The organism is Bacteroides sp. 43_46 (assembly GCF_001915455.1).
Lineage (GTDB): Bacteria > Bacteroidota > Bacteroidia > Bacteroidales > Bacteroidaceae > Bacteroides > Bacteroides caccae.
Genome location: NZ_MNQN01000142.1, coordinates 1 through 57,671, shown reverse-complemented (window position 1 = coordinate 57,671; position 57,671 = coordinate 1). Strand labels below are relative to the sequence as shown.

The window sequence follows — 57,671 nt, the reverse complement described above, 5'->3', positions numbered from 1 at the left end:
TATCATTAATCAATACACAATTGTTCTTTCCTTCTTTTACTTCCAAACGCATGGCAATCGGTTCAAGACGTGCCATACGCTCTGTTATCTGATCGGCGGGGGTCATTAAATAGAGGCAGGCTGCCAGACAGTTCAGTACATTCTCTATGGAAGCGTCATCAATAAACGGGATGCAGAAAGTATTATCCATATCCAGATAACGGTAGGAAATAACAGTATGATCTTCTTTCTTAGTCACCCGGCTAATATATAACGGACGTTCAATATCCTTACGGCTCCATGCTATTTCACGAGCTGTCAACATCGACTTTGCTACACAATTGCTGATAAGTTCGTTATCTCCGTTATAAATTACGACATCACAATCTTTAAAAAGAGTCAGTTTCTCCATGCACTTCTCCTGTAATGAGAAGAAGTTTTCCTGATGAGCACCGCCAATATTAGTCAGAATGCCAATAGTCGGCTTTATCATCCGCTTCAAAGCATTCATCTCTCCCATTTCAGAAATACCGGCTTCGAATATGCCCAATTCTGCTTCTTCATTCAGTTGCCAGACCGATAAAGGTACACCAATCTGTGAATTATAGCTACGCGGCGAACGGACAATACGACGGTCGGGACTCAGTAACTGGTGTAACCACTCTTTCACAATCGTCTTTCCATTGCTCCCTGTTATACCGATAATCGGAATTTTAAACTCCTCCCGATGTATTTCAGCCAGCTTCTGCAAAGCCTTTAACGGATTGGCAACGATGAGGAAATTGAGGGTGGAGAGCTTTCCTAGTTCTCCATTCTTAAATTTCTCAAAGTCTTCTTCAGTAACCACAAAGTTACGCACTCCCCGGTCATATAAATCGGGGATATAGCGGGCTCCACTGTTACGTTTCGTAGTCAGGGCAAAGAAAAGAGTTTCTTCCGGGAAACTAAGAGAGCGGCTGTCTGTCAGTAGCCAATCAATTGTCGCTTCACATTCGCCCACACGGCGGGCACCGATACATTCGGCTATGGATTCAATCGTATATGACATAGTTCTGTTTCTTTTTGAAAATCTAAGTACGGGTATTTTCCGATAAGTCGTTCTATTTTTAACACTATTTGTCCTAAAAAGCGTTGATACGCTTCCGATTCGGGATGAAAGGGTTTATGCGCCATATCTTTGCGGATATCCTCCACTTCTGTCATAACCTGCTTTGTTTCAGCAGAAAAAAAGGAATCAGAAAAGCATTTCCACAGGTAGTTCACGGCCAATGGAGACGGATGCAACATATCATCGGCATAAAACCGGTAATCGCGCAATTCGTCAAGTACTATCTCGTAAGCAGGAAAGTAGAAAACCTGCTTCGGAAACAATTGCTGCAAGCGGTCGATTGTAAGCAACAGGGTCGATTTACTAAGTTGATTGGCATGCATTCCGTCACGAATATGCCGGATCGGGCTGACTGTAAAGAGAACCTTCAGATTCGGATTACGTGCCGTCATACCGGCAATCAATGAAGTGTATTCGTTCACAATCTCGTCGACTGACAGGAGCCGGCGGTTAAAATTGCTTTCCGGCAGCTTGTGGCAGTTGGACACTACCCTCCCCGTTTCTTTCTGTTCATAGACGTAGGCGGTGCCGAAAGTCAACATCAACCAATCCAGTTGATGAACCGTCTTATGGGCCTGCTGCAAACGATGATTTATATTCCGGATGACCTCGCCCGCCGTAGCTGCGGAGAATGAGCCATGATGCATCGGGCTATGCCAACACTCCTTATAAGCAAATAAATCTTCCTCCTGATACACCTTCCCTTTTAATATTTCAACTAAGGCTGTTGAAACAGAAAAGGGATTGTAGAGAATACCAAAAGGATTCACATCTACCCTGAATTTGTTTTCCGCCAGTTGCCTACCCATGTTTTCTGCAAAACAGGAGCCCAGCAGAAGTATTTGTCCGGCATGAGTAACAGGCGGCAAGCTTGCGGGCAGTTCAACCTTCGTTCGAAAATCCATATATTTTTTCTCCTTATTAATTCCTTTTCACGAAGCAAAAGTACAATAAAGATGTGTATTCCATTTCAGGTTCCACATTCTTTTCGTATTTTTGCACTAAATTTCCTAGAATCATGAATAATGAACCGATATATAACTTGCTAAACACTATTGATTACCCCGAAGATCTACGGAAACTAAACGTAGAACAACTACCGGAAGTATGCAATGAACTGAGGCAAGACATTATTAAAGAGCTATGCTGCAATCCGGGACATTTCGCTGCGAGTTTGGGGACAGTGGAATTGACCGTAGCCTTACACTACGTCTACAATACGCCTTATGACCGTATTGTGTGGGATGTGGGTCATCAGGCATACGGACACAAGATTCTTACGGGACGACGGGAAGCTTTCTCCACCAACCGGAAGTTGGGAGGAATCCGTCCTTTTCCTTCACCGGAGGAGAGTGAATACGATACTTTCACCTGCGGACATGCATCCAATTCTATTTCTGCTGCTCTCGGCATGGCAGTTGCCGCTGCTCAGAACGGAGATTCCAACCGTCATGTCATAGCTGTCATCGGTGATGGTTCGATGAGTGGCGGACTGGCTTTCGAGGGACTGAACAATTCATCAACCACCTCGAACAACCTGCTCATTATCTTGAATGATAACGACATGGCAATCGACCGTAGTGTTGGCGGTATGAAACAGTATCTTTTCAACATGACAACTTCCAACCGCTACAACCAGCTACGTTTCAAGTTGTCACGAATGCTGTTCAAACTCGGTATTTTAAACGAAGAACGCCGCAAAGCCCTTATACGTTTCGGCAACAGCCTGAAATCAATGGCTGCACAACAACAAAACATCTTCGAGGGAATGAACATCCGCTACTTCGGTCCTATCGACGGACACGATGTGAAGAACCTCGCCCGCATATTACGGGATATAAAAGACCTGCAAGGACCTAAAATCCTGCACTTACATACCATAAAAGGAAAAGGATTCGCCCCGGCAGAGATGCACGCTACCGAATGGCATGCGCCCGGTAAGTTCGATCCTGTCACCGGCGAGCGTTTTATTGCCAATACGGAAGGAATGCCTCCTCTCTTTCAGGATGTTTTCGGAAATACGCTTGTGGAACTGGCCGAAGCCAATCCTAAAATTGTAGGCGTTACCCCAGCCATGCCCAGTGGCTGTTCGATGAACATACTGATGTCTAAAATGCCTAAACGGGCTTTCGATGTAGGAATTGCCGAAGGACACGCCGTCACCTTCTCCGGAGGTATGGCAAAAGACGGTTTGCAACCTTTCTGCAACATCTATTCTTCGTTCATGCAGCGGGCTTATGATAATATCATCCACGATGTAGCTATCCAGAACTTGCCTGTTGTCTTTTGTCTCGACCGTGCCGGACTGGTAGGCGAAGACGGGCCTACTCATCACGGAGTTTTTGACATGGCTTATCTGCGTCCGATACCTAACCTGACGATTGCATCGCCTATGGATGAACATGAATTACGCCGTCTGATGTACACAGCCCAACTGCCTGACAAAGGTCCGTTTGCCATACGTTATCCCAGAGGTCGCGGAGTATTAGTCGACTGGAAATGTCCGCTCGAAGAAATTCCCGTAGGTAAGGGACGGAAATTGAAGGACGGTAAAGACCTCGCAGTTATCAGCATAGGTCCTATCGGAAATAAAGCGGCTACTGCCATTGCCCGTGCCGAAACCGAATCGGGCAAAAGCATTGCACATTACGATTTAAGATTCCTCAAACCACTGGATGAAGGACTGCTGCACGAGGTAGGCCGGAAGTTCCGCCACATCGTTACCATAGAAGATGGAGTGATTCAGGGAGGAATGGGAAGTGCCGTACTCGAATTTATGGCCGACCATGAATATACTCCGACCGTGAAACGCATCGGAATCCCAGATAAATTCGTTCAACATGGCACAATAGCACAACTATACCAACTCTGCGGAATGGATGAAGACAGCATCACTAAAGAACTTTTAAAGCAATGCGCACTTCAGCTAAGCATGAGTGGAGTTAAAGAATTAACCAACTGAAAATGAAGATTATTATTGCAGGGGCCGGTAACGTAGGCACCCACCTGGCTAAATTATTGTCCCGGGAAAAACAGGATATCATCCTAATGGACGATGACGAGGAAAAACTAACCGCACTTAGTTCCAACTTCGATTTGCTGACGGTCACCGCCTCCCCTTCTTCTATTTCCGGTTTAAAGGAAGTAGGTGTGAAAGAAGCCGACTTGTTCATTGCCGTCACCCCGGACGAGAGCAGGAACATGACCGCTTGTATGCTGGCTACCAACTTGGGAGCCAAAAAGACCGTTGCCCGCATCGACAACTACGAATATCTTCTGCCCAAAAATAAAGAATTCTTTCAGAAACTGGGCGTAGACTCCCTGATTTATCCGGAAATGCTTGCCGCTAAAGAAATCGTATCTTCCATGCGCATGAGCTGGGTACGCCAATGGTGGGAGTTCTGTGGAGGTGCTCTGATCTTAATAGGTACCAAGATGCGTGAAAAAGCGGAGATTCTGAATATTCCACTCTATGAATTAGGTGGCCCGAATATCCCCTACCATGTGGTAGCCATTAAACGTGGAACAGAAACAATTATCCCGCGTGGAGATGACGTTATCAAATTGCATGATATTGTTTATTTTACGACCACCCGCAAATATATCCCTTATATCCGGAAAATTGCCGGTAAAGAAGATTACGCCGATGTGCGTAATGTGATGATTATGGGCGGAAGCCGCATTGCTGTCCGTACTGCACAATACGTACCGGACTATATGCAGGTGAAAATCGTAGATAACGATATCAACCGTTGCAACCGCCTGACTGAGTTATTGGATGACAAGACTATGATTATCAACGGAGACGGCCGTGACATGGATCTTCTGATTGAAGAAGGGTTGAAGAATACAGAAGCCTTCGTCGCCCTGACCGGAAATTCCGAAACCAACATTCTTGCCTGTCTTGCCGCTAAACGTATGGGCGTGGAAAAGACGGTGGCAGAAGTAGAAAACATTGATTATATCGGCATGGCCGAAAGCCTTGACATCGGTACGGTTATTAACAAAAAGATGATTGCCGCCAGCCATATTTACCAAATGATGTTGGATGCGGATGTATCCAATGTGAAATGCCTGACTTTTGCCAATGCAGATGTAGCGGAATTCACCGTGCCGGCAGGTGCCAAGATTACCAAACATTTTATCAAAGACCTTGGCCTTCCGAAAGGAACCACTATCGGAGGTATGATTCGTAATGGTGAAGGAGTACTTGTAACCGGTGACACGCTGATACAACCGGGCGACCATGTCGTTGTGTTCTGCCTGAGTATGATGATTAAAAAGATTGAGAAATTCTTTAATTAAGTATTAGGTTTTAAGTATTAACCGCAGCTTGTTTATGATTAACTCAAAGATGATATACCGCATCATAGGATTCCTGCTTCTGATAGAAACAGCTATGCTGTTATGTTGTGGAGCTGTCTCTCTTTTCTACAAAGAAAACGATTTGCAGAGTTTCCTGATTTCATCCGCTATCACCACAGGCGTCGGTATATTGATGCTTGCAATTGGCAAAGGTGCGGAAAAGTCGCTCAACCGTCGTGACGGATATGTCATTGTCAGTACTGCCTGGATTGCATTCTCGCTTTTCGGAATGTTACCTTATTATATAGGTGGATATATCCCGAGTATTACGGACGCTTTTTTCGAGACGATGTCCGGATTCAGTAGTACGGGGGCTACCATTATGAACAACATTGAATCAATGCCACACGGAATCCTTTTCTGGCGGGCAATGACACAATGGATAGGAGGTTTGGGAATTGTATTTTTCACAATTGCCGTTCTGCCGATTTTCGGAATGGGAGGCATTCAGGTATTCGCTGCCGAAGCCAGCGGTCCTACTCATGACAAAGTACATCCCCGTATCGGCGTTACCGCCAAATGGATATGGGGTATCTATGCCGGAATGACAGGAACGCTGATTGTATTGCTCGTATTCGGCGGCATGAGTGTATTTGACAGTATTTGTCATGCTTTCACGACGACCAGTACCGGAGGATTCTCGACCAAACAAGCTAGCATTGAATATTACCACTCTCCTTATATAGATTACGTAATATCCATTTTCATGTTTCTTTCAGGTATCAACTTCACTTTATTGTTGTTGATGTTCAACGGAAAGATCAAGAAATTCATCCATGACGCAGAGCTGAAGTTTTATTTTATCTGTGTATCTTTTTTCACAATATTCATTGCCTTCTGGCTCTATCGAACCTGTGATATGGGAGTAGAGGAAGCTTTCCGTAAATCATTGTTTCAAGTGATTTCATTACAGACTTCTACCGGTTTTGCCACAGCGGATTATATGCTTTGGCCCTCCATTCTTTGGGGGTGCCTGATTGTGGTTATGTTGATAGGAGCTTGTGCGGGCAGCACGACAGGAGGTATCAAATGTATTCGTATGGTGATTCTCTTTAAAGTAGCAAAGAATGAGTTCAAACATATCCTGCATCCTAACGCCGTACTACCGGTACGGGTTAATAAACAGGTAATCTCTCCTTCGATTCAATCAACGGTACTGGCATTCACATTTCTGTATGCAGTTATCGCCATTATCAGCATACTCATTATGTTGGGTTTCGGAGTAGGATTTCTCGAGTCAATCGGAACCGTTGTTTCAAGTATGGGTAATATGGGACCGGGCCTCGGTACCTGTGGCCCGGCCTATTCGTGGAGTGAGTTACCCGACGCTGCAAAATGGCTACTTTCTTTCCTTATGCTCCTCGGACGTTTGGAATTATTTACGGTATTACTGCTCTTCAGTTCCGATTTCTGGAAAAAGAACTAAACGAGTATTGACATAGATCAATTGGAGTGCTAAAAAAACCTTTTTTGCTACTTAGAGTTTGCAAAAAGTATAAATATAAATCCTATATTTGCAGCCGTTATAAGAGAAAGATGAAACAAAGCTTAAAATTCGGATTACTTTTGGTACTGGCTTTGCTAATTCATTGCGTCACTAATGGAACAATGGAAGATATTTGCAAAGTTACCTCCCCGACTTATCGGCAGGAGAAGTGCTACGTATCCCAAGACCGTCCGATTCATAATGCGATTGAGCGTCTTTATAATCTATACTCCACCCAATCGTGCGATATGAGCCATACGGACGTCGCCCATGTTCCGACAGACAAGAGCATGTTATTACTGATCGCCTATTTCTGCGAACATTACAAATTGCAAAGTCCGCCTTACTCATTTTCGCTTCACACTCCCAACTACCTTTATGATCCTGTTACCCATTATATATATGGTTTAAGGAAGATTGTCATTTAGACAAGCCAGGGCACTATTTTTTATTCGATTTATTTCAGGCAATCAACCTCTTCTCCGGTGGGTGAAGGGTTTGTTGTTCATTTCTATAATATTCAATCTAAACAGCTATTGAATTATGAATTTTACATTTTTAGTTGTTGTTTTACTGACAGCGCTTGCTTTTGTCGGTGTTGTGATAGCTCTTTCGCGAGCTATTTCCCCCCGCTCATACAATGAGCAAAAGTTCGAGGCATACGAATGTGGTATACCGACACGTGGTAAATCATGGATGCAGTTCCGTGTGGGCTACTACTTGTTTGCTATTCTGTTCCTAATGTTCGATGTAGAAACAGCTTTTCTGTTTCCGTGGGCAGTAGTAATGCGTGACATGGGACCACAAGGACTTATTAGTATTCTCTTCTTCTTTATTATTTTAGTTCTGGGTCTTGCATACGCCTGGAGGAAAGGAGCATTGGAATGGAAATAACCAAAAAGCCAAAAATAAAATCAATACCTTATGAGGAGTTCATTGACAATGAGTCATTGGAAAAGTTGGTCAGGGAGCTTAATGCCGGAGGGGCAAATGTCGCTCTCGGAGTCCTTGACGATTTCATCAACTGGGGACGCAGCAATTCACTGTGGCCGCTTACTTTCGCAACCAGTTGTTGCGGTATCGAATTTATGGCATTGGGTGCCGCTCGTTATGACATGGCCCGCTTCGGGTTCGAAGTAGCACGTGCCAGTCCGCGTCAAGCTGATATGATTATGGTATGCGGAACAATCACGAATAAAATGGCTCCGGTATTGAAACGTCTGTATGACCAAATGCCCGACCCGAAGTATGTGGTGGCCGTGGGGGGATGCGCAGTCAGCGGAGGCCCTTTCAAAAAGTCTTACCACGTAGTGAACGGAGTAGACAAGATTCTTCCGGTAGATGTATATATCCCCGGATGTCCGCCGCGTCCCGAGGCTTTCTATTATGGCATGATGCAGTTGCAACGCAAGGTAAAAATAGAAAAGTTCTTTGGTGGAGTGAATAGAAAAGAGAAGAAACCGGATTATATAAAGAACGAAGAGTAATCTTACATTCTTAATTTAAAGGATTTATGCAAGAAATACAATTTATAGCCCCCGTAGCATTACACGACGAGATGCTGCGCTTGCGGAATGAAAAACAGATGGACTTCCTCGAGAGCCTCACCGGCATGGACTGGGGAGCAGCAGATGAGAAAGATACTCCGGAAAAACTTCGTGGGTTAGGCGTAGTCTATCATCTGGAATCTACTGTCACAGGCGAACGGATAGCAGTAAAAACAGCTACAACCAACCGTGAATTACCGGAAATCCCGTCTGTCAGCGATATATGGAAGATAGCCGACTTCTACGAACGTGAAGTCTTCGACTATTATGGTATCACTTTCATCGGTCATCCTGATATGCGCCGTCTTTATCTGCGCAATGACTGGATAGGTTATCCGATGCGGAAAGACAATGACCCAGAGAAAGATAATCCGCTTTGTATGACAAACGAAGAGACGTTTGACACGACCCGGGAAATAGAGCTGAACCCGGACGGGACAATCAAAGACAAAGAAACCAAACTCTTCGGCGAAGAAGAATATGTAGTCAACATTGGTCCTCAACATCCAGCAACCCATGGTGTCATGCGCTTCCGTGTTTCTTTGGAGGGTGAAATTATTCGTAAGATTGATGCAAACTGTGGCTATATCCATCGGGGTATCGAGAAAATGAACGAAAGTCTTACTTATCCGCAGACATTGGCTCTGACAGACCGTCTTGATTACCTGGGTGCCCATCAGAATCGTCATGCACTATGCATGTGTATTGAGAAGGCAATGGGTGTCGAAGTTAGCGAACGCGTACAATATATCCGTACGATTATGGATGAGCTACAACGTATCGACTCCCACTTATTGTTCTTTTCCGCCCTTGCCATGGACCTCGGAGCGCTGACAGCTTTCTTCTACGGATTCCGTGACCGTGAAAAGATTCTCGATATTTTCGAGGAAACTTGCGGCGGACGCCTGATTATGAATTACAACACGATTGGCGGTGTGCAAGCTGACCTTCACCCGAATTTTGTCAAACGGGTGAAAGAATTTATCCCGTATATGAGAGGAATCATTCACGAATACCACGACATATTTACAGGTAATGTCATTGCCCAAAGCCGTATGAAAGGTGTAGGAGTGCTGAGTCGTGAAGATGCTATCTCTTTCGGCTGTACAGGAGGTACAGGACGTGCTTCTGGTTGGGCTTGCGACGTGCGCAAACGGATACCGTATGGTGTATATGACAAAGTAGATTTCAAAGAAATTGTTTATACGGAAGGTGACTGTTTCGCCCGTTACCTGGTACGTATGGACGAAATAATGGAGAGTCTGAACATCATCGAACAATTAATCGACAATATTCCCGAAGGCCCCTACCAGGAGAAAATGAAACCGATCATCCGTGTTCCCGAAGGTAGTTATTATGCTGCCGTGGAAGGAAGCCGTGGTGAGTTCGGTGTTTTCCTCGAAAGCCAGGGTGACAAGATGCCTTATCGCCTGCACTACCGCGCCACGGGACTACCGCTTGTTGCTGCAATTGACACAATCTGCCGTGGAGCGAAGATTGCCGACTTGATTGCTATTGGCGGAACGTTGGATTATGTGGTCCCGGATATTGATAGATAAACAAGTAATAAGTATCAAGTATTTTAAATTATATGTTCGACTTTAGTATAGTAACAAACTGGATACATGAGCTGCTTCTCTCCATTATGCCGGAAGGAGTAGCCGTATTTATAGAATGTGTGGCTATCGGTGTGTGCATCGTTGCATTATATGCCATACTGGCTATCATATTGATTTACATGGAGCGCAAAGTCTGCGGATTCTTCCAATGCCGTCTCGGTCCGAACCGTGTCGGTAAATGGGGTTCTATCCAGGTGATCTGCGACGTGCTTAAAATGATGACTAAGGAAATCTTCATGCCGAAGGGCGCCGACCATTTCCTCTACAATCTGGCTCCGTTTATGGTGATTATCGCTTCGTTCCTTACTTTCGCTTGTATTCCTTTTAATAAAGGTGCGGAGATTCTGAACTTCAACGTAGGCGTATTCTTCCTGTTGGCAGCTTCCAGTATCGGAGTTGTCGGTATTCTGCTTGCAGGCTGGGGCAGTAATAATAAATTCTCGCTGATTGGTGCGATGCGAAGTGGTGCACAGATTATCAGTTATGAGCTTTCCGTAGGTATGAGTATCATGACTATGGTAGTGCTTATGGGAACCATGCAATTCTCCGAAATTGTAGAGGGACAAGCTAATGGCTGGTTTATCTTCAAAGGACACATTCCCGCGGTGATTGCCTTCATTATCTATCTGATTGCCGGAAACGCCGAATGTAACCGTGGTCCGTTCGACCTTCCCGAAGCGGAAAGTGAGTTGACCGCCGGATATCATACAGAATATTCGGGGATGGGTTTCGGTTTTTTCTATCTGGCGGAATATCTGAATCTGTTTATTGTAGCCAGCGTTGCCGCTACTATTTTTCTGGGTGGTTGGATGCCGTTGCATATCGTAGGGCTGGACGGATTTAATGCCGTAATGGACTATATTCCCGGATTTATCTGGTTTTTCGGCAAAGCATTCTTTGTGGTATTTCTATTGATGTGGATTAAATGGACTTTCCCCCGTCTGCGTATTGATCAGATTCTGAATCTGGAATGGAAATATCTGGTTCCTATTTCTATGGTAAACTTATTAATAATGGCATGTTGTGTAGCCTTCGGCTTTCATTTCTAGCAGATTAGATTATGGAATATAAAGATAAAAAATATACGTACTTAGGTGGTCTGGTGCACGGCATCAGTACACTGGCAACGGGTATGAAGACCAGTATCAAGGTGTATTTTCGTAAGAAAGTAACCGAGCAATATCCCGAAAACCGGAAAGAGCTGAAAATGTTCGACCGGTTCCGCGGCACACTGAACATGCCCCATAATGAGAATAACGAACATCGCTGTGTAGCCTGCGGTTTGTGTCAAATGGCCTGTCCGAATGACACCATCAAGGTTATCAGCGAAACCATCGAGACAGAGGACGGCAAGAAGAAGAAAATCCTGGCAAGATATGAATATGACCTGGGTGCTTGTATGTTCTGTCAACTTTGTGTCAATGCTTGTCCGCACGATGCTATCACGTTCGACCAGAACTTCGAACATGCGGTATTCGACAGGACGAAGCTTGTATTGAAGTTGAATCACGACGGTAGTAAAGTAATAGAAAAGAAAAAAGAAGTTTAAGATATGGGATCAACACTTGAAACAGTAGTATTCTACTTTTTGGCAGCATTTATTATTGCTATGTCCATTATGACGGTGACCACCCAACGTATCGTCCGCTCAGCTACTTATCTGTTGTTCGTGCTTTTCGGTACGGCCGGCATTTATTTCCTGCTGGGTTACACTTTCTTGGGTTCTGTCCAAATTATGGTTTATGCCGGTGGTATCGTCGTTCTTTATGTATTCTCCATTCTGCTGACCAGTGGAGAGGGTGACCGCGCAGAGAAACTGAAACGAAGCAGGTTCTTCGCGGGACTCTTTACAATGGTTGCCGGCGCAGCAATTATCCTGTTTATCACGCTAAAGCATAACTTCCTGCAAACCAACAATCTGGCTCCACAGGAGATAAACATCCACTCTATCGGTCATGCCCTGCTAAGTAGCGACAAATACGGTTATATATTGCCTTTCGAAGCAGTCAGTATCTTGTTACTGGCATGTATTATCGGTGGTATTATGATTGCACGTAAGAGATAAGGAGAATTAAAATTAAAGATTAGAAATTAAAAGTATACCATTATGATACACATGGAATATTATCTGGTAGTTTCTACTATCATGATGTTTGCAGGAATCTATGGATTCTTTACCCGCCGGAATACACTGGCTATCCTGATTTCTGTGGAGCTAATGCTGAACGCCACGGACATCAACTTCGCCGTGTTCAACCGTTTTCTCTTTCCGGGAGGAATGGAAGGCTATTTCTTTGCACTATTCTCTATCGCCATTTCGGCTGCTGAAACCGCAATAGCAATAGCCATTATGATAAACATCTACCGTAACATCCGAAGCATCCAAGTCCGCAACCTTGACGAACTAAAATGGTAGTACCAAGGCGGTGGCAAGATGCCACTTCCCGGTTTCCATTCGGATGATTCCGCAAGATATTATAGTATAAGTAACAATAAAACAAGTAATTAAATAAAACTGTATGGAACTAACAATTCTAATACTCCTTCTTCCTTTCCTCTCCTTTCTCCTATTGGGAATCGGAGGTAAATGGATGTCTCATCGGACAGCGGGTACAATCGGTACGCTGGTACTGGGAGCAGTAGCAGTGCTATCATACGTTACGGCTTTCCAATATTTCTCCGCTCCGCGACTGGAAGACGGAACTTTTGCCACACTGATACCTTACAACTTCACGTGGCTTCCTTTTACAGAAACTTTACACTTCGACCTGGGTATCCTACTCGATCCCATATCCGTAATGATGTTGATTGTCATATCTACTGTATCACTAATGGTACATATCTACTCCTTCGGTTACATGAAAGGCGAAGTCGGTTTCCAACGTTATTACGCTTTCCTGTCCCTGTTTACAATGTCAATGCTGGGATTGGTCGTTGCAACAAATATCTTCCAGATGTATCTCTTTTGGGAGCTGGTAGGTGTAAGTTCATACTTATTAATCGGATTCTACTACACCAAACCGGCTGCAATCTCTGCTTCCAAAAAAGCATTTATTGTCACTCGTTTTGCTGACTTAGGTTTCCTGATCGGTATCCTGATTTACGGATATTATGGCGGGACGTTCGGTTTCACTCCGGATACGGTATCATTGATTAGCGGTGGTGCTTCTATGCTTCCGTTAGCTCTCGGACTGATGTTTGTGGGTGGTGCCGGCAAGAGTGCAATGTTCCCATTACATATCTGGTTGCCGGATGCAATGGAAGGTCCGACTCCTGTCAGCGCTTTGATTCATGCGGCTACAATGGTGGTTGCCGGTGTTTATCTGGTAGCCCGTATGTTCCCGCTTTTCATTGCTTACGCACCGGATACCTTGCATATGGTAGCCTGGGTTGGTGCATTTACTGCTTTCTATGCAGCAAGCGTAGCTTGTGTACAATCGGATATCAAACGTGTGCTCGCTTTCTCTACTATCTCGCAGATTGGTTTTATGATGGTAGCTTTGGGGGTTTGTACTTCCATGAACCCGCACGAAGGCGGATTGGGATACATGGCATCCATGTTCCACCTTTTCACACACGCTATGTTTAAAGCGTTGTTATTCCTCGGTGCAGGTAGCATTATCCATGCGGTACACTCCAACGAGATGTCGGCAATGGGAGGATTACGTAAATATATGCCTATCACACACTGGACATTCCTGATTGCTTGTCTTGCCATTGCAGGTATTCCCCCGTTCTCCGGTTTCTTCTCAAAAGATGAGATTTTGGCCGCTTGCTTCCAATACAGTTCTGTTATGGGTTGGGTGATGACAGTAATTGCTGCAATGACTGCTTTCTATATGTTCCGTCTCTACTATGGTATCTTCTGGGGGAGCGAACCATCCCGGGCAAGTTCCCATTCGGATAAGAACTTGGAAGCGGCACCTTGCCACCCGCATGAAAGTCCGTTAGCTATGACATTCCCTCTGATGTTCCTGGCTGCGGTAACTTGTGGAGCCGGATTTATTCCTTTCGGACATTTCATCAGTTCAAATGGAGAATCCTATTCTATTCATCTCGATCCGTCGGTAGCTATCACAAGTGTCGTTATTGCTATCATTTCTATTGCAATCGCTACATGGATGTATAAGAATGCCAAACAGCCTGTTGCCGATTCTCTGGCAAAACAGTTCAAAGGTCTGCACAAAGCTGCCTACAATCGTTTCTATATTGATGATATATACCAGTTCATTACACATAAGATTATCTTCCGTTGCATCTCTACTCCTATTGCATGGTGGGACCGTCATGTAGTGGACGGATTCTTTAACTTCCTGGCATGGGCTACCAATACCACTAGTGACGAAATTCGTGGTTTGCAGAGCGGTCAGGTACAACAATATGCGTATGTGTTCCTTTGTGGTGCACTGGCACTTATCCTACTATTAATCTTATAAAGCACAGAACGATATGAATTTCTTATCAATATTCGTACTCATCCCCTTACTAATGCTGGCCGGTCTTTGGGCAGCCCAAGGAATCAAAGCCATCCGAGGGGTTATGGTTACCGGCGCATCTGCACTTTTGATTGCCTCCATCGTACTGACCTTTATGTACTTGGGAGAACGTAGTGCCGGCAACACGGCAGAAATGTTATTTCGCGCAGATACCCTATGGTATGCTCCGCTTCATATCTCCTACTCGGTAGGTGTCGATGGGATCTCAGTAGCCATGCTGTTACTGTCTGCTATTATCGTATTCACCGGGACATTCGCCTCATGGCGTCTGCAACCTTTGACCAAAGAATATTTCCTTTGGTTCACCCTACTCTCTATGGGAGTGTTCGGATTCTTTATATCCATCGACTTGTTCACCATGTTCATGTTCTACGAAATCGCACTGATTCCGATGTACTTGCTGATTGGTGTATGGGGTTCGGGACGCAAAGAATACGCAGCCATGAAACTGACACTCATGCTAATGGGTGGTTCCGCCTTCCTGCTGATCGGTATTCTCGGAATCTATTTCGGCTCGGGAGCAACGACGATGAACCTTCTCGAAATCGCACAGTTGCATAATATACCTTTCGCACAGCAATGCATCTGGTTCCCGCTGACATTCCTCGGTTTTGGTGTACTGGGTGCCCTTTTCCCGTTCCACACATGGAGTCCGGACGGTCACGCTTCCGCGCCGACGGCGGTATCCATGCTCCATGCCGGTGTATTGATGAAACTCGGGGGCTACGGATGTTTCCGTATCGCCATGTACCTCATGCCGGAGGCAGCCAACGAACTTTCATGGATATTCCTGATATTAACCGGTATCTCTGTTGTTTACGGAGCATTCTCCGCTTGCGTACAAACGGATTTGAAATACATCAACGCCTATTCTTCCGTATCCCACTGCGGATTGGTTCTCTTTGCTATCCTGATGCTGAATCAGACAGCCGCAACGGGAGCTATCCTCCAGATGCTTTCCCACGGATTAATGACAGCCTTGTTCTTCGCCCTTATCGGTATGATTTACGGACGTACACACACACGTGACGTTCGCGAGCTTGCCGGTTTGATGAAGATTATGCCGTTCCTGAGCGTATGTTATGTGATTGCCGGTCTTGCCAATCTCGGTCTGCCGGGCTTGAGTGGTTTCATTGCCGAAATGACAATCTTCGTCGGTTCATTCCAGAACAACGATGTATTCCACCGTACATTGACTATCATTGCCTGCTCCTCGATTGTGATTACAGCAGTCTATATCCTGCGTCTGGTAGGTAAGATTCTATACGGTACCTGTACCAATAAACATCACCTCACACTGACTGATGCGACGTGGGACGAGCGTGTAGCCGTTATCTGCCTCATCGCCTGTGTAGCGGGATTGGGTATGGCTCCTTTCTGGATAAGCCACATGATTGGTGAAAGTGTATTGCCGGTTGTCTCACAACTAATCCCATAAGCCGGAATCTGTAATTAATAACTAGTAATTTGTAATTAACAATATGGATTATTCACAATTTCTACATATGCGAGAAGAGCTGTCGCTCGTAGTTGTCCTGCTACTACTGTTTTTGGCCGACCTCTTCATGAGCCCGGACGCACACAAAAATGATGGGAAAGCACGACTGAACACAATGCTACCTGTCATTCTGATGGCGGTCCATACAGCTATCAACCTGATTCCGGGAACTGCCGCCGACGTATTCGGTGGTATGTATCACTATGTCCCCATGCATACGGTTGTCAAGTCAATCCTGAATATAGGTACGTTGATTGTCTTTCTGATGGCACACGAATGGATGAAACGTGAGGACACCGCCTTTAAACAAGGAGAATTCTATGTATTGACACTCTCCACCTTGTTTGGTATGTATCTCATGATTTCCGCCGGACATTTCCTGATGTTCTTTATCGGACTGGAAACAGCTTCTATTCCTATGGCTGCCCTGATTGCTTTCGACAAATACCGCCACAATTCTTCCGAAGCCGGTGCCAAGTATATCCTTACGGCACTTTTCTCCAGTGCGTTGCTGTTGTTCGGCCTGTCAATGATTTACGGTTCTGCCGGAACATTGTACTTCGATGATCTTCCCGCACACATCGACGGAAATCCCCTGCAAATCATGGCATTCGTATTCTTCTTTACGGGTATGGCGTTCAAACTGTCCCTCGTTCCGTTCCACCTCTGGACAGCGGACGTTTACGAAGGCGCTCCAAGCACGGTTACAGCTTATCTGAGTGTTATTTCAAAAGGCTCGGCAGCATTCGTGTTATTGGCTATCCTGATTAAAGTATTCGCCCCGATGATCGATGATTGGCAGGAGGTACTTTATTGGGTAACTATCGCTTCTATCACGATTGCCAACATATTCGCTATCCGCCAGCAGAATCTGAAACGCCTCATGGCATTCTCCAGTATCTCACAAGCCGGATATATCATGTTGAGCGTCATCGGAGGCACAGCACAGGGAATGACAGCATTGGTATATTACGTACTGGTATATGCAGCCGCCAACCTTGGTGTATTTGCCGTTATTACTATCGTAGCACTGCGCAGCCAGAAGTTTACACTCGAAGATTACGCAGGACTTTATAAGACGAATCCGAAGATAGCGCTCCTAATGACCCTGTCCTTATTCTCATTGGCAGGTATCCCGCCATTTGCCGGATTCTTCTCGAAGTTCTTTATCTTCATGGCTGCCTTCGATGCAGGTTTCCACTTGCTGGTATTCATTGCACTGGTGAATACAGTTATCTCACTGTATTACTACCTGCTGATTGTGAAAGCAATGTATATCACTCCTTCCGATAATCCGATTCCTACTTTCCGCAGCGACCGTTGTACCAAATGGGGACTGGCGCTTTGTACGTTGGGCATTATCGGACTGGGTATAGCAAGCATCGTATATCAGTCTATTGATAAATTCTCGTTCGGAATATAATTGAAAAGAAAAAAGTTATCCCCGTCTCCAGTCTGCATTTATTGTGACAATAGAGACGGGGATAAAAATTATTAGAGGGTGTACACTCATTCCGCCACAATCACCCCCGGCAGTCTGAACCAGAACCGTGAGCCTTTGCCCGGTTCGGAATCAACTCCTATCCGCCCGCCAAGTTGTTCTATGATACTTTGGCAGATAGCAAGTCCCAATCCCGTGCCGGGCACAAAAGAGTTGAGTTTGACGAAACGTTCAAAGATATGCAACTGCTGTTCCTTATCAATCCCTATTCCCGTATCCTGCACATAGAATTCCAGTTCTTCCCCCTTCATCTGATAGCCTACACGGATACTTCCCTGTGAAGTAAACTTAATCGCATTGTTTACAAAGTTAGAGATTACCTGATGCAGACGATTACGGTCGCTAATGAGATGGTATTGCGGAAGATTAGAATCGAACACCAACGCTACTCCTTCGCTCACTTTCATTTCCATAGAACGGACAATATTCTCGCACAGCAAATTCACATTTACATCTCCGTAAGTAAAATCAAACGTACCGGCTTCAATTTTCGAGAGATCCAGTATGTCCGTAATTAGTTGCAACAACAGTTCATTGTTGTTACGGACAATCTTGACATATTCCTTCCGTTCCTCAATATCTTCCGCCTCAACCAACAAATCCGAGAAGCCGACAATGGCATTCAGCGGAGTACGGATTTCATGGCTCATATTAGCGAGGAAAGCACTTTTCAGACGGCCTGCCATTTCTGCCCTGTCACGTGCCAGAATCAGTTCCGCTTCCGTCTCTTTCAGTTCCGTGATGTCGTAGTTGATACCTATGATTTCAATTTCATTCTCCTCGGGCCTGTAATTAGTCACCATAATATTAGAACGCACCCAGTTCCACTGGTCTATGGTTCCCACGCGACGAACACGCATTTCTTTCTGAAAATGGCGTCTGTTGCCCTTCTTCACTTCCTCATAGAAGTCGAGAATATATCGGCGATCATCCGGATGCACGTGGCGGTAGATACCAACAACTTCGCTCAACGGCGTATCTTCCTCCTCTCCCACATTCTTATACCATTGTTTAATGGCATATCCTTTCCGACTCATAAGGTTCAGCTTGGCATACCCCACTTTGGCATAATCGGAAATCAACAGAAAGAAATTCTCGAAGTCGCGGATGCGGTTTATGGCATCAATACGTTCGGTATTATCAATGTTAATCAATATATATCCGCTGAAGTTCCCTTCATTGTCATATAACTTAGTAACTTTCGTATACAGCTCTATTATATCCGAACGGTTCGTCAGATAATATCCTTCGGCACGCCGGAAAGAGTAGTTAAGACGGAAATCCACCAAATCTTCATTCCGCACACGGTCGCGGATTTGCTGAGGGACATTCGGATTTTCAAAAAAGTTCACTCCGATTACTTCCGATTTATTTACCACTCCGAATATTTCCAGATTCATGTTGTTCATATCAACCAGATAGCCGTCCTTGTCGTAGATTTCTACACCGGCCGGGATATTGGCAAATATATTCTGGAACAGTTTTTCGCTACGGTCCATTGCTCGATTGGCTTTCACTGCCTGCGTAGTGTCGAGGAACAAAGCAACCACTTCATCTTCCTCCGGCGAATAGACAATCCAGTGAGTATAAATGCCCGTCTTGGCAACATAATCATCTCCTTCCTTATACGTGTTACCTTGCATTACACCTACCAGAAGCTCCAGTTTCGAAACATAGTCAGGATGTATCTTCGAGGCAGGACATCCCATATATTCTTTTATCGAACTACCGAAAAATTTAACAACTAAACTATTTCCGTCCGTCACCTTATAATCGCAAGGCCGATTCTGCTCATCACGGATTATCGACAAGCGCAAATACCCCATAGGCATGAAACGGAACAAATTATTCAGAAAGACCTGTTCGCGGATAACCTTATCCTTTGCTTTGCGCAACTCGATACAAATACTTATAATATTGGCAAGTGAAGAAAACCATTGATAGTCTTCATTACTCCATTCGTGATAAGTCTTAACCAGATCAATACCCATATATCCCCAAATATGGTCGCCCGCCCTTAAAGGAGTCACCATGATTGACAAGATGCCTTGTGCATTGAGGAAACGATATTCGTCTTCCGCTTCCTCTGGCAACTGGTTCAACGAATTCAACAGAATAGGCGTACCGGAAAGAATCTGCTTGCTCCACCATTTTGCCTGGTCAATAGGAAGATTCTGCTGACTGCCTTTTTCCGACGATACCCCTTCGGAAACGACCTCGTATATACAACTCTGGTGAGTGTGATTTTCGTCATATTCGAAAATATAGACACGACCTTCCCCGTAGTAAAGATTCAGAATGTCGTTCAATATCTCCATGACACAAGAGTCTACTTCTTCATCGTGAAGGAAACGGAGCAAAGACTGGGAGATAAAACTCTGACGACGAAGCAGACTGTTCACCCTTCTCAAAGCGTCTCTTTGTTCTGACTCCTTAGGGGCTTCCACCCGTTGAATGACACCGAAGGATTTATCACCGCCATTGGTTCCCGTACCTTTCTCACGATGAGCCAGGCGGGTATGCAACCAAATCTCACCATACCGGGAACGGATGGGAAAAGTCTGTTCATAAAAGTTCCGATGAATATTCGCATTTGCACGAAATTCCTGAATAATTTGCTCACGATAATCTTCACGTATCAACTTTTGGAAATCTTGAAAAGAGATGGTATCCCCCTCCAATCCGAGGAGTTCACATAGAAAATCCGAACACAAATAATGCCCTGCCGCAAAATCCGCTTCCCACCATCCAATTTGGGCTAGAGAAGACATCTTAATATACCGCTCGTAGTCTGTTTGCATATTTTATTTATCATAGGATAACAAGGAACAAATATACGAAAAAGAAAATCAGACCGATTATATAATATACGAAATAATTGCTAATAACAGAGGAATTGACAAGGAGAAACCAAATATAAAAAAGATGTGCCATAACTCAAAGGTACCTCAATCGTAACCTTATTAAGTTATGACACACCTCTCATGTCTTTCTGAAAAACAGACTTCGAGCAGTCAAGAATCAGAGGGAGGAGAAATTATATCCCGTCCAGGTGAACAGAGAAACGTCCGTACCTGTGTTGCCTGCCGGTTCGGCAAAGGTATTCAATGTACCGTTCAGTTTCTTTCCTGTCAGGTTCAGTGAGTTTGTAATGCTGACACTGGAATCTGCATTACCTGCACCCTTGCTATCGCTCATATCAATCAGGTCGATTGAACCGCCCGTACCCTTTACCAATGCGTTGACGATAGCAGCTTTCGCACCACGACGAATCTTTATCACATCCTGCATACGGTCTACGTTGTCTGCCTTATCAGCTGCATTATTCACAATCGTCATGTTTTCCACGCGGAAATCAGACTGACGCAGATGGGTAGGATACAAGCCGTCGAGATTACCGTCCGCTTCAATGCCGCGCGGATCTGCTTCCGTGCTGGTATAACCGTTTTCCCATACGCCATAGCAGTTTTTCAGCGTACCGCTATATCCTTGTGTGAAGTCGAACATATCATCATCCGGATTTACAGCCAGAAGATTGGTTACGTTCACCGTTCCGCCGAAGAACTCGATTGCGTCATCGGCACTTTCGAGCACATAGATATTTTCTATCTTTGTACCGCTACCCACACCATTCAGTGTCAGACCGTTGTGTTCGATATCGGCAGTGGAACGGGCTCCGGCATAACAGATCTGCACGTAAGTCAATGAACCGGAGTTATCATCATCTACATTGCCTCCATATTTAAAACTGTTGTCGATTTCCGTCAAGCCCGTATCGCTCTTATCGGCGTTCTGACCGGAGATAGGAGCCTTACCATTGATAATGATACCACCCCAGTAGCCGGAAACGGGTGAAGTGGTGTTGGCAGTAAAGATGACCGGCTTGTCTGCCGTACCATCAGCGTAGAGTTTACCGCCCTGTGCTACTAAAAGATAGCTGCTGAAACCTTCACGAGCTTTAATCGTTGTTCCGGCAGGGATATTGAGGCGGCCACCGTCGGCTACGATTACCGTTCCGTTCAGGATATATTCTTTAGATTCCAGCGTCTGTTCGCCGGTCAGTGTTCCGGACAGGATGTTGTCGCCCACTACGATAGAGCTACCTGTGCCTTCTCCGTTTCCACCATTACCGTTTCCATTACCTTCTCCGTCACTGTCACTGCTACATGCAGCCAACGTAAGTGCAGTTGCCATAGCGGCACACGTCATAAAGTTCACAAACAATCTTTTCATTTTGCTTCAATAATTAGTTAATAATTCTATTCAGTAATCAGTTAATAATCAAGTTCTGTAATCAATTATCTTATTCTATTTCTATTGCCGGGACTTAGAATGTGCACGACACTCCCAGGCTGATGTTTATTCCTTTTTTATAATCGCCGAGCACTACCTTTTCGCCACTCTCATTGGCTTTGCGACTCAATTTATGGGAAGGATTCAGCAGGTTGCGAGCTTTCAGGTTGAGGGAGAGATATTTGTTCAACCGGGCCTGCGAGACGAAGTCGAGTGTGACAAGTCCCCGTTCCATGATGTCCTGATATCCTTGCGTTCCAATCGTATAAATCTTATCGCTCACATAATTAAGAACCAGCGTATTGACAAAACTGCGTTCGTCTCGGGTGAAATGGTGAGAAAGGTCGAAGTTGGCAATCCACGGGGCAGCTCCTTCCAATTGCGAACCGGTGGTAACGGTTGCCAAAGGCATCTTCGCATTGGTGTAAATGTAGGAACCGTTCAGTCCGAAGGAGAGTTTGTTCATGCCGTTCGCAGCACAGCTCAACGGACGGACAAACAGATTTTTACGTATTTCCACCTCTACTCCGGCAACTGTTGCACGATCCGAAATATTCTCGTATGAGAGATATCCACCGGCACTGGCCACTTCAATGCGGGAGATCGGATCTTTGATATGTTTATAGAAAGCTGTCAGCGAAACGAGTTCCGTCGGGCTGGGATTGAAGTCCCATTTGAGGTCGAAGTTATAGTTGTCCGAGGGTTTCAGATTCGGATTTCCCTGACTGTTGAAATTCACGCCTACATAGCGGTAAGGAGATATTTCTTTAGCTTGCGGCAGCGTATAGGTCTTGCTTGCCCCCAAGCGGAGGGAATGTTTCTCATTCAGATTATATTTCAGATTGAGGCTGGGCAGGAAATAGTCTTTCCGGATGGTGTTGCTTCCTTCGGAACCGCCTCTATTCACATTATAATCTACATTGATATCTACATAATCATACTTCAACCCCAAGTTTACAATCCAACGCGGGGTAAACTGATAAGTAGCTTCGGCGTATGCCGAATGGATATTCTTGGTGACAGTATACTTGTCCACATTCTTCTGAATCTTGAACCAGCCGGAAGATAAGTTGTCCCGATTATAGTAATCATCAAGCGAGAAACCATCCAGCGAAGGGAAGTCGGAAGCATGTTCCACGGTCAGGTTGTATTCCGTAGCCTTGAAACTGTCGTCTACAAATCTGCCTGTATAGCCGAGGCGGATATTGGAGATTTCTTCCATATCGTCTTTCAAGCGGTAGACCAAGCCTGCTTTTACATTAATATCATCTTCGTCCAGTGCGGAGAAGTAGCGTTGTTGAGAGTTTCCCCGAAGCAGGGTGTATCCGTTTTCCGCTTTCGTGATATTGTTGATGCGGCGGTCCGGCTCGTATCCTTTCACCATATTGTAGGAAGCACCGGCATCCAGACTTAATGATTTGGTCAGTCCCCAATTGGTCAACAACTGATTGACGATTAAAAGGTTATCATTAGATTGCTGACGGCGGGTCAATCCCAAGTTATCGTAATCATCGCTAAAGATAGAATTCTTGCCGGTGTAGTCGCCTACCGACTGCGTGCCGGCGTGTATCATCATCAAGTTATAGCTGACGTGGTGACGGTTGTTCATATCGTAGTCCACGTTGGCCAGTAGCAGTTGGCTGATATTCTCGGCATATTTTTTTCCCTGCATATCTTTATAGATTGTGCCGCTGGTAGTGGTATTGCGTATCACTTCGTCCGTATACTGATAATCTGTTGTATGTCCGGCGGTCAGGAAGAAAGAAAGCGGATTCTTGTCCTTACCTATATAGAAACGTTTTCCGCCGGAAATGCTGTAACTCCGGTTTATCTGGAGATGTTTTTCGGTAGGGTCGAGTTTATTCTTAAATCCCCAAGTGTTTTCGTCGGCAGGTTCGGTGCGGTTGGCAAAACCCATAAAGTCCACCCCGTCCATTTTGAGGAAATCGGCTGTCAAGGTTTGCGTGTTCAGTCCGCCGGAAATGCCGATACCGAAGTTTCCGCCACCTATCAGTTCTTTGGAGACGATGTCGATCGTTGCGCCGCCGACATCACTGCTGCCGCCTGCGTTGAAGGCTTTGTTGACACCTACGGACTGTATGACGTCCGTTCCGAAAAAGTCAAGAGAGATATTCTTATATTCAGGGTCTTCGGAAGGAAGGGAGAAGCCGTTGAAGGTGGTTGCATTATAGCGGTCGCCCAGTCCGCGGACAAAGACGTTCTTCACTCCGTCTTGTTTGGATACTCCTGATACTTTGGTTACGGCGCCTTCCGCATCGGAAACACCTTTGCGCGAAAGTTCCTTCACCCCTACGGACTGCACTGCAATGACGGCTTTCTGCTGTTCGAGCAGCAGCATATTTTCATTCTCACGATTCTTCTTTGCTACGACTACCACATCGGCAAGTTCCTGTGCATCCGTTTCCAGTTCCAGATTCAGTATCACCAGTTTGCCGTTCTCCACACGGACCTTGCGACGAACCTCGGTCTTGTATCCTACATATTTTATTTCAATATCATACATACCTTCCAACACACCACCGGCATTTAACTCAAAATTACCGTCCATATCAGTGACGGCTCCGGCCTGAGTGCCTATCAGACGAATCGTTGCTCCGATTAAAGGCTCCTTGGAAAGTTTGTCTTTCACAGCTCCTTTCACCTTGATATTAGCAGCCAGCGAAGAAAGTACACACAACATACAAAAAAAGGCTGCAACGGAAAATCTTAAAAGAAATAGTTTTTTCATCGAACTTTGCTCTACGTTTTAAATCCGTGGGCAAAGGTAGGGAGTGGGTGTTACAACAGTAATACGGAGAAGATACAATTGGTTGAAAGATAGGTTGCAAGATTATTACACGACAGACAAGCTCAGTGCCAGGATATGACACCGGCCTGTCACAACTGTGACATCGGCTTGGCACAACTGTGACACCACGATGGCACAACTGTGACAAGCCGGTGGCACAAGCCCCCACTCAGAACATCTCCAGAAAGCTTGCGAACAACTAATGGAAGAGATGTACGGACCTTAAACCAGCTTCTTCTTTTTCCGGTAGTTCTCACGAAATTCTTTAGGAGAGCAAGCCTTCTTCTTTTTGAAGATCCGGTTGAAGTTGGAAAGATTATTGAATCCGCACTCATAGCAGATTTCGGCTATTGACATGGTAGAATCCACCAACAGGCGGGAAGCAAAACCAAGACGTATATCAATGATATAGTCGGAGAGATTCTTACCAGTCCGCAGTTTGAAGAACCGACTGAAGGACACATCCGTCATTCCAACCATAGCTGCCAACTGCCCCAGGCGAATCTCCTCCTGATAATGGGCATTGATATACTCCTGCACCTTTTGCACACGGCGGCTGTCCGAATGAATATCTATCTTGGCAAAAGACGAACTGGACAATGTGCGGGCTTCTTCTTCAAAAAGGGAGAGTTCGTAGAGAATCGTCATAAACTTGATTACTGCATAGAATCCCTGTTTCTCAGAAGCAAGTGTATCGAGCAACGGATATATTTTAAGAATGGCGGACATCGGGAAACAAAGTCCTTTCTGCGCCTTATCCAACATCCGGCGGATAGAGTCAAACTGGTTCTTATTGATAAAGCTCTTGAAGAAAAGATCGGAAGAAAACTGGATCGTTATCTCCCGTATCTCTTTTGAACGACATTCGTTCTGTTCCCAGACGTGCTCCAGGTCTTTACCTGTTATCAAGACCAAATCATAGTCGCCTATCACTTCGGAAGAATCTCCGACTACCCTTCTCACTCCCGCCGCCTTCTCGGTAAAGTTCAGTTCAAACTCGGAATGATTGTGGATAGGATAAGTAAATTCTGTCTTATAACGTTCTGCAATATAAAAACAGTCCTTGTCTGATAGAGGAGTGATTTCGCGGATTATCTGATTTGGTAACGGTGTAGTCATGACAATGGATAGTTAACAGTGTTTTATTGTTCTAATACTTATTTCTCTATTTTTACTCCTATCCGGCGCAGGTCGGCACCCGAAGGATTCTGGAATACTTGCAAGTCAAATTCGGGAATAATGGCAAGCACATGATCGAATACGTCTGCCTGTATGCCTTCATAGGCAACCCAGACTTTATTGGCCGAAAAGAAATAGAGTTCCAGAGGGATACCGGTTTCCGTCGGCTGGAGCTGGCGGACCATGCAAGTCAGTTCCTGATTAACGGTAGGAAGGCTTTTCAGATAATTAGTCAGGTAAGCGCGAAAAACGCCCAAATTTGTCTGACGACGCCCGTTTACGAGTACTGAATTGTCAATATTATGTTCTTTGTTATATTCTTCCACTACTTTCTCCGTCCGGTCTACGTAATCTTTCAACAACTGTATCTTTCGATACTTCGCCAACATCTCCGGAGTACAGAAACGCACGCTGCTCATGTCTATATTGATAGAGCGTTTCACGCGGCGGCCACCGGACTCCTGCATTCCCTGCCAGTTCTGGAAAGAGTCACTAACCAGCAGGTAAGGCGGAATAGTGGTTATGGTATTATCGAAGTTGCGCACTTTCACGGTGTTCAAGGTTACTTCTATCACCGTACCATCCGCACCGTACTTTGGCATGGTAATCCAATCGCCCACTTTCAGCATATTGTTGGCAGAAAGCTGAATACCGGACACAAATCCCATGATACTGTCTTTGAATACCAACATCAGGACGGCAGCAGAAGCTCCGAGTCCCGTCAACAACACCACCGGACTTTGATTAATCAGAATACTGATGATGATAATAGCCCCTATAAAGAAAAGGATGACTTGTGCCGTCTGCAAAAGTCCCTTCAAAGGCTTGTCCCTATATTGCTCTTTCCGGCTGTATACCTGATAAATGGCAGTAAACAACGAACTGACAAACCGCAGGAATACTGCAAGGATATAAATCATGCAAAGCCTGCGTAAGAAATCGAGCAACCCGGAATCAGCGTGTTCGGGGAAAGCAATAGGAATGGCAATATAAATCAGAATCGGTGCCACCATTCTGCTAAGATGTACCATTACCTTATGATCGAATACGATATCATCCCACGTCGCCTTAGTTTGCTTCACCAGTTTTGCCACTACCCGCAAGATGATCCTGCGGCAGATTACGTTAGCCAGTAAAGCGATTCCGATAATAAACAGCAGCACTATCAGATTGTCAATCTTGTCAGCCCATTCTTCGTTCACTCCTGCCGATAGTAACGAGCGGTTGACTTCCTGCATCACTGCTCCTCCCAATTCTTCCACTTCCCCACTCGCTAATGCTACACTCACCGTATCAATTACTTCTTTCATAAATATTTTTTCTCTTTTGGTTTAGTTCTCTTTTATCTATTGTTTATTTCATTCTCCTTTCGCCAAGTATTCCTGAATGTCCTGCCGGAGCCATTCGTAATGAAAGAGCCGTTTATAGGCTACATTCTTTTTCAGCATGATCTCTACATTCACCTGACTGTTCTGATAACAGGTCAGTTCGTTTCTAAATTGTTCATTATGTTCTGCGAGGCGTTTGATCTCCTGCTCCCGTTCACGCCTCAGAGCAGTACAGACCGGAATCAGGAGTTTCATCACGACATTGTCCATTACGTGATGTCCCTGCATATATAAATAAGTCGTTTCGGGCATTAATCCCAGTTCCTTCAATTCATCACGTAAGTTGTTCACCTGATTGACAATACGGGGAAAACGTTTTTTCAATTCCGAAAGTTTCTGACTGACACGGTGTTGTAAAGCTTCCAGACTGTGTTCGGGATGCCTCAAACTTATCTCTTTCAAAGCCGTATATGTATGGAAGTCATACATCGGAAAGGTATAAGTATCACGCTGGCGGTAGAACCAGATATTCCACAGGAAAAGCGGATATACGATTTCCGAGTAACGTTTCAGGTAAGCATCGAAATCGAGAATAAAACGGTCGTTCAACGTAGCCTGCACACACACTTCATGAAGACTCTCAGCAAAACAATGGTAGTTTTCAATGGCGTAAGTGTAGGTCTGGAAAATATATTTGTTCCGGTTAATCTTACGGGAGGTATTGGTAGCTCCTTGCAACAGAAAATCATAGTCACTGTCGACACAGGCAATCAGGCTTCTTCCCAGTTCCTTTGTATTCAGCGTATTCATCAACACCATTTTCTTCCCTTTTGCCAGGGAGGTGGCGGAAGGAAGCATCACCTGGAAATAATGTTCATCATCTTCAAATTCTTCGAGCAACGTACGCCAGAATGCGACATCATCATAGCTTTCTACATAAGCAATGATACGCCGGCGCGCCTTCTTCGAGTAGAGTTTATGGGCAGCGTTGAAGTAAGAAGAAGTCAGGTTATCTCTTAGTGAAGTTGCCATGTTGATAGTTACTAATTATACAAATTATGGTTTCGTTTGGGAACATCCTTTTTCAAACGTATGTTCCAACGAGGTGGATATATCGCTCACTTCCGTCACGGCGTCCAGCCAACCTTCCATAATGACGGCAGGCGAATGGGTAGTCAGGATAATCTGCACATTCGGATTCAGTTCCCGTATCATTGAAATTAATCTCTGCTGCCATTCGATATGAAGGGAAGCCTCCGGTTCATCCATAAACAGCACACAATGGCTGTTGTCCTGCACGAGTACCGTCAACAGAATTACTAACATCTGCTTTTCACCGGAAGACAGTTTATAGGGAAACAGCAGTTCGCCATCCTGATAGAAAGCAATGTCGTTCCGTTTACGGTCTATCTTCTTACGGGTATAGCTGAACAGTTCGTCAATCATATCCTGAAAACGACGTTTGGCAATCGACAGGGTCGCGGCTTTTCGCCGTTCTTCTTCATCGTTGCTCGAAAGCATTTCTATCATTTTATTGCCTATGTTGACCTGATAATCAAGATAACGGCGTTGGAGAAGGTAGAGCTGCCAGTCCAGTTCGGACTTCACATTCTTATCTGCCATACGGGCTGTAAAGTCGCCCATAATCAGGGGGCGGTCGTAACTGCGAATCACATCATACGGTATATAGGTGGCCTCGGGATTGTCGAAGAAAAGACGCACGCCGTTTTTTTCGTCGCTTTTCATCTCGCCGGAAAGGTCTTCAAGATAGCCGACGGAACGATTGAGAATCGTTGTCTTCCCCACTCCGTTAATGCCGGAAAGGATATTTACGTCGGGACGTAAATCCCAGCTTATATTAAAACGTCCCCATAGTCCGTGGATTTCGATACGACGGATATAATTGGCTTGTTGTTCCATAATATTCAAGTTTAATCAAGGCAAATATAAATAAAATGTCCCGTTTTCATGCACAAACGGGACATTTTGTTTTATCGTCTTCTCCTTTCTCTGTTTCAACAGAAATGAGACAACTTCATTTCTATCTCCGGTGTGGACGAGGACGCGGTCTGGCAGTAGTCCGCCGGGAAGATGATTACATAGTATCGCAATGTCTGCCACAACACCTTTCTTTATCATTTATCAAATGCTTATTATGATTAAGTTTTTGTCTGTGCAGGGAAGAATTATTCCCCTTGCCATTTTTTCTCAAAGTATGTCAGTTTATTTACCGGATTGAGAAAATACAAGAATAAAAAAGTTACCTTTGCCAACCGTTTTTTCTAATTAGATGTTATTCTTATAAGATTATATTAGATCACTATTATCAGCATGGACAAAAGTAAGAATCTACACGGTCATCTGTTTGCGTTGACAGCAAACGTTATGTGGGGCTTAATGGCTCCTATTGGTAAATCGGCTCTGCAAGAGTTTTCCGCTCTTTCCGTCACTACATTCCGTATGATAGGAGCTGCGGCTGCTTTCTGGATGTTATCTATATTCTGTAAACAAGAGCACGTCAACCACAGGGATATGCTAAAGATTTTCTTTGCTTCTCTGTTTGCCTTAGTATTTAATCAGGGGATCTTTATTTTCGGACTTTCCATGACTTCGCCTATCGACGCCTCTATCGTAACTACTACTTTGCCGATAGTAACCATGATTGTGGCTGCCATTTATCTGAAAGAACCGATTACAAACAAGAAGGTATTGGGAATTTTTGTAGGTGCTATGGGGGCACTTATCCTTATTTTAAGTAGTCAGGCTGCAAGTGGCGGTAACAGAAACCTTATCGGCGACTTGCTCTGTCTGGTAGCACAAATCAGTTTCTCTATCTATCTGACGGTATTCAAAGGACTATCTCAGCAGTATTCAGCGGTAACAATCAATAAATGGATGTTCGTTTACGCCTCGATATGTTATATACCTTTCTCCTATTATGACATCTCAACGATTCAGTGGGCCTCTATTTCCACCGTTGCTATCATACAAGTGCTCTATGTAGTACTAGGGGGAAGTTTCCTAGCCTATCTCTGCATTATGACGGCACAAAAACTGCTTCGTCCTACCGTTGTCAGTATGTATAATTATATGCAGCCGATTGTGGCTACGATTGCTGCCATTATTATGGGAATCGGAAGTTTCGGCTGGCAGAAAGGACTTGCCATTGCGCTCGTATTTCTCGGTGTATATATTGTAACGCAAAGTAAGTCGAAGGCTGATTTCGAGAAAGCGGGAAGGGAATTGTAATAACCACCAATCATTATTAGTTATCAGACACGGATTACACAAATTTCACAGTCCTTTGATTGACTAAAACTGTGAAGTCCGTGTAATCTGTGCCTGAATAGTTTTATTCTAGTTAGCCAGGATAGTCACTTCTGCACCGGACGCAAAGTCTTGTCCGTTCTGCGAACTCAAAGCAGTAAAGCGAATATAACGTGCCTTTACCGGCTTGTCGAACATCACCCTCTTTTCCTTTGAGTTATTAGCAAAAGTACCTTTCTTGACCGGATCACCCCATTCTTTACCATCCATGCTGACTTGAATAGAGTAATCCTTGATATTGCCATTATTTCCATTCTGACGCGGCAGATAGGTAAAGCCTTTGATTTCTTTTACTTCACCTGCATCAAGATCCACCCAATGCGGATATTTGGCAACCGTTACTGAATACATTGTATGCCATATCGTACTAGGATCACCATCAACCAGATTAGCAGCATCTCCATCGCCTGATTCCTGGCTGCTGGCATATACCACCTGCATCTGGATACTTTCTATCTTTTCAAACTTCATAACGGCACTAATATCCTTATTGTCCTTATACCATGCTTTTACAGTACCTCCATTACGCAAAGGAATAGGTTCTGTATATTCCTGTACCTTTTTACTACCGTCAATCGTATAGCAGAATACAGCGTCTTTCTTTGCCGACGTCAATTCTACCATCCCGGCAGGAGTACGTGTGATAGACAAAGGAATATCTCCGGCAGGAGCAACATTAGCAACAGCTGCCAAATTCGCACCAACAACCGGACGGATAATAAAGCCCATATTATGATGACCGGCAAATACCCTGTCTTGAACAAGAGGGCCACCTTGACCGCAGCTATTACCACCCAAACCGGTAACTGCACAATCCAGATGCAAATAAGTATCACCTGCTTTAGGCAATTGATATGGATGAGAAGCCAGGATCAAATCAAGAGCAGAATATTGAAGTGCAGACACCGACAGGCGATCGGTAGCTATAAAGACTGCCCCTTGTCCTGCCTGATTCGTCAATGCACACCAACGTACATCTTCATGATTACCCATATCCTGCGGCTTCGGGAAATTCACAAACTCACCCGCTACCGTATTCGTATGTTGCTCTATGAACTGGCCACTCTTACGGTCGGCATAGTTATCAATCGGTCCACGACCATAATAAGTAAAGTTAGCATATTCCTGAGGAACTTTCATCACATAGCCAAGACGTGGCAAAGTCAGGCTGGGACGAGTAGAAGTAATACTGGACTGCAATTCGATAGAGCCGTCCGGATAAACCGTCCACACCTGATTGGTAATAAACTTAAAGTCATTGGCTCCAAATTTCCGGTCTGTCAGTTCCACAATACTATTCTTACCGGAACTGGTCCCCCCTTTAATGCTTGCAGCATTCGGCGCCTGCGATTCTACGGTAAAACTCAATACCATTTTACCATCCTTCTCACGAGCTGTTACCTCTATCATTTTATGTTGCAGGTTATGCAAACCATATTCAAACCAAGGAGTATAGAACCAGTTATCATTGTTTGTAAAGGCACGAAGTGCATCAAGTTTCGGTCCGTTTCCGGCCGCAATAATTGTTTTATCGCCGTATTTCAAGCTATAAATACTTCCGGTCTGCTGATCGAATTCCGCTTCAAAGCCGTCCCCTTTAATCTCGATTCTCTCTGTACTCGGGTTCATACGACTCTTCAGACTTCCCGCAGTAGCGGCAGCCACTTCACTGATTAACGGACGATCCGTAGCTTCCTTCACCAGTACCTGCTCTTCCGCCATTACGAAGTCTTTATCAGCCCAAGGCATCTTGTCTTTCAATATAAACTGCACTTTCACAAAGTACTCCGCATCTTTTTTAAACGCAGCACGATTATAGGGAAGAGAGATTTGCATCCGCTGGCGGGGAGCCAGATTGATGTCTTTCTTCAGAGTTGCCTGAATAGCCTTGCCGTCCTCATAAACGGACCACATCAAATAGTAGTCGTCCGCCAGATTCTTGAAATAATACTTATTGAAGATCTCAAAGACACCCTTCTCAACATCGACAGCTTTCACTCCGATATTCTGATATACTTTTCTCACTTCATAATATTGAGGTTTCGGTTCCAGATCTCCGAACACGATTCCGTTCATTACAAACTGCCCATCATTGGGAGTATCGCCGAAGTCACCTCCGTAAGCCAGATAACGCGTACCCGTTTTCGGATCGTAATTATACATGGACTGGTCTACCCAATCCCATATAGCACCGCCACAGAAGAAGTTGGTAGACTCCATAGCTTCCCAATAATCAATAAGATTACCGCAAGCATTTCCCATTGAATGAGCATACTCGGAGATATGGAACGGATATTTAATATCATATTTCCCCTGTACAGCACCACGTACCCAACCGATAGACGGATACTGATTCGAACCCATATCAACAATATCATTGTTACGTTCATATTGTACGGGACGGGAAGTATCGAACTTCTTCAACGCATCATAAGCCGCCACAAAATTCTTACCCGGACCGGCCTCATTACCTAACGACCAAATCACGATAGAAGGATTGTTGACATTGGCATGCACCATTTCCATAACACGAGCCACATGAGCATTTTTCCATTCCACCGGATGAGAAAGCGAAGCGGCACCATAATAATATTCGTGTGATTCGATGTTAGCCTCATCTTCCAGATAGATACCATATTTGTTGCACAGGAAGTACCAATACGGATCATCCGGATAGTGAGAGTTACGAACATGATTGATGTTAGCACGCTTCATCAGCATAATTTCTTTTTCCATCATCTCACGGGTAATGGCATGTCCCACAGCAGGGTTGGATTCATGACGGTTCACCCCTTTCAGTTTAACGGTCTTTCCGTTCACATAATAATAGCGTCCGGCAAGCCCGAACTCATCTTCTGACGCAGGTGTATCTTTGATTTCCACTTTCCGGAAACCTACGATAGTAGAAACCGTTTCAATAGTCCTGTTCTTTTTATCTTTCAGTTCAGCAACAAGCGTATAGCGATAAGGAAACTCCGCCGACCACTTGTTAGGAGCCTTCACCTGAAAAACAGTTTGAACCTTACCAGTCTCATTCGGAACGATCTTCTCTATTACCGGAGATGAAACGCCGTCTACCAACGTATTTTCATCAGAATACAGTTTATTGGCATACAAAGAATAATATACTTTATAATCCTTGGCTGCCTTTTTATCCAAGTTACGGATATCGGCGTTGATAGTCAAAGAACCATCCGTATAAGTAGCGTCCAAATCGGGAATAGCCACCAAGTCACGGAAATGAACCTTGGGAACCGAGTACAAAGCTACCGTACGGAAGATACCCGGCAGACGGAACATATCCTGTGCCTCCAGAAATGAACCATCCGAGCTACGATATACTTCGGCTGCTACGATATTTTTGCCTTTCTGAAGATAAGGGGTAATATTGAAATTAGCGGTATTGCGCGAGTTCTTGGAGAACCCCACATACTTACCGTTAATCCAAAGATAGAAGAAAGAATCCACACCGTCGAAACTGATGAATACTTCCCTGCCGTCCCAATCCTGAGGAATCTCAAAATCGCGGCGGAAGGAACCAACCTCATTACGGTGCTTATAAGTAGTCCAGTTAGCGGGCGGAGTACGCATCACTCCTCCGCGCCAGTCGTCTACCTTCACGCTATGTTGGAAGATAACCGGTTGATTGACATAAATAGGAGTTCCATACTTCAAGCTTCCGTCTTTCTGAATACCATAGATATTCCAGCTCGACGGTACAGGGATTACGTCCCACGAAGTCACATCATAATTCGTCTGATAGAAATCTGCCGGACGGGAATCGGGGTCGGGTGCCCAATGAAACTTCCAGTCGCCATTGAGAGACTGCCAGAACTTACTGTTTTCGGGCAATACTTTGCGAGCACTTTCCAAGTCTTGAAACGGAAAGAAATAAGCATGCGGCTGCTCCTTATTGAGTGCCAAGTTTTCGGGAGATTCCCACTCCGCTCCTGTCGGAGCATTCAAGGTAGCATAGGTAAACCCTTCTAAAGGTTGGTCTGCGAAACTCTGTACTGTGAGGGTGCAGCACAGAAGACCTGTTAACAAGGTTTTGTTCATAAGGTATTTTAAGTCAATAAATAATATTCTGTGTCCAATATTCATGGTTCTCTGAATGTAAATACAATCAGAAAGCATACCACCCCTATTTTTTCATCCGCTTTTTAACGTTCTTTTTCTAGTCGTCCCGTTTCAGGTCTGCGAAATAAGTATCGAGTAGGCTCTTTGCGGCTATAAATGATGTCAGATTTCCTTGCAACACTTGCTGTTCCTTTTCCAGAAGCATGGCTTCAATCTTCGGATTATGATAGAAACTGTCACGAAGTTGTTCGTTGATCGTTTCATACATCCAGTATTTACTTTGCTCGTTACGACGATATTCAAAATAACCGTTGGTCTTCACAAAGTCAATATATTCATAAATCATATCCCATATCTCCTTCACTCCGATATTATAAAAACCGGAATAGGTCAACACTTGGGGAGTCCATCCCGATTCGGGAGCAGGGAAAAGATGCAAAGCGTTACGAAATTGAGTAGCAGCCAGTTTTGCACGTTCCAGATTATCCCCATCGGCCTTGTTGATCACAATGCCGTCGGCCATTTCCATAATACCGCGCTTAATGCCTTGCAACTCGTCTCCTGTACCTGCCAACTGAATCAGCAGGAAGAAATCTACCATAGAATGAACAGCCGTTTCACTCTGTCCCACCCCGACGGTTTCCACAAAAATCTTATCGAATCCGGCAGCCTCGCAGAGTACAATCGTCTCACGCGTTTTGCGTGCCACTCCTCCCAACGAACCTGCCGAGGGGCTAGGGCGGATAAATGACTTCGGATGTACGGAAAGCTGTTCCATACGCGTCTTATCTCCTAAGATACTGCCTTTACTACGTTCGCTACTGGGGTCGATAGCCAACACAGCCAGCTTTCCTCCTTTTTCAAGCACGTGCAAACCGAATACATCTATCGAAGTACTCTTTCCCGCGCCGGGAACTCCGCTGATACCTATACGGACAGAATTTCCGGAATGAGGCAGGCATTTCTCTATCACCTCTTGTGCTACGACCTGATGTTCCGGTTTCACACTTTCCACTAATGTCACAGCCTGGCTCAAAATAGTAATGTCGCCTTTCACAATCCCCTCAACAAACTCCGCCACCGAAAGCTGACGCTTTTTCGGCTTACGTTTCAGGTAAGGATTTACAGACGAAGGCTGCTCGATGCCTTTGTTGACAGCAAGCCCTTTGTATTCTCCACTATTTTCAGGATGTTCCATAGCCATAGAATTTAGCGTTTGATATTGATTTCAACTTTGGGATTCAACGGGTCGTTTGTAATCATAAGAATGCGTAAATGATGCTTCTTATTACCGACGTCACGTTTACGAATCGTCACTTTCAGTTTCGTCATTCCGTCCGGCGGCAGCACGGTCTTTTTCAGACTAACGCCCACAGAAGAATTAAACACCTGCAACTTACTGATTACTAACGGAGTCTTTCCGGCATTAGCAATCAAGATATTGTAGCTGGCTTTCTTTTTCTTTATCAATGGTACACTGAGGTCTATATTTGTTTCCGAGATACGGATAGCCGGCGCGTCCAACGAATCTTTCGCCGTCATCCGCGAGAAATCGGGAAGTAGAATAGCCGAAACGGGAATTTCATTATCCTCACTGACCTTATCACCGGCAAAACGGGAGAGATAGACGGAAGTCTGTGTCAATCCGTAATCATTCAGTTGGCTGGCGTCCAGCGTCAGTTTGACAGTTCCTTTCTTTCCTTTGAGCAGCACTTTAGGTTCCGCCTCCATTTTCAGGTAAGGAGGAAGATGCATCAGTACCGGTTCATAAGGACGGTCGGAAAGGTTGGCAATGCTGAACGTCATAGTTGGTTGCTGTCCGCGATATACATCGGGGAAGGCAAATTCATCCCGGTCGATACGGATATTACCGATAGCGAAAGGATGAGTCTTCGTATAATCCTTTATTTCCTGCACCACTTCACCCGTAAACTTCAGATAAACCAGATTCGGAGTAGCATTGCTATAAATACCGACCGACTTCTCGAAACGTCCCAATGCTTTGGCATCAAATGAAGCCTTTACAATACCTTTCGCTCCGGGAGCAATCGGTTCTTTTGTCCAGTCGGCCACGGCACAGGCACAAGAAGTGGTGACGTTGGTCAGCACCAAAGGCTGATTTCCGGTATTGGTAATGGTATACTCCACTGTCACCGGACGTTTCCATTCTATTTGTCCGAAGTTGTGCGTCTCCTTATTAGAAGAAATACGAGGTTGGGCGACAGCTGCCAAAGTGACAATAAGCAGAAAAAATATAGATAGTAAACTACGTTTCATGTGATATATTTTATTTTGGTGTACAAATGTAGGAGTTTTAGATGAGATATGAAACGTATTGAAAGGATTATTAACGGTGAACGTTTACCGTTCACCGTTAATAAGTTAATTATTTCACTTCTACCGTCATTGAAGCCGAATGAGAAGCATATTCCGGCGCATAGGCACATTGCATGGTTGCCAGCCCCATTTCGTAAGTTCCCGCACGACTGACACGGTAACTATATTCCAGTACATAAACTCCCTTCCCCAAGTGATCGAAGAAGAAATTGGTAGAAGCATCTTTAATGTCCACATAATAGCCGATTCCGTTATTCCAGCGATAACCGGAGACACTGCCGATCGGCTCGAAACAAGCGCCACGCTGATCTTTCAACTGTACAAAGTCCATTGCACGGTCTACACGGATACTCAAACGGGAAACAACCTTATCACCTACCTGAAGCACCGTCTTTGCCGTGACCGGTTGCAGCTGAGGGGTATCATTCACCGTACGTTCCACATATAATTGTTTCTGTACATTTAACTCACCTCCCTGTTGCTTCACATCCTTGATCGGCGATTCATATTCTGCATAAACAGCTCCCCAGGCAATCCCCGGATTTCTCTTTTCCACTTCAATCTTGCGGGCATCCATGACATTCTTCTGTGTAAACGAACGTTTGATATATCCCAGTCCCGGCACCGTAGTCTTGCTCGGACTCACCGTTTCCAGTACTTCATTGGCAATCACAATCCGTACATCGCCCTGATTGTCAAGCAAATTAGTACCTTTCATCAACAGTGCATACACCGCATCTGCCGTAGTTACAGGGGAATCCCATTGTTGCGTCTGCTTCTGTTTCAACAGCCAGAGTTTCATTTCTTCCACCGTTTCGCTGTTTCCGCCGATCAATTCCAAAGCTTCCATAACGTCTACATGAGCCTGCATCCTCATTCCTCCCCACGCATAAGGATTCTCGTTGAAAGCGAAGAACATCCCCTGTTCGTCCGTCTTTATCAGATGTTCTTTCAGAGAAGCAACAAATTCCTGCGCTTCTTTCTTTTGTCCGGCTTTATCGAGCACGATAGCAGCAATCGCCTTCGCATTCATTGAAGCTGTCGGAAGCAACTCTTTCACTTTAGAAAGATAATAAGCATACGCAGCTTTATTGGCAGCAGGAACCTGTCCGCCGGAAATAGCGACAATATACAGATATTGCAGGATAGAGCCCGACACTCCTGTGAACTTCACTCCTTCTTTCTGTGCTTTAAGAATATTTTTGTATTCTTCCAAAGCTGATTGGTGAAGATAAGTCAACGCCTTTTCCTGTAAAGCAAGTGCTGGTCCGTCCAACTTCTCACCGGTCAGCAGAGCAAGGCGGGCATTCAATTCGGCAATATAGGCCGTGACATAACCGCTGCCGTTCATTCCTTTATACCATGACCAGGCACCGTTGGAATTTTGCAATTCCTGCAATCTGGTCAGTGCAGCGATATTATTGTTACGGATATTATTCAAGTCGAACAGTGTAGCGATACGCTCTTTCTGCTGTTCTTCAGTCTGTGCTTCGAGTACCCATGGAGATTCGGACAACAGAATATTCTTCACTTCCTGATTCTTTTGCAAGTTGCTCAAGAAGGTTTCCTTCGTACCGCCCTGAAGTCTCCAGCTATCAAACACAGCCTTGATGCGTGGCTGACTGTTCATTATATACGAAGCCAATGTATTCGCATAGTAGGCGGTAGCCCATGAAATAGCGTTATTATTGACCGGAAGGCTCAAAGAAGGCAATGCCTGAATAGCATACCAAGCAGGATTTCCGGTAAATTCAATCGTCAGTTTACGGTCTGTTGCCGTTTTACTATGCCGGTTGAACAAACTGTCGAGCGAGAAGGTGCGAGTTTCTTCTCCACGTATAGGCATGGGCAGTGTCTCTACCAAATGTTCCTTGTTGCTGAGTACCGGAACCAATTGTTGCTCTCCGTCGCTAAATGTGCCGCTATCGGCTATCATCCGACAACCCAATACCTCGTATTTATCACTGACGGTAAACATGAAGTTCACGCCAATTGTCTTGCCTGCCTCAACGGAGAACTTCTGTTTCTGTGTGTCGACAACCTTCTCCGTCACCGGATCGAAAAGAATCATGCTTACTGTTCCTGCTTGCGGCTTGCCAGTCATGTTAGAGACAGAGGCAGCAATAGAGGTCTTATCGCCCACACGCACGAAACGTGGCAGATTCGGGGTCAGCATAAATTCTTTACTGGTAGTAGCTTCTCCGTCCAGCGTTCCCATTAACATTCCCTTGGTGTGAGCATATCCACGGAAATTCCAACGTGTCAGACTTTCGGGCATAGTGAAAGAGAAAGAAACCTCTCCCTGCTCATTGGTACGGAGTTGGGGATAGAAGAAAGCAGTCTCGGCAAGATTTGTACGCAAGCCGGCAGGAGCTTCAGGAAGCGCTTCTTCTCCGGAAGCGACATCGGCCTTTCCTGCTGCCATTGGCACTAACTCCGATTCAAACATTGTATCCGCAGCATCTTCGGAAACTAGCGCCGATGCATATCTCACCGCATTGCTCCGGCTTACAACGCTGCCTGTCACCGACATTTTCTTTTGCACTGCATATCCTCTGACCACTACTCCATCAGCTATGGATTCTGACATCGCATATGCATTTCTTATATCAGGCTGCATAGCGAATCTGTCATACAACATTGCAGGTACTTTGAGAGACTTACGATCCCACCAATAATTGTAGGAGTTATTTCCAACATATCCGTTCATCCAATCGGAATAAGGAAGCAGTTGCTGGTAGTAAACCCGGAAATCCTGCCGGCGGTTCCAGATTTTATCAAGTGAGGCATCATACATCGTCGCCAACATTTCGGCATGAGCAGCCTGTCCCTGCGGTGTCTTGATTGTCAGTTTCCATTCCTCTTTCTGTCCGGGACGCAATTTATCACGGAATACGTCCCACTTCATCACCAATGTCTTGTCTGGCAAACGTTTTCTCGCCTGAACCCGTTCCTGATAAACCTGTCCGTCCCTCACCATACAGAAGTTCACGAAGATACCGTTACCGTAACTTTCCTGATACGGATATTGAAAACGAACAATCGTATCGGACAGATTCAGTGCCTTGCTTTCCAGCAGTTTATCACCGCAAAATACATTCATCATTATATAGGTATCCTTTTCCGAAGTTCCGAAATAGAATACCGCCGGATGAGCAGTGTCAAATTCCGTATTCTCTGCATAGAACCACACGGCGGACTGAACAGGCGGACGTTTGTCGTCAGAAGAGAAAAGAATCGTATTTGCTTCCGCCGTCACTTCTTTTCCCTGGTTATCTTTCACCGTTGCCTTCAGCACATACGGCCCGGAAGAAAATTTCCCCCAATTGAAGGTCATTTCCTTATTAGAAGTAAATGTTCCGGTTGCAACCGGTTTCTCGTCCAGTTGCTTGTAATCCTTATCTTTCGCCGGATATAAAGAGTATGTACCTTTCACTTCCACAGGCTGTCCGTTCAGATTCTGTGCTTCAAACACAATGTTGAACGGCCTATCCTTGTAAATCTTTTCTTTCAACTCCGTCTGCAAAATCAATGAACGCTGTCCTGCCGAAATCATCTCCGTAGACGACTGTGTTTCACCTGCCGCATTGGTAACAGTCGCTTCAACAGAATAACGATAATATATTTTATCATTATTCTTATAATCTGCACTTTCTTCCAGGCGAACCGGGATCGTAAATTCTCCGTTCCCGTCGGCAGTCACTTCACCCGAAGCAATCTGTACAGCCTCCGAAATCCTCCAGAAACTGCGAACAGAACGCTTCACCGTATACTTCACCGGAAGGTCCTGAAGCATCACACCGCTATAAGACTGTATCTTGCCTTTTACCTGCACTTCATCTCCGAGTCGGTAACTTTCCGTTTGCTTTTCAAACGTAATATCGAATGTCGGACGTTTATAATCCTCCACACGGATATTCGTTCTACTTTCTCCCGCCGTCAAAGAAAACATTCCGTTCAGACAGGCCGAAGGTAATGCGAAATCGGTGGTAAACGAACCGAATTCATTGGTACGTACCGACTTACGCCCCACTTCCTGATTATTTGTGTCCAACAAAGTTACAGTATAATCTTTACCGGGAAGCACATTGGCTGTATCCGATTTCTGCATATAAGCAATACCTTTCACATACACTGTCTGACCGGGACGGTACAAGGAACGGTCGGTCAATAACGTCATACTTTCCGTCGCTTCATCCTCATCATCGTAATAACCGTAGCTTCCGCCGTAAATACTTCGTTTCGGCATGGCTGTATCCACGCCTTTCGAAGCTTTCAAATATCTGTATTCGGATTTCCAGGGGAACACCACTTTTCCTTCTTCTCCCGTCGTAAACTCCTGCAACACTTTTTCGTCATTACTATACAATATTATCTTTGCGTTGGGTACAGGATGCCCGGTTTGAGCATCCAAGGCCGCCACTTCATACTGTTGCCCCGGCAAACGGCACGTCAACACTTTGAAGCGGGTCACGTTAAACTCACTTTCACTATCCCGCTTGGCACGAATATCAGGAACAATACGCATGACGTAAGCTCCCACTTCCGGGGACTTGAAAGTGAACACCGTGTCCTGCGTCCGATAATCTTCCGGACGAAGAACCGAATAATGCTGTTCCTTCACCAACTTCTTCGCTTTATTAAAAAGGCGTACCGTAAAACCGTCCAGATTCTTATGCGAAGCTCTCAGTTTAATTTCTTCGCCGGGAAAAGCCTGGCTGATCACATTGACATTCAAATAAGGAGATAGAATCTCCTGCCTCAGATTCTTCAAAGCATTAATCCTATGGTAAGACGGATAAAGTCCGATTGCCTCGTCACACAGTTTCAAGGCACTTACCGGCTGGTCTTTTTCAATTGCAAACTGAGCTTGCGCCAAATAAACTTCAGCACATATCGGTTCCGATTTGAATTTGCTTTTCAGTTCATTCAATGCAGCCAAATAAGGATCTTGCGTCAGTCCTATCAACCCGTTTTTAGCCTGGAAGGAACGGAACGCCTGATCCGCCATGCGTCGCCACTGCAAATAGTTGAGCAGTGCCAACACGTATCCTTCGTTCAGACCGGCTGCCTGATAGGCGGAAATCATATTTCCATAGATAGATATAATATCCTGTTTTACCGGATCCGAAGAAATATCGCCCGGTAATGTTCCGCTACTAAGTCTTTCTATCCGGTTCAAGGATTCTATGCCACGGGAAGCCAACAAATGATACATATCATGGTGATAATATTCACTAGTCTCCCCTAATTCCACAAAAGGAATATAATCGCGTGAGGACGTTTTGAGCAGCAGCACAGAGTCCGCCAGAGCCTCTTTCACATTTGTCCGCACTTTCTCTACGAATATATTTGCTGTCCATTCGCGTAGATCTGCGGAAGGAGCTTCCTCCACGATTTCCGTCCTTCTCCGGAGCTCCCATTGGTTATTGGCTGCATAATCAGCATAGATTCCCGCTATCAATGAGTGCAATATAGCACGGTCCATAGGCTGTTTAGTTTGTTTCGCCCATTGTTCCAGCCCGGTCAGACCGACATAAAAACTGTCGGGAGTCACTATTTCCTGATATTTCATCCTCCACATATATGCCTTCAGCATCTGGGCGGAATTCTTTTCTTTTTCTCCCTTCCGGTAAATCTCGTCAGTCAATTTTATTACTGTTTTAGGCAAACTCTTTTTTCCTGCCTGTTCTACTTCTTTCCATAATTTGTCGAAACTCTGTGCCTGCACTGCCGGAATCACTCCCAACCATAACAGCACCACCATACAAATCTGCCTTATTTTCATAATCTTTCTAGTTTAAGTTCGCTATAAGTCTCACTGTATAAATAACAAAGTAAAGAAATAAAGTTTAAACAATCATCTTTTTTTGAATAAATATAATAGATTTGCACAATCATAACAGATATAACAACCACAATGATTGTGATCATAAAACAGAGTTATCGCCGTTAATCCTCTCCTAACAAATTGTTTATGATATATATCTGTCACCTGTCACGAAACACGACCTAACCAAATGATTATGAGCAACTAAAGATGTGACAGCAACAAGTGACAGCAGCAAGTGACGGCAATAATGCTGTCACCTGGAATTGGATTGAACATGAAAAACTGACACTACGCCTTAACACTGTTGGTTTCGCGGCTCGAAACCCTGGTTCCATACGCTGGAAACTTCAGTTTCAGTTACTTGAAACCATAGTTTCTAACTGATGAAACTTTAGTTTCAAGCAAAGGAAACTAACTCGGACGGTAACTGTTTTGTCGTACACAACCTTCTTCTATCGAAAAAAACAGTGAATACAATATCCGGGACTTATAAGAAGCAAAAAAAGTGGGGATAACGCTTTCAATAACGTATCCCCACTGCAAACTTAGCTAATGTTCTCTCTCTCATTTTTCAATTCTGTACCCCCATGCAAGCATTTCGTTACGACCTACTTCACTGAGGATTTTTCTAACTAAAGAACTTATTTTCTTCATAATCTTTAAACTTTTAAATTACTAATACTTGAAAACTAAAAAATTAAGCTTCCTCGTTCGGGCGAATATTAATTGTTGAATATCCCCAAACATGTACGTCGGCTTCGCCGATCTTTCTAAACAATCTTTCTAACCTTTTCATTTTGTTATCCTCTTATTTACATGTTATACAACACAAAAATACAGCCTTTGTTTATACATTGTACCCCAAAAAGGAAGAATTTTATGTTTTATAGCATATTTATTGATTTGCATCAATTAATTTATTTGTTATGAAGTAAAATCGTAATATTTAAGGCAGCAAATATGACAAAAAGGCACGGATGACATTTCATCCGTGCCTTTTTCTATAAGAGACCTATTATATAATAGGAAAGAATAGCATTTATTTCATTGGAGTCTGTTCCAAAGTTGCAACGAGGAAGTCATAGAACTTCTGTACAGTAGGAATCAATGCTCTTTCGTCCGGTGAATGTGGTGAGCGCAAGGTAGGACCGAAGGAAATCATATCCAATCCCGGAATAATGGCACCGATAATACCGCATTCCAAACCTGCATGAATCACCTTCACCGCAGGTTCCACGCCAAACTGCTGCTTATATGACGCTTTCATCGCGTGCAAAATCGGAGAATTCACATCGGGCTGCCAACCGGAATAACCTCCTGTCATCTCTACCTTCATACCTGCCATAGAGAAACAAGACTCAAGACTGGTAGTGAGATATTCCTTCATACTATCGCTGGAGCTACGAGCCAAAATTTTAATTTCCGCTTTTCCACCGGCAATTGTTATAATAGCAAGGTTGGAAGAAGTCTCTACCGTATCGGGAACGGTCGGAATCATACGGGTCACACCATTCTGACAAGCAAAAATAGCATCAATCAGATTGTCCTGAATTTCTTCGGGCACTTGACCTGCCGGAACTTCCACACGTTCTGCCGTGAAACTGATCGGAGTCTCAATCGTCGAATATTCTTCATTGAACAGGTCTTCGCAATATTTCACCAAGCCCAACAATTCTTCTTCATTCTCAGCTGGAATGGTAACAACCGCGTGTGCCTCCCGTGGAATGGCATTACGCATATTGCCGCCTTCCCAACTTGCCAGGCGTGCTTCGTAACTGGCAACTGCCTCGCGGATAAAGCGAACCAGCAATTTGTTGGCATTGGCACGCCCTTCATTGATTTCCAATCCGGAATGCCCACCACGCAAGCCTTTCAACGTAACCTTAACAGCGATATCGCCTTCTTCGGGAGCTACCTCCTTATATTCCAGTGTAGCAGTGACATCCATACCGCCTGCACAACCGATATACAACTCGCCTTCATCTTCCGAATCGAGATTCAGAAGGATTTCTCCGTTCACTGTCCCCGGCTTCAGACCGAACGCGCCGTACATACCGGTTTCTTCGTCTTTGGTAATCAGTGCTTCCAGCGGACCATGTTTCAAATCTTTCGCTTCAAGCACAGCCATAATAGCAGCCACGCCAAGCCCGTTATCTGCTCCCAGCGTAGTTCCTTTGGCCTTTACCCAGTCGCCATCTATATAAGTTTCAATAGGATCTTTTTCAAAATCGTGCACCGTATCGTTATTCTTCTGCGGAACCATGTCCATGTGTGCCTGAAGAATCACACCTTTCCGGTTTTCCATTCCCGGAGTTGCCGGTTTACGGATAATTACGTTACCTACTTCGTCTACAAAAGATTCCAGTCCCAAGCCTTTTCCGAAGTTAATCAGAAATTCTGTTACTTTTTCCATGTATCCCGACGGACGGGGAATCTGTGTCAACGAATAAAAATGCTTCCATACGTTTTGTGGAGCTAAAGAAAGAATAGTACTCATAACAAATCTATTTTTATAGTGATTACTTTCGCTGTCTATTGGTCAACGACAAAGCCGCCAAACCATATACGCCCAACAAAACTACTAAAAAGGTTTGAATCCCGTGCACAATCAGAGCAAATATTCCGGCATCTGTTTCATTTACTCCATAAAGCATCATCATCGAAATGACCGCAAAATGCCATGGACCCGCTCCGTTCGGCGTAGGCACAATCACTGCAAAAGTACCGCCTACAAACATAACCAGCGCCGCCAGGATGCTCAGATGAGCAGTAAAAGCGAAGCAATAGAACGTAAAATAGAAGTGAAAAAAATAACATCCCCAAATAGCCAATGTATAAAAGCTAAAGAGAGGTATATTGCGCACTCCTTTCAATGACATCACACCTTCCCAAATATTGAGCACAAAACCTTTCACTCTTTCATAAAAGAACAACGTCTTCCGTAAATAATAAAGAAGCATTCCCACTCCGATAAAACAGAACAGGACGATATAGAACCACACGGAAGTCAGCAGATGCAGGAGCGAAGGTATCTTGGTTCCAGTCTGCTGAAGAAAAGTAACAAATATCGGCAGCTGAAGCAACACCGTGACGCCTGTTATCAGAAGAATTGTCAATGTATCGACCAGCCGTTCTGTAACAACCGTTCCGAGCGACTTGGCAAAAGAAACATTATCATATTTGGCCAGCACGCCGCAACGGCTCACTTCCCCGACCCTGGGAACTATCAGACTCGCGGCATACGATATGAAAATAGCATTCACACAATCACTCCTTTTCGGGAAAGCTTCCAACGGCTCCAACATCTGCTTCCACCGCCAGCCGCGAAACACCTGTGCGAGCACCCCAAATAATAACGAAAAGAACATCCACCACCAGTTCGTACCGTGCAGCAACACCTCACCCACCTTTGTAAAATCAAAGTTGTGATATACCCAAAATAGAATAAAGCCGCCCAAAACAATCGGTAATATCAGTTTCAGCGTCTTCTTTAATAGTTTCTTCATGCTTAATTCTTCATTAGCTTCGCTGACACATCTATTTATTTTTTTTAAATAGTGGTACGTTCTTCATTTAAAAGAATTACCTTTGTCGGCTGCAAAAGTAATTATTTAGTTGGTAAATGAAATTAGTAAAGCCTAAAAAGTTTCTCGGACAGCACTTTCTGAAAGATTTGAAAGTGGCGCAAGATATTGCCGATACGGTCGACACCTTCCCCGAACTGCCTATTTTGGAGGTAGGACCGGGCATGGGAGTATTGACCCAGTTCCTGGTGAAAAAAGAACGGCCGGTGAAAGTCGTGGAAGTGGACTATGAATCGGTAGCTTATCTCCGCGAAGCTTATCCGTCGCTGGAAGATCATATCATCGAGGACGACTTCCTGAAAATGAATCTCCACCGGCTGTTCGACGGCAAGCCTTTCGTACTGACAGGTAATTACCCGTATAATATCTCCAGTCAGATATTCTTTAAAATGTTGGATAACAAGGATATTATCCCCTGTTGTACGGGCATGATCCAAAAGGAAGTAGCCGAACGTATTGCCGCCGGACCGGGCAGCAAAACTTACGGTATCCTCAGCGTATTGATACAGGCATGGTATAAGGTAGAATATCTGTTCACCGTCAGCGAACACGTATTCAACCCGCCGCCCAAAGTAAAAAGCGCCGTTATCCGCATGACACGCAATGATACGCAGGAGCTTGGCTGCGACGAAAAGTTGTTCAAGCAGGTTGTGAAAACGACTTTTAATCAACGGCGCAAAACGTTGCGCAACTCTATTAAGCCGATTCTGGGAAAAGAGTGTCCGCTCACAGAAGACACATTATTCAATAAACGCCCGGAACAGCTATCGGTAGAAGAATTTATCGATCTGACCAATAAAGTGGAAATAGCGCTGAAAGAGATGAACCTTCAGCCGTAAGTTGTAATTCGTAATTTGTAATTGACAAGCAGATGAACGAGGAATACATTGACAACGTTAAACACCTGATTGAGCAAAAAGACGCCGACCAGGTAAAAGAGCTTCTCGCCGACCTACACCCGGCCGACATCGCCGAATTGTGCAACGATCTGAACCCGGAAGAAGCCAAGTTCGTCTATCGACTACTCAATAACGAAACCGCCGCCGACGTACTCGTCGAAATGGATGAGGACGCCCGTAAGGAACTTCTCGATATGCTTCCTTCCGAAACAATCGCCAAGCGGTTTGTGGACTACATGGATACGGACGACGCCGTAGACCTGATGCGTGAACTGGACGAGGACAAACAGGAAGAGATTCTTTCGCACATCGAGGACATCGAACAAGCCGGAGACATCGTCGATTTGTTGAAATATGACGAAAATACGGCCGGTGGTTTAATGGGTACGGAAATGGTGCTTGTCAATGAGAACTGGAGTATGCCCGAATGCCTGAAAGAGATGCGCCAACAGGCGGAAGAACTGGACGAGATTTATTATGTATATGTCATCGACGACGATGAACGCCTGCGAGGTATATTCCCGCTCAAAAAGATGATAACGTCTCCTTCCGTATCCAAGGTAAAACACGTGATGCAGAAAGACCCGATTTCAGTACACGTGGATACGCCGATAGACGAGGTGGTGCAAGCGATCGAGAAGTATGACTTGGTGGCTATCCCCGTGATCGACAGTATCGGCCGGCTTGTCGGACAGATTACCGTTGACGATGTCATGGACGAAGTCCGTGAACAATCGGAACGTGACTATCAGTTGGCTTCCGGTCTTTCGCAGGATGTAGAAACGGATGATAATGTTCTCCGCCAGACAACGGCACGCCTTCCGTGGCTACTGATCGGCATGATCGGCGGAATCGGCAACTCGATGATATTGGGAAATTTCGATTCGACCTTTGCCGCTCATCCTGAAATGGCTTTATACATCCCGTTGATCGGTGGTACGGGCGGAAATGTCGGAACGCAATCGTCAGCTATCGTCGTACAGGGCCTCGCCAACAGTTCGCTGGATGCCAAAAATACATTCAAACAAGTGACAAAAGAAGCGGTGGTGGCCCTAATCAATGCTACTATCATTTCCCTGCTGGTATATACATATAATTTCATACGGTTCGGTGCAACAGCAACAGTCACCTACTCCGTATCTATCAGTTTGTTTGCCGTAGTGATGTTTGCCTCTATTTTCGGTACGCTGGTCCCCATGACTCTCGAAAAACTTAAAATAGACCCCGCCATTGCAACGGGACCATTTATAGCTATTACAAACGACATTATCGGCATGATGCTCTACATGGGAATCACCGTTTTATTATCATAAAATCAGAATAAACGAAAAAAAATAAGCAAAATAGTATGAAGTAATCGTTTTATTTCATTAATTTGTGACCCAAAACTAATATACAATGATGGACGCTCATGACACTAATCAGCCCTTGAACCAAGGGGAATTAGAAGAAGAAAAGAAAACAGTCGAGGTTTCTGAAGCCATTACAGAAACTCCGTCTGAAGAAACGACTGCCGAAGTTCAACCTGAAGCAGCTCCTAAACCTGCCACAAAGGAAGACGTACTAAACCGATTGAAAGAGCTTGCACAAGACGCAGAGAATGCGAACAAGCAGGAAATAGACAATCTGAAACAATCATTCTACAAGCTACATAATGCCGAACTGGAAGCTGCTAAAAAACAGTTTACCGACAACGGCGGCGCCGAAGAAGATTTCGTTCCCGAAGAAGACCCGGTGGAAGTGGAATTTAAACGCCTAATGGGGGTAATCAAAGAAAAACGAAGCAAACTTGTAGCCGAGCAGGAACGTCAGAAAGAAGAAAACCTTCAAGTCAAACTTTCCATTATCGAAGAACTGAAAGAATTGGTAGAATCGGGTGACGATGCCAACAAGTCTTACACGGAATTCAAAAAGCTCCAACAGCAATGGAATGAGACGAAGTTGGTTCCGCAAGGCAAAGTAAACGAACTTTGGAAGAATTATCAATTATACGTAGAGAAATTCTACGATCTATTAAAGTTAAACAACGAATTCCGCGAATATGATTTCAAGAAGAATCTGGAAATAAAGACGCATCTTTGCGAGGCTGCCGAAAAGCTGGCTGATGAAGAGGATGTGGTTTCTGCTTTCCACCAACTCCAGAAGTTGCATCAGGAATTCCGTGATACGGGTCCGGTAGCGAAAGAGTTGCGCGACGAGATTTGGAATCGTTTCAAAGCAGCTTCTACGGCTGTAAATCGCCGTCACCAGCTACATTTTGAAACGCTGAAAGAAGCGGAACAACATAATCTGGACCAAAAGACCGTTATCTGCGAAATCGTAGAAGCGATAGAGTTCGATGAACTGAAAACATTCTCAGCTTGGGAAAACAAGACACAAGAAGTCATTGCCCTGCAAAACAAATGGAAAACTATCGGTTTTGCTCCCCAAAAGATGAACGTGAAGATATTCGAACGTTTCCGCCGTGCCTGCGACGACTTCTTCAAGAAAAAAGGAGAATTCTTCAAGAGCTTAAAAGAAGGCATGAACGAGAATTTGGAAAAGAAAAAAGCGCTTTGCGAAAAAGCGGAAGCCTTAAAAGACAGTACAGACTGGAAAGCAACTGCCGATACCCTGACGAAACTCCAAAAAGAGTGGAAGACAATCGGACCGGTAGCCAAGAAACATTCGGACGCTGTTTGGAAACGTTTTATCACGGCTTGTGACTATTTCTTTGAACAGAAAAACAAGGCTACTTCTTCACAACGCTCTATCGAAGTAGAAAACATGGAGAAGAAAAAGGCATTGATCGAAAAGTTGTCGTCCATAGACGAAAACATGGATATCGAGGAAGCCAGCACACTGGTACGGGATCTGATGAAAGAATGGAATTCTATCGGTCATGTACCATTCAAAGAAAAAGATAAGTTGTACAAGCAATATCATGGATTGATCGACCAGTTGTTCGACCGTTTCAACATTAGCGCTTCGAACAAGAAGTTAAGTAACTTCCGGTCAAACATCAACAATATACAAGGTGGCGGACCACAATCTCTATACAGAGAACGCGAAAAGCTGGTACGTACTTACGAGAGTATGAAGAATGAACTCCAGACTTACGAAAATAACCTGGGTTTCCTGACTTCCACCTCAAAGAAAGGCAGCAGCCTGTTAACCGAGTTGAACCGTAAGGTAGAAAAGCTGAAAGCAGATTTGGAACTTGTATCACAGAAGATTAAAGTAATAGACGAATCTATAAAAGCAGAAGAATAATCTTTTTGTAAAGAAAGTTGCTACTGAAAATATAAAACAGGCTTTATGTTCGTTGAACAATAAAGCCTGTTCTTCTTTATTATTAAATGATAGCATTTGACGCCTTCAAAAACTGTCACCGAATTAGTCTACATTATCTTTAAATTTCAAGCGGGCAAAAAATGATAAAACCCCGCAAGAACTAATTCTTAGCAGGGTTTATTCTAATTAACCATTGTTTTTTGTTGGGCTACCTGGATTCGAACCAGGAATGACAGGACCAGAATCTGTAGTGTTACCATTACACCATAGCCCAATTATTTTCGTTTGCGGGTGCAAAGATACAAATATTTTGGGAATTCAAAACATTTCCACTATTTTTTTTGCAAAAATCCCCAAATTAACTTTTCAAATAAAAGCATCTCCACTAAAAAACACAAAAATTAAGTGATAACTTTCTTGTATCCAATAAATCAGCGTATATTTGTCAAAAATATCACGTTTATAATCAGAAACAAAGGGGAAGCCTTTTTTGTTATAAACCAAAAGAGAACATGAATTATTAATCTCAATTAAAAGAATGAACGATACTAAAGTATTAATTGAAAAAATAAAAGAGGGAATTCAAGAGAAAAAAGGTAAAAACATCATTATTGCCGATTTAACCAATATAGAAGATACTATCTGTAAATACTTCGTTATTTGTCAGGGAAATTCTCCCAGTCAGGTTGGTGCTATCGTAGATTCTATCAAAGAATTTACCCGTAAAGGTGCGGACAGCAAACCTTTTGCCGTTGACGGACTTCGAAATGCAGAATGGGTAGCTATGGACTATGCGGACGTACTGGTACATGTTTTTCTACCGGAAACAAGAGCCTTTTATAATCTGGAACACCTTTGGGCAGATGCCAAACTTATTCAAATCCCCGATTTAGACTAATCAACGATTATGGACAATAATAGTAGCAACAAAAACAATAGCAATAAACCTAACAACAAGGTTAATATGCCCAAGTTCAACTTGAACTGGATGTATATGATTATTGCCCTTATGCTTCTCGGCCTCTGGTGGGGCAGTGATTCAAGGGGAGCCGGAAACAAAGCTGTCACATACAGCGAATTTCAGGATTACGTTAAAAACGGTTATGTCAGCAAAGTGCTGGGATATGAGGACAAGTCGATTGAGGCTTATCTCAAACCTAATTCCGTAGGTGCCGTATTCGGAGCGGACTCTACCAAAGTAGGGCGCAACCCGATCATCACAAGTAGGGCGCCGTCTACTGACAAACTGGAAGAATTTTTGCAGGCAGAAAAAGAAGCCGGTCATTTTGACGGGACCTCGGATTATCCGCCTAAATCAGATATATTCCCTGCTATCCTGATTCAGGTCCTGCCGCTTGTGCTGCTGATTGCTTTATGGATATTCTTCATGCGCCGTATGAGTGGCGGTGGTAGTGGAGGTCCTGGCGGTGTGTTTAATGTAGGTAAATCAAAAGCCCAACTTTTCGAAAAAGGAGGGGCGATCAAGATTACATTCAAAGATGTAGCCGGCCTGGCGGAAGCCAAACAGGAAGTAGAAGAAATTGTGGAGTTCTTGAAAGAACCTCAAAAATATACAGACTTGGGAGGTAAAATTCCTAAGGGAGCATTACTGGTAGGCCCTCCGGGGACCGGTAAAACATTACTCGCCAAAGCTGTGGCCGGTGAAGCTAATGTACCTTTCTTCTCGCTGGCAGGTTCTGACTTTGTGGAAATGTTTGTCGGCGTAGGTGCTTCCCGTGTCCGCGACTTGTTTAAGCAAGCCAAAGAGAAAGCTCCTTGTATCGTATTTATTGACGAGATTGACGCCGTTGGACGTGCCCGTGGCAAGAATCCTGCAATGGGAGGAAATGACGAACGCGAGAATACATTGAACCAGTTATTGACTGAAATGGACGGTTTCGGTTCCAATAGTGGTGTAATCATCCTGGCCGCGACCAACCGTGTAGATGTACTCGACAAGGCTTTACTCCGTGCCGGACGTTTTGACCGTCAGATACATGTAGACTTGCCCGACCTGAATGAACGTAAAGAAGTATTCGGTGTGCATTTGCGCCCGATCAAGATAGATGATACTGTAGATGTGGACCTTCTTGCCCGCCAAACTCCGGGGTTCTCCGGTGCGGACATTGCCAATGTTTGTAATGAAGCGGCCCTGATTGCAGCCCGTCACGGCAAGAAGTTCGTTGGAAAACAAGACTTCCTCGACGCCGTAGACCGCATCATCGGCGGTTTGGAAAAGAAGACAAAGATTACAACAGAAGCAGAAAGACGTTCTATCGCTCTGCATGAAGCGGGACACGCTTCGATCTCCTGGCTGCTGGAATATGCAAACCCGTTGATTAAAGTGACAATTGTTCCTCGCGGACGTGCATTGGGTGCTGCCTGGTATTTGCCGGAGGAACGCCAGATCACAACTAAAGAGCAAATGCTCGATGAAATGTGTGCCACTCTAGGAGGACGCGCTGCCGAAGATTTATTTCTCAATCGTATCTCCACAGGTGCTATGAACGACTTGGAAAGAGTCACCAAACAAGCATACGGAATGATAGCTTATTTAGGTATGAGCGACAAACTGCCTAACTTATGCTATTATAACAATGAAGAATATTCTTTCAATCGTCCATATAGTGAAAAGACAGCCGAACTGATTGATACGGAAGTCAAAAATATGGTGAATGAGCAATATGAACGTGCAAAAAAAATTCTGTCCGAACATCGGGAAGGACACAACCAGCTCGCTCAATTACTAATTGATAAGGAAGTAATCTTTGCCGAAGATGTTGAACGTATCTTTGGAAAACGCCCTTGGGCTTCCCGCTCAGAAGAAATCATGGCTGCCAAAGAAAGTCAGGAAGCTGCCGAAGCGGAAAAGAGACTGGCCGAAGAGGTAAAAGAGAAGGAGAAAGAAATCAAGGAAGAAGAAGCTGAAAACTCTACAGAGGAGAAAGAGGCAACCGAAGCTAAGATTACCGTGGAAGGTAAAGTTTCCATAGAAAAAAAGGTGATCTCGGCGGAAGGTGGAAAGAAAACAACTTAAAACGCAAATATTTTGGCTAGCAATTTTATCAAACGGGCTATTACAGGTGTGCTTTTCGTCGCCATTCTGGTGGGATGCATCCTTTACACATCATTCAGTTTCGGTATACTGTTCATAATCATTAGCGCCTTGACTATTTATGAGTTTGGACAACTAGTAAATATGCGTGCTGACGGAGTAAACGTAAATAAAACGATTATCATGCTGGGAGGAGCTTATCTCTTCCTTGCAGTAATGGGCTTCTGTATTGATGCAGCTGATTCCAAGATCTTTATTCCTTACGTACTGCTACTGCTCTACTTAATGATTAGCGAGTTATACCTGAAAAAGGAAAATCCGGTGCTGAACTGGGCATATTCTATGCTTAGCCAGCTATACATCGGTCTGCCATTCGCACTACTGAACGTACTTGCTTTCCACAATGATCCCAGTTCGGAATACAGCAGTGTTAGCTACAACCCGATTTTGCCGTTATCTATCTTCATCTTCCTTTGGTTGAGTGACACAGGTGCATATTGCATCGGTTCGCTGATCGGAAAGCATCGTTTGTTCGAACGTATTTCTCCTAAGAAATCGTGGGAAGGCTCTATCGGCGGAGGTATCGTTGCTATTGGTTCTTCCTTTATACTGGCACATTATTTTCCGTTCATGTCGATGTGGCAATGGGCAGGATTGGCGCTGGTAGTTGTAGTGTTCGGAACTTGGGGTGACTTGACAGAATCATTGCTAAAACGCCAACTTCACGTAAAAGATTCCGGTACAATTCTTCCGGGACACGGAGGCATGCTTGATCGGTTCGACAGTTCATTAATGGCTATACCGGCAGCAGTAGTCTATCTTTATGCTCTCACTTGGGTTTAAATCTGTATATTCAGAATAGAGATAAAAAATAAAGGTTGGGAAACTTTCTTTGCGAAAATTATCCCGACCTTTTTTTACACACAGTTACATAGGTTAGGTTATTTATCTGATTACAGATGTAGCATGTACATCTTTAGCTTTCTCCGGCACACCGACCGGATGTTCCAAGTCAAGTACTACCACTACTCCTTCTCCATTTTCTTCAGAGTTAATCGTTACCTTAAAACCTTTCATCGTAGTTTCACCTTCTTTGGGTGTCGGGTAGAACTTTTCCAAATTATAGGAAACTCGTCCCCACCCCCAATAGTCTGTTACATCATCATACGTATTATAACGTAACTCCAAATGAACATAGCCGTCTTCACCGATGCTTAAAGTTTCCGGAGTTTCGGGTTCACCCGGCTCAGTTGCTATCTTATTCTCCACGAGACTGATGCGATGTTTTTCACTGCGAGGCAAATTCTGGCGGAAGATAATGTTCAGAAACTTTCCTCCCAGCCACATATCACCCTGATAAATCAAAATAGGATCATTTCCAAATTCTTCTTCATTTTCAGCAGTCATTTCCTCAACTTCCTTAGTCAACACTTCCTGAATACCTTCCATTTTCACCTGAACACCTTTTTCATCACTCATGTCAGCCAAAGGATTGAAAAAGGATACCACACGTTCACCATCCACAGGTTTGAACCAAGGTATAGAAGTAGCAACCGGATCGATGATTCCCCAACGGTCACCTACCAAATAATAACCTCCTCCACCGGTAGTCCGGACCGTAGCCCAGTCCCAACTGAAATCTCCGATAGAATATCCATCATCATCATCACATGATTGCAACATTGGCATTAGTGCCAGTACTAACATACCTAAAAGCCACTTAAATTTTTTCATATCTGTTCCTTTCTTTTTTAGTCTTCTGCTTAATAAATAAAAAAGCCGTGCAATTACTGCATCGGCTTTACGTTTATTCAGAAAAAGAAAGTTATTTTTTCAACAGCTTCACTATTCCATGAGCTGCATGACAGGGAGCACCGGCAGGTCCCAACCGTTCCGCCACATAATCATATCCAGTAAGCATTTCCTTCTTATACACTTCATTTTCAAGAAGATTAGCCAGTTCACACTGCATATTCTTTACCGTCATGGTATCAGCAACCAACTCTTTAACAACCTCACAGTCGGCAATCAGATTAACCAATGAAATATATTTCACAGTCAGAATGTGACGTCGTAGGAACGAAATAACTTTTCCAATCGGAGTATGATAGCAAACCACCTGAGGAACACGAAACAAAGCTGTTTCGAGAGTAGCCGTTCCCGATGTCACCAAAGCCGCATCTGCATGCTGTAAAATGCGGTATGTCTGTCCGAATATAATTTTTACGTTCGCCTGCCCCACATACTTTTCATAATATTCCGGGGTAATGCCGGGCGCACCGGCTAATACCAGTTGATAATCCGGGAAAGCAGAAGCAGCTTTCAGCATATCAGGCAAATTATCCTTGATTTCTTGCTTCCGACTACCTGCCAGCAAAGCAATAACCGGTTTATTCTCCAACTGGTTTGCTGCAATAAACGCAGCAAAGTCTTTCGGGTTCATTTCCTGATAAGCAGCCACTTCGTCCACGGTAGGGTTTCCTACATAGTGAATGGGATACTGATGCTTCCCTTCAAAAAACTCAACTTCAAAAGGAAGTATAGAGAACAATTCGTCTACATCACGTTTGATATTCTTGATGCGATACTCCTTCCATGCCCATATCTTAGGAGATATATAATAGTAGACCGGTATTTGTGTCTTTGCATGAACAAATTTGGCAATATCAAGGTTGAACCCCGGATAATCCACCAAAATTACGACATCCGGATTCCAAGCAACAATGTCTTCTTTGCAACGTTTCATATTTGCAAAGATAGTGCGCAAATGAAGCAATACAGGAATAAATCCCATATATGCCAGCTCTTTATAATGCTTCACCATTTTGCCGCCAACAGCAGCCATTAGGTCGCCCCCGAAAAAGCGAAAATCGGCTTGCGGATCTGCCGTTTTCAAGGCACTCATCAAGTGGGAAGCGTGCAAGTCACCGGAAGCCTCACCAACAATCAGATAATACTTCATGATAGTTGAAGGTTCTTAATTGAACCACTTATTAAGCTCGTCCATAAAACCATAAGCCGTCACGTCAACAGTAGTCGGGGTGATAGCTACATAGCCGTTAACCAACGCCCAATGATCGTTTTTCTCATTTTCCGGTTCATGATCGGTAAATTCACCGGTTAACCAAAAATAATTTGTATCATTCAAACGGGGACAAGGAGTCCATTCCCCGGTCCAACGTCCCTTTGCCTGTTCACAAATCCTTATTCCTTTGATATCGGCAGTATTCGGGAAGTTCACATTCAAACAAGTTAAAGGAGGAAGTCCTTTCTCCAATATCATAGCAGATATCTTGCGTACATAGAGTCCCGTAGCTTCAAAATCCGCATCATGGTCATGGTTACAAAGCGAAAAGCCAATAGAAGGAATACCATTCAGACAACCTTCAACCACCACTCCCATAGTACCGGAATAATGCATATTAGTTGCCGAATTATCTCCATGATTAATGCCTCCGACCACAAGATCCGGTTCTCGGTCGAGAACGGTATTGCGCGCCAGCTTGATGCAGTCGGTAGGCGTTCCCGTACACTTATAGACTGTTAATCCGACTTCTTTCTTGACCAGTTGATAATGAACAGGCTGCGTCACCGTCAGCGCACATCCGCTACCGGAACGCGGAGAGTCAGGAGCCATGACCACAATGTCCCCAAGAGGACGAAGAAATCTCACTAATTCATTAATACCCTTGGCCATAACCCCATCGTCATTGGAAACGAGTATCAACGGCTTCTTATTTTCCATATATTCAATCCTTTCCTTTTTAATATTCGCACAAAAGTAACAAAAAGAAGCCGTACCTCCAAACCCTCTTTCCTCCAGATGAAAAAGTATCTTCCTTCCCTGTTTCTACCCGTTTACAAATCTTAATCTTCTGCAAGCGAGCAAAAAAAGAAATAAATATCCAATATAAATATGTATATTTGCAAGCTCATAAAGAGAAAGGTAGATGATGAACCTGTCGAAGTTTGGTATCTGTTTCGTCCGACAGTTATTAACAAAACAGGTGACTTATCAACAGAAATTGCAAAGTTTCTCTTTTTTCGTAGGCGCTCTAAGGATTTATCACTTATT

General features: G+C 44.4%; 40 protein-coding genes and 1 tRNA gene (1 of these 41 running past the window's edge). 21 read left to right on the top strand and 20 right to left on the bottom strand.

The features are described from left to right. Both BHV72_RS18560 and BHV72_RS18555 read right to left on the bottom strand, forming a co-directional pair. On the bottom strand, positions 1 to 1,027 hold the beginning of the coding sequence (locus BHV72_RS18560) for a bifunctional UDP-N-acetylmuramoyl-tripeptide:D-alanyl-D-alanine ligase/alanine racemase (RefSeq protein WP_005677213.1). Its footprint begins 1,466 nt before the window's first position; the window shows 1,027 of its 2,493 coding nt (coding positions 1-1,027); it begins with the start codon at positions 1,025 to 1,027; the stop codon falls past the left edge of the window. Continuing rightward, a complete protein-coding gene (locus tag BHV72_RS18555; protein WP_122134077.1) occupies positions 1,003 to 1,992 on the bottom strand; it encodes a GSCFA domain-containing protein in 990 nt (329 codons plus the stop codon). The genes BHV72_RS18560 and BHV72_RS18555 overlap by 25 nt, the downstream gene beginning before the upstream one ends. Before the next feature lie 113 nt (positions 1,993 to 2,105). On the opposite strand from BHV72_RS18555, the gene dxs reads away from it, so the two are divergent. The 14 genes from dxs (at position 2,106) to BHV72_RS18485 (ending at position 17,521) form a co-directional block, all read left to right on the top strand. Beyond that, on the top strand, positions 2,106 to 4,049 hold the full coding sequence (gene dxs, locus BHV72_RS18550; RefSeq protein ID WP_005677211.1) for a 1-deoxy-D-xylulose-5-phosphate synthase: 1,944 nt from the start codon (positions 2,106 to 2,108) through the stop codon (positions 4,047 to 4,049). A gap of 2 nt (positions 4,050 to 4,051) precedes the next feature. After that, positions 4,052 to 5,392 carry a Trk system potassium transporter TrkA gene (gene trkA, locus BHV72_RS18545; RefSeq protein WP_005677209.1) on the top strand — a complete coding sequence of 447 codons (1,341 nt, stop codon included), beginning with the start codon at positions 4,052 to 4,054 and terminating at the stop codon, positions 5,390 to 5,392. Between the two features lie 34 nt (positions 5,393 to 5,426). Then, positions 5,427 to 6,878, top strand: a complete 1,452-nt coding sequence (locus tag BHV72_RS18540; protein ID WP_005677208.1) for a TrkH family potassium uptake protein — start codon at positions 5,427 to 5,429, stop codon at positions 6,876 to 6,878. Positions 6,879 to 6,988: 110 nt separating this feature from the next. Beyond that, positions 6,989 to 7,366 carry a hypothetical protein gene (locus tag BHV72_RS18535; RefSeq protein ID WP_005677207.1) on the top strand — a complete coding sequence of 126 codons (378 nt, stop codon included), beginning with the start codon at positions 6,989 to 6,991 and terminating at the stop codon, positions 7,364 to 7,366. Between the two features lie 115 nt (positions 7,367 to 7,481). Further along, complete coding sequence (locus BHV72_RS18530; RefSeq protein ID WP_005677206.1) at positions 7,482 to 7,832, top strand: NADH-quinone oxidoreductase subunit A; 351 nt, start codon at positions 7,482 to 7,484, stop codon at positions 7,830 to 7,832. Next, positions 7,823 to 8,425 (top strand): NADH-quinone oxidoreductase subunit B, encoded by a 603-nt coding sequence (locus tag BHV72_RS18525; protein WP_005677205.1) that lies wholly within the window; start codon positions 7,823 to 7,825, stop codon positions 8,423 to 8,425. Before BHV72_RS18530 ends, BHV72_RS18525 begins: the two co-directional genes overlap by 10 nt. A gap of 26 nt (positions 8,426 to 8,451) precedes the next feature. Then, on the top strand, positions 8,452 to 10,044 hold the full coding sequence (locus BHV72_RS18520) for an NADH-quinone oxidoreductase subunit D (protein WP_005677204.1): 1,593 nt from the start codon (positions 8,452 to 8,454) through the stop codon (positions 10,042 to 10,044). Between the two features lie 32 nt (positions 10,045 to 10,076). Further along, complete coding sequence (gene nuoH, locus BHV72_RS18515) at positions 10,077 to 11,153, top strand: NADH-quinone oxidoreductase subunit NuoH (RefSeq protein WP_005677203.1); 1,077 nt, start codon at positions 10,077 to 10,079, stop codon at positions 11,151 to 11,153. An 11-nt stretch (positions 11,154 to 11,164) separates the two neighbouring features. Then, positions 11,165 to 11,653, top strand: a complete 489-nt coding sequence (locus BHV72_RS18510; RefSeq protein ID WP_005677202.1) for a 4Fe-4S binding protein — start codon at positions 11,165 to 11,167, stop codon at positions 11,651 to 11,653. 3 nt (positions 11,654 to 11,656) lie between these two features. Next, positions 11,657 to 12,169: an NADH-quinone oxidoreductase subunit J family protein gene (locus tag BHV72_RS18505; protein ID WP_005677201.1), complete on the top strand. Its 513-nt coding sequence runs from the start codon at positions 11,657 to 11,659 to the stop codon at positions 12,167 to 12,169. Positions 12,170 to 12,211: 42 nt separating this feature from the next. Beyond that, positions 12,212 to 12,520 (top strand): NADH-quinone oxidoreductase subunit NuoK, encoded by a 309-nt coding sequence (gene nuoK, locus BHV72_RS18500; RefSeq protein ID WP_005677199.1) that lies wholly within the window; start codon positions 12,212 to 12,214, stop codon positions 12,518 to 12,520. Positions 12,521 to 12,623: 103 nt separating this feature from the next. Next, on the top strand, positions 12,624 to 14,540 hold the full coding sequence (nuoL, locus tag BHV72_RS18495) for an NADH-quinone oxidoreductase subunit L (protein ID WP_005677198.1): 1,917 nt from the start codon (positions 12,624 to 12,626) through the stop codon (positions 14,538 to 14,540). Positions 14,541 to 14,553: 13 nt separating this feature from the next. Then, a complete protein-coding gene (locus tag BHV72_RS18490; RefSeq protein ID WP_122134078.1) occupies positions 14,554 to 16,038 on the top strand; it encodes a complex I subunit 4 family protein in 1,485 nt (494 codons plus the stop codon). 43 nt (positions 16,039 to 16,081) lie between these two features. Next, positions 16,082 to 17,521, top strand: a complete 1,440-nt coding sequence (locus tag BHV72_RS18485) for an NADH-quinone oxidoreductase subunit N (RefSeq protein WP_286857402.1) — start codon at positions 16,082 to 16,084, stop codon at positions 17,519 to 17,521. A gap of 86 nt (positions 17,522 to 17,607) precedes the next feature. Here BHV72_RS18485 and BHV72_RS18480 read toward each other — a convergent pair whose 3' ends face one another. From BHV72_RS18480 to BHV72_RS18445, 8 genes are all read right to left on the bottom strand, one after another. Then, positions 17,608 to 20,400, bottom strand: a complete 2,793-nt coding sequence (locus BHV72_RS18480) for a sensor histidine kinase (protein WP_181992356.1) — start codon at positions 20,398 to 20,400, stop codon at positions 17,608 to 17,610. A 220-nt stretch (positions 20,401 to 20,620) separates the two neighbouring features. Then, positions 20,621 to 21,832: a beta-helix domain-containing protein gene (locus BHV72_RS18475; protein WP_022041721.1), complete on the bottom strand. Its 1,212-nt coding sequence runs from the start codon at positions 21,830 to 21,832 to the stop codon at positions 20,621 to 20,623. A gap of 94 nt (positions 21,833 to 21,926) precedes the next feature. Continuing rightward, complete coding sequence (locus tag BHV72_RS18470) at positions 21,927 to 24,641, bottom strand: TonB-dependent receptor (RefSeq protein ID WP_286857399.1); 2,715 nt, start codon at positions 24,639 to 24,641, stop codon at positions 21,927 to 21,929. Positions 24,642 to 24,923: 282 nt separating this feature from the next. Then, positions 24,924 to 25,820, bottom strand: coding sequence for an AraC family transcriptional regulator (locus BHV72_RS18465; protein WP_005677192.1), 897 nt, complete (start codon positions 25,818 to 25,820; stop codon positions 24,924 to 24,926). 38 nt (positions 25,821 to 25,858) lie between these two features. Continuing rightward, complete coding sequence (locus BHV72_RS18460) at positions 25,859 to 27,190, bottom strand: mechanosensitive ion channel family protein (RefSeq protein WP_005677190.1); 1,332 nt, start codon at positions 27,188 to 27,190, stop codon at positions 25,859 to 25,861. Between the two features lie 48 nt (positions 27,191 to 27,238). Next, positions 27,239 to 28,240, bottom strand: a complete 1,002-nt coding sequence (locus BHV72_RS18455) for a DUF4435 domain-containing protein (RefSeq protein WP_122264620.1) — start codon at positions 28,238 to 28,240, stop codon at positions 27,239 to 27,241. A gap of 24 nt (positions 28,241 to 28,264) precedes the next feature. Then, positions 28,265 to 29,128 carry an AAA family ATPase gene (locus BHV72_RS18450; RefSeq protein WP_005677188.1) on the bottom strand — a complete coding sequence of 288 codons (864 nt, stop codon included), beginning with the start codon at positions 29,126 to 29,128 and terminating at the stop codon, positions 28,265 to 28,267. Positions 29,129 to 29,143: 15 nt separating this feature from the next. Further along, positions 29,144 to 29,347: a hypothetical protein gene (locus tag BHV72_RS18445; protein ID WP_005677187.1), complete on the bottom strand. Its 204-nt coding sequence runs from the start codon at positions 29,345 to 29,347 to the stop codon at positions 29,144 to 29,146. A 192-nt stretch (positions 29,348 to 29,539) separates the two neighbouring features. On the opposite strand from BHV72_RS18445, the gene BHV72_RS18440 reads away from it, so the two are divergent. Next, positions 29,540 to 30,457, top strand: a complete 918-nt coding sequence (locus BHV72_RS18440; protein ID WP_005679884.1) for a DMT family transporter — start codon at positions 29,540 to 29,542, stop codon at positions 30,455 to 30,457. 108 nt (positions 30,458 to 30,565) lie between these two features. Here BHV72_RS18440 and BHV72_RS18435 read toward each other — a convergent pair whose 3' ends face one another. The 6 genes from BHV72_RS18435 to BHV72_RS18410 all read right to left on the bottom strand — a co-directional run bounded on the left by BHV72_RS18435 (position 30,566) and on the right by BHV72_RS18410 (position 46,291). After that, the gene (locus BHV72_RS18435; RefSeq protein ID WP_286857394.1) at positions 30,566 to 34,594 is read right to left on the bottom strand and encodes a glycoside hydrolase family 2 TIM barrel-domain containing protein; all 4,029 of its coding nucleotides are present in this window, start codon (positions 34,592 to 34,594) and stop codon (positions 30,566 to 30,568) included. 118 nt (positions 34,595 to 34,712) lie between these two features. Then, positions 34,713 to 35,813: a methylmalonyl Co-A mutase-associated GTPase MeaB gene (gene meaB, locus BHV72_RS18430; RefSeq protein ID WP_005679881.1), complete on the bottom strand. Its 1,101-nt coding sequence runs from the start codon at positions 35,811 to 35,813 to the stop codon at positions 34,713 to 34,715. 11 nt (positions 35,814 to 35,824) lie between these two features. Next, entirely contained in the window at positions 35,825 to 36,892 is a 1,068-nt protein-coding gene (locus tag BHV72_RS18425; protein ID WP_022041715.1) for a DUF1573 domain-containing protein, read from the bottom strand. Positions 36,893 to 37,001: 109 nt separating this feature from the next. Beyond that, a complete protein-coding gene (locus BHV72_RS18420) occupies positions 37,002 to 42,740 on the bottom strand; it encodes an alpha-2-macroglobulin family protein (protein ID WP_286857391.1) in 5,739 nt (1,912 codons plus the stop codon). 1,084 nt (positions 42,741 to 43,824) lie between these two features. Then, positions 43,825 to 45,282: an aminoacyl-histidine dipeptidase gene (locus tag BHV72_RS18415; RefSeq protein ID WP_286857388.1), complete on the bottom strand. Its 1,458-nt coding sequence runs from the start codon at positions 45,280 to 45,282 to the stop codon at positions 43,825 to 43,827. A 22-nt stretch (positions 45,283 to 45,304) separates the two neighbouring features. After that, complete coding sequence (locus BHV72_RS18410; RefSeq protein ID WP_005677177.1) at positions 45,305 to 46,291, bottom strand: lysylphosphatidylglycerol synthase transmembrane domain-containing protein; 987 nt, start codon at positions 46,289 to 46,291, stop codon at positions 45,305 to 45,307. Between the two features lie 116 nt (positions 46,292 to 46,407). On the opposite strand from BHV72_RS18410, the gene rsmA reads away from it, so the two are divergent. From rsmA to BHV72_RS18395, 3 genes are all read left to right on the top strand, one after another. Continuing rightward, complete coding sequence (gene rsmA / locus BHV72_RS18405) at positions 46,408 to 47,208, top strand: 16S rRNA (adenine(1518)-N(6)/adenine(1519)-N(6))-dimethyltransferase RsmA (RefSeq protein ID WP_055172237.1); 801 nt, start codon at positions 46,408 to 46,410, stop codon at positions 47,206 to 47,208. 32 nt (positions 47,209 to 47,240) lie between these two features. Continuing rightward, the gene (mgtE, locus tag BHV72_RS18400; protein WP_005677175.1) at positions 47,241 to 48,581 is read left to right on the top strand and encodes a magnesium transporter; all 1,341 of its coding nucleotides are present in this window, start codon (positions 47,241 to 47,243) and stop codon (positions 48,579 to 48,581) included. Between the two features lie 85 nt (positions 48,582 to 48,666). Next, entirely contained in the window at positions 48,667 to 50,520 is a 1,854-nt protein-coding gene (locus tag BHV72_RS18395) for a DUF349 domain-containing protein (protein ID WP_022041711.1), read from the top strand. Positions 50,521 to 50,744: 224 nt separating this feature from the next. Here BHV72_RS18395 and BHV72_RS18390 read toward each other — a convergent pair. Continuing rightward, positions 50,745 to 50,815 (bottom strand) — tRNA-Gln (locus tag BHV72_RS18390). Between the two features lie 264 nt (positions 50,816 to 51,079). Here BHV72_RS18390 and rsfS point away from each other — a divergent pair. From rsfS to BHV72_RS18375, 3 genes are read left to right on the top strand one after another with little or no spacing between them, the layout of a single operon-like run. After that, entirely contained in the window at positions 51,080 to 51,439 is a 360-nt protein-coding gene (gene rsfS, locus BHV72_RS18385; protein ID WP_005677172.1) for a ribosome silencing factor, read from the top strand. 9 nt (positions 51,440 to 51,448) lie between these two features. Further along, positions 51,449 to 53,578: an ATP-dependent zinc metalloprotease FtsH gene (ftsH, locus tag BHV72_RS18380; protein WP_005677170.1), complete on the top strand. Its 2,130-nt coding sequence runs from the start codon at positions 51,449 to 51,451 to the stop codon at positions 53,576 to 53,578. Positions 53,579 to 53,590: 12 nt separating this feature from the next. After that, on the top strand, positions 53,591 to 54,439 hold the full coding sequence (locus tag BHV72_RS18375; protein WP_122294822.1) for a phosphatidate cytidylyltransferase: 849 nt from the start codon (positions 53,591 to 53,593) through the stop codon (positions 54,437 to 54,439). A gap of 102 nt (positions 54,440 to 54,541) precedes the next feature. Here BHV72_RS18375 and BHV72_RS18370 read toward each other — a convergent pair whose 3' ends face one another. From BHV72_RS18370 to surE, 3 genes are all read right to left on the bottom strand, one after another. Then, the gene (locus tag BHV72_RS18370; protein WP_005677167.1) at positions 54,542 to 55,330 is read right to left on the bottom strand and encodes a NigD1/NigD2 family lipoprotein; all 789 of its coding nucleotides are present in this window, start codon (positions 55,328 to 55,330) and stop codon (positions 54,542 to 54,544) included. 91 nt (positions 55,331 to 55,421) lie between these two features. Further along, positions 55,422 to 56,558, bottom strand: coding sequence for a lipid-A-disaccharide synthase (gene lpxB, locus BHV72_RS18365; RefSeq protein ID WP_122264614.1), 1,137 nt, complete (start codon positions 56,556 to 56,558; stop codon positions 55,422 to 55,424). A gap of 15 nt (positions 56,559 to 56,573) precedes the next feature. Next, complete coding sequence (surE, locus tag BHV72_RS18360) at positions 56,574 to 57,341, bottom strand: 5'/3'-nucleotidase SurE (RefSeq protein WP_005677165.1); 768 nt, start codon at positions 57,339 to 57,341, stop codon at positions 56,574 to 56,576. Positions 57,342 to 57,671 lie beyond the last annotated feature (330 nt).

Coding starts and splice junctions, on each gene's coding strand:
- BHV72_RS18525 (WP_005677205.1), top strand. CDS start 7,823: ATGGAAATAACCAAAAAGCCAAAAATAAAATCAATACCTTATGAGGAG.
- BHV72_RS18520 (WP_005677204.1), top strand. CDS start 8,452: ATGCAAGAAATACAATTTATAGCCCCCGTAGCATTACACGACGAGATG.
- nuoL (WP_005677198.1), top strand. CDS start 12,624: ATGGAACTAACAATTCTAATACTCCTTCTTCCTTTCCTCTCCTTTCTC.
- BHV72_RS18410 (WP_005677177.1), bottom strand. CDS start 46,291: ATGAAGAAACTATTAAAGAAGACGCTGAAACTGATATTACCGATTGTT.
- BHV72_RS18450 (WP_005677188.1), bottom strand. CDS start 29,128: ATGGAACAACAAGCCAATTATATCCGTCGTATCGAAATCCACGGACTA.
- rsmA (WP_055172237.1), top strand. CDS start 46,408: ATGAAATTAGTAAAGCCTAAAAAGTTTCTCGGACAGCACTTTCTGAAA.
- BHV72_RS18460 (WP_005677190.1), bottom strand. CDS start 27,190: ATGAAAGAAGTAATTGATACGGTGAGTGTAGCATTAGCGAGTGGGGAA.
- BHV72_RS18540 (WP_005677208.1), top strand. CDS start 5,427: ATGATTAACTCAAAGATGATATACCGCATCATAGGATTCCTGCTTCTG.
- BHV72_RS18370 (WP_005677167.1), bottom strand. CDS start 55,330: ATGAAAAAATTTAAGTGGCTTTTAGGTATGTTAGTACTGGCACTAATG.
- ftsH (WP_005677170.1), top strand. CDS start 51,449: ATGGACAATAATAGTAGCAACAAAAACAATAGCAATAAACCTAACAAC.
- BHV72_RS18490 (WP_122134078.1), top strand. CDS start 14,554: ATGAATTTCTTATCAATATTCGTACTCATCCCCTTACTAATGCTGGCC.
- BHV72_RS18420 (WP_286857391.1), bottom strand. CDS start 42,740: ATGAAAATAAGGCAGATTTGTATGGTGGTGCTGTTATGGTTGGGAGTG.
- BHV72_RS18485 (WP_286857402.1), top strand. CDS start 16,082: ATGGATTATTCACAATTTCTACATATGCGAGAAGAGCTGTCGCTCGTA.
- BHV72_RS18445 (WP_005677187.1), bottom strand. CDS start 29,347: ATGATAAAGAAAGGTGTTGTGGCAGACATTGCGATACTATGTAATCAT.
- BHV72_RS18435 (WP_286857394.1), bottom strand. CDS start 34,594: ATGAACAAAACCTTGTTAACAGGTCTTCTGTGCTGCACCCTCACAGTA.
- BHV72_RS18555 (WP_122134077.1), bottom strand. CDS start 1,992: ATGGATTTTCGAACGAAGGTTGAACTGCCCGCAAGCTTGCCGCCTGTT.
- BHV72_RS18415 (WP_286857388.1), bottom strand. CDS start 45,282: ATGAGTACTATTCTTTCTTTAGCTCCACAAAACGTATGGAAGCATTTT.
- BHV72_RS18475 (WP_022041721.1), bottom strand. CDS start 21,832: ATGAAAAGATTGTTTGTGAACTTTATGACGTGTGCCGCTATGGCAACT.
- dxs (WP_005677211.1), top strand. CDS start 2,106: ATGAATAATGAACCGATATATAACTTGCTAAACACTATTGATTACCCC.
- BHV72_RS18470 (WP_286857399.1), bottom strand. CDS start 24,641: ATGAAAAAACTATTTCTTTTAAGATTTTCCGTTGCAGCCTTTTTTTGT.
- trkA (WP_005677209.1), top strand. CDS start 4,052: ATGAAGATTATTATTGCAGGGGCCGGTAACGTAGGCACCCACCTGGCT.
- BHV72_RS18530 (WP_005677206.1), top strand. CDS start 7,482: ATGAATTTTACATTTTTAGTTGTTGTTTTACTGACAGCGCTTGCTTTT.
- BHV72_RS18425 (WP_022041715.1), bottom strand. CDS start 36,892: ATGAAACGTAGTTTACTATCTATATTTTTTCTGCTTATTGTCACTTTG.
- BHV72_RS18395 (WP_022041711.1), top strand. CDS start 48,667: ATGATGGACGCTCATGACACTAATCAGCCCTTGAACCAAGGGGAATTA.
- mgtE (WP_005677175.1), top strand. CDS start 47,241: ATGAACGAGGAATACATTGACAACGTTAAACACCTGATTGAGCAAAAA.
- nuoH (WP_005677203.1), top strand. CDS start 10,077: ATGTTCGACTTTAGTATAGTAACAAACTGGATACATGAGCTGCTTCTC.
- surE (WP_005677165.1), bottom strand. CDS start 57,341: ATGGAAAATAAGAAGCCGTTGATACTCGTTTCCAATGACGATGGGGTT.
- BHV72_RS18455 (WP_122264620.1), bottom strand. CDS start 28,240: ATGGCAACTTCACTAAGAGATAACCTGACTTCTTCTTACTTCAACGCT.
- nuoK (WP_005677199.1), top strand. CDS start 12,212: ATGATACACATGGAATATTATCTGGTAGTTTCTACTATCATGATGTTT.
- BHV72_RS18440 (WP_005679884.1), top strand. CDS start 29,540: ATGGACAAAAGTAAGAATCTACACGGTCATCTGTTTGCGTTGACAGCA.
- BHV72_RS18535 (WP_005677207.1), top strand. CDS start 6,989: ATGAAACAAAGCTTAAAATTCGGATTACTTTTGGTACTGGCTTTGCTA.
- rsfS (WP_005677172.1), top strand. CDS start 51,080: ATGAACGATACTAAAGTATTAATTGAAAAAATAAAAGAGGGAATTCAA.
- BHV72_RS18510 (WP_005677202.1), top strand. CDS start 11,165: ATGGAATATAAAGATAAAAAATATACGTACTTAGGTGGTCTGGTGCAC.
- BHV72_RS18465 (WP_005677192.1), bottom strand. CDS start 25,820: ATGACTACACCGTTACCAAATCAGATAATCCGCGAAATCACTCCTCTA.
- BHV72_RS18480 (WP_181992356.1), bottom strand. CDS start 20,400: ATGCAAACAGACTACGAGCGGTATATTAAGATGTCTTCTCTAGCCCAA.
- BHV72_RS18505 (WP_005677201.1), top strand. CDS start 11,657: ATGGGATCAACACTTGAAACAGTAGTATTCTACTTTTTGGCAGCATTT.
- lpxB (WP_122264614.1), bottom strand. CDS start 56,558: ATGAAGTATTATCTGATTGTTGGTGAGGCTTCCGGTGACTTGCACGCT.
- meaB (WP_005679881.1), bottom strand. CDS start 35,813: ATGGAACATCCTGAAAATAGTGGAGAATACAAAGGGCTTGCTGTCAAC.